This window comes from Kineococcus gypseus (assembly GCF_050871305.1).
GTDB lineage: Bacteria > Actinomycetota > Actinomycetes > Actinomycetales > Kineococcaceae > Kineococcus > Kineococcus gypseus.
Map to the genome: position 1 here is coordinate 1 of NZ_JBJLRD010000030.1, position 52,426 is coordinate 52,426.

47 protein-coding genes are annotated in these 52,426 nt (G+C 79.5%); 29 read left to right on the forward strand and 18 right to left on the reverse strand.

Annotation, left to right across the window (positions count from 1 at the left end; translation table 11 throughout):
- Positions 1-100: 100 nt before the first annotated feature.
- From ACRYMN_RS12625 to dprE2, 4 genes are all read right to left on the reverse strand, one after another.
- Positions 101-2,062 carry an N-acetylmuramoyl-L-alanine amidase gene (locus ACRYMN_RS12625; RefSeq protein WP_432495545.1) on the reverse strand — a complete coding sequence of 654 codons (1,962 nt, stop codon included), beginning with the start codon at positions 2,060-2,062 and terminating at the stop codon, positions 101-103.
- 299 nt (positions 2,063-2,361) lie between these two features.
- Positions 2,362-3,456, reverse strand: coding sequence for an LGFP repeat-containing protein (locus tag ACRYMN_RS12630; protein ID WP_432495547.1), 1,095 nt, complete (start codon positions 3,454-3,456; stop codon positions 2,362-2,364).
- 237 nt (positions 3,457-3,693) lie between these two features.
- Positions 3,694-5,373 (reverse strand): hypothetical protein, encoded by a 1,680-nt coding sequence (locus ACRYMN_RS12635; protein ID WP_432495549.1) that lies wholly within the window; start codon positions 5,371-5,373, stop codon positions 3,694-3,696.
- 67 nt (positions 5,374-5,440) lie between these two features.
- Positions 5,441-6,196, reverse strand: coding sequence for a decaprenylphospho-beta-D-erythro-pentofuranosid-2-ulose 2-reductase (gene dprE2 / locus ACRYMN_RS12640; protein ID WP_432495551.1), 756 nt, complete (start codon positions 6,194-6,196; stop codon positions 5,441-5,443).
- A 311-nt stretch (positions 6,197-6,507) separates the two neighbouring features.
- On the opposite strand from dprE2, the gene ACRYMN_RS12645 reads away from it, so the two are divergent.
- The gene (locus tag ACRYMN_RS12645; protein ID WP_432495553.1) at positions 6,508-7,461 is read left to right on the forward strand and encodes a cyclase family protein; all 954 of its coding nucleotides are present in this window, start codon (positions 6,508-6,510) and stop codon (positions 7,459-7,461) included.
- Between the two features lie 159 nt (positions 7,462-7,620).
- Positions 7,621-8,535, forward strand: a complete 915-nt coding sequence (locus tag ACRYMN_RS12650) for an AEC family transporter (RefSeq protein ID WP_432495555.1) — start codon at positions 7,621-7,623, stop codon at positions 8,533-8,535.
- A gap of 86 nt (positions 8,536-8,621) precedes the next feature.
- Here ACRYMN_RS12650 and galE read toward each other — a convergent pair whose 3' ends face one another.
- Positions 8,622-9,596: a UDP-glucose 4-epimerase GalE gene (gene galE, locus ACRYMN_RS12655; protein ID WP_432495557.1), complete on the reverse strand. Its 975-nt coding sequence runs from the start codon at positions 9,594-9,596 to the stop codon at positions 8,622-8,624.
- 92 nt (positions 9,597-9,688) lie between these two features.
- Between galE and manA the strand changes: the two genes are divergently transcribed.
- Positions 9,689-10,894 (forward strand): mannose-6-phosphate isomerase, class I, encoded by a 1,206-nt coding sequence (manA, locus tag ACRYMN_RS12660; RefSeq protein ID WP_432495559.1) that lies wholly within the window; start codon positions 9,689-9,691, stop codon positions 10,892-10,894.
- On the opposite strand, the gene ACRYMN_RS12665 is transcribed toward manA, so the two are convergent.
- Together ACRYMN_RS12665 and ACRYMN_RS12670 are read right to left on the reverse strand one after the other, a co-directional pair.
- Positions 10,848-11,981, reverse strand: a complete 1,134-nt coding sequence (locus ACRYMN_RS12665; protein WP_432495561.1) for an AbrB family transcriptional regulator — start codon at positions 11,979-11,981, stop codon at positions 10,848-10,850. The two genes, manA and ACRYMN_RS12665, sit on opposite strands and share 47 nt — an antisense overlap.
- Positions 11,978-12,703 carry a TIGR03089 family protein gene (locus ACRYMN_RS12670; protein WP_432495563.1) on the reverse strand — a complete coding sequence of 242 codons (726 nt, stop codon included), beginning with the start codon at positions 12,701-12,703 and terminating at the stop codon, positions 11,978-11,980. Before ACRYMN_RS12670 ends, ACRYMN_RS12665 begins: the two co-directional genes overlap by 4 nt.
- 78 nt (positions 12,704-12,781) lie before the next feature.
- On the opposite strand from ACRYMN_RS12670, the gene ACRYMN_RS12675 reads away from it, so the two are divergent.
- On the forward strand, positions 12,782-15,106 hold the full coding sequence (locus ACRYMN_RS12675) for a hypothetical protein (RefSeq protein ID WP_432495565.1): 2,325 nt from the start codon (positions 12,782-12,784) through the stop codon (positions 15,104-15,106).
- Positions 15,107-17,194: 2,088 nt separating this feature from the next.
- Here the strand turns inward: ACRYMN_RS12675 and ACRYMN_RS12680 are convergent.
- Positions 17,195-17,941: a class I SAM-dependent methyltransferase gene (locus ACRYMN_RS12680; RefSeq protein ID WP_432495567.1), complete on the reverse strand. Its 747-nt coding sequence runs from the start codon at positions 17,939-17,941 to the stop codon at positions 17,195-17,197.
- Positions 17,942-18,017: 76 nt separating this feature from the next.
- Between ACRYMN_RS12680 and ACRYMN_RS12685 the strand changes: the two genes are divergently transcribed.
- The 4 genes from ACRYMN_RS12685 (at position 18,018) to ACRYMN_RS12700 (ending at position 22,595) form a co-directional block, all read left to right on the forward strand.
- Positions 18,018-19,100: a glycosyltransferase family 2 protein gene (locus ACRYMN_RS12685; protein ID WP_432495569.1), complete on the forward strand. Its 1,083-nt coding sequence runs from the start codon at positions 18,018-18,020 to the stop codon at positions 19,098-19,100.
- On the forward strand, positions 19,097-21,157 hold the full coding sequence (locus ACRYMN_RS12690; RefSeq protein ID WP_432495571.1) for a glycosyltransferase: 2,061 nt from the start codon (positions 19,097-19,099) through the stop codon (positions 21,155-21,157). The genes ACRYMN_RS12685 and ACRYMN_RS12690 overlap by 4 nt, the downstream gene beginning before the upstream one ends.
- Before the next feature lie 5 nt (positions 21,158-21,162).
- Positions 21,163-22,194 (forward strand): lysylphosphatidylglycerol synthase domain-containing protein, encoded by a 1,032-nt coding sequence (locus ACRYMN_RS12695; RefSeq protein WP_432495573.1) that lies wholly within the window; start codon positions 21,163-21,165, stop codon positions 22,192-22,194.
- 137 nt (positions 22,195-22,331) lie between these two features.
- Positions 22,332-22,595: a hypothetical protein gene (locus ACRYMN_RS12700; protein ID WP_432495575.1), complete on the forward strand. Its 264-nt coding sequence runs from the start codon at positions 22,332-22,334 to the stop codon at positions 22,593-22,595.
- A gap of 40 nt (positions 22,596-22,635) precedes the next feature.
- Here ACRYMN_RS12700 and ACRYMN_RS12705 read toward each other — a convergent pair whose 3' ends face one another.
- On the reverse strand, positions 22,636-22,995 hold the full coding sequence (locus ACRYMN_RS12705) for a GNAT family N-acetyltransferase (RefSeq protein WP_432495577.1): 360 nt from the start codon (positions 22,993-22,995) through the stop codon (positions 22,636-22,638).
- Between the two features lie 237 nt (positions 22,996-23,232).
- Between ACRYMN_RS12705 and ACRYMN_RS12710 the strand changes: the two genes are divergently transcribed.
- The 4 genes from ACRYMN_RS12710 (at position 23,233) to ACRYMN_RS12725 (ending at position 27,022) form a co-directional block, all read left to right on the forward strand.
- Positions 23,233-24,132, forward strand: coding sequence for a DMT family transporter (locus tag ACRYMN_RS12710; RefSeq protein ID WP_432495579.1), 900 nt, complete (start codon positions 23,233-23,235; stop codon positions 24,130-24,132).
- 64 nt (positions 24,133-24,196) lie between these two features.
- On the forward strand, positions 24,197-25,192 hold the full coding sequence (locus ACRYMN_RS12715; protein WP_432495581.1) for a DNA-3-methyladenine glycosylase family protein: 996 nt from the start codon (positions 24,197-24,199) through the stop codon (positions 25,190-25,192).
- Between the two features lie 79 nt (positions 25,193-25,271).
- Positions 25,272-26,201, forward strand: a complete 930-nt coding sequence (locus tag ACRYMN_RS12720) for a polysaccharide pyruvyl transferase family protein (protein WP_432495583.1) — start codon at positions 25,272-25,274, stop codon at positions 26,199-26,201.
- A 47-nt stretch (positions 26,202-26,248) separates the two neighbouring features.
- Complete coding sequence (locus ACRYMN_RS12725; RefSeq protein WP_432495585.1) at positions 26,249-27,022, forward strand: class I SAM-dependent methyltransferase; 774 nt, start codon at positions 26,249-26,251, stop codon at positions 27,020-27,022.
- 22 nt (positions 27,023-27,044) lie between these two features.
- Here the strand turns inward: ACRYMN_RS12725 and cofE are convergent, their stop codons facing one another.
- Positions 27,045-28,076, reverse strand: coding sequence for a coenzyme F420-0:L-glutamate ligase (gene cofE / locus ACRYMN_RS12730; RefSeq protein WP_432495587.1), 1,032 nt, complete (start codon positions 28,074-28,076; stop codon positions 27,045-27,047).
- Positions 28,073-29,092 (reverse strand): 2-phospho-L-lactate transferase, encoded by a 1,020-nt coding sequence (gene cofD / locus ACRYMN_RS12735; RefSeq protein WP_432495637.1) that lies wholly within the window; start codon positions 29,090-29,092, stop codon positions 28,073-28,075. The genes cofE and cofD overlap by 4 nt, the downstream gene beginning before the upstream one ends.
- A gap of 270 nt (positions 29,093-29,362) precedes the next feature.
- Between cofD and ACRYMN_RS12740 the strand changes: the two genes are divergently transcribed.
- A complete protein-coding gene (locus tag ACRYMN_RS12740; protein WP_432495589.1) occupies positions 29,363-29,728 on the forward strand; it encodes a WhiB family transcriptional regulator in 366 nt (121 codons plus the stop codon).
- Between the two features lie 29 nt (positions 29,729-29,757).
- Here ACRYMN_RS12740 and ACRYMN_RS12745 read toward each other — a convergent pair whose 3' ends face one another.
- A complete protein-coding gene (locus tag ACRYMN_RS12745) occupies positions 29,758-30,207 on the reverse strand; it encodes a metallopeptidase family protein (protein ID WP_432495591.1) in 450 nt (149 codons plus the stop codon).
- Between the two features lie 134 nt (positions 30,208-30,341).
- On the opposite strand from ACRYMN_RS12745, the gene ACRYMN_RS12750 reads away from it, so the two are divergent.
- The 10 genes from ACRYMN_RS12750 to ACRYMN_RS12795 all read left to right on the forward strand — a co-directional run bounded on the left by ACRYMN_RS12750 (position 30,342) and on the right by ACRYMN_RS12795 (position 38,517).
- Positions 30,342-30,743: a DUF3499 domain-containing protein gene (locus tag ACRYMN_RS12750; RefSeq protein WP_432495593.1), complete on the forward strand. Its 402-nt coding sequence runs from the start codon at positions 30,342-30,344 to the stop codon at positions 30,741-30,743.
- 295 nt (positions 30,744-31,038) lie between these two features.
- Entirely contained in the window at positions 31,039-31,311 is a 273-nt protein-coding gene (locus ACRYMN_RS12755) for a hypothetical protein (protein ID WP_432495595.1), read from the forward strand.
- Between the two features lie 124 nt (positions 31,312-31,435).
- Complete coding sequence (locus ACRYMN_RS12760) at positions 31,436-32,896, forward strand: phosphomannomutase/phosphoglucomutase (RefSeq protein WP_432495597.1); 1,461 nt, start codon at positions 31,436-31,438, stop codon at positions 32,894-32,896.
- Positions 32,893-33,174, forward strand: a complete 282-nt coding sequence (locus ACRYMN_RS12765) for a Trm112 family protein (protein ID WP_432495599.1) — start codon at positions 32,893-32,895, stop codon at positions 33,172-33,174. The genes ACRYMN_RS12760 and ACRYMN_RS12765 overlap by 4 nt, the downstream gene beginning before the upstream one ends.
- Entirely contained in the window at positions 33,171-34,328 is a 1,158-nt protein-coding gene (locus ACRYMN_RS12770; RefSeq protein ID WP_432495601.1) for an SIS domain-containing protein, read from the forward strand. Before ACRYMN_RS12765 ends, ACRYMN_RS12770 begins: the two co-directional genes overlap by 4 nt.
- Positions 34,329-34,485: 157 nt before the next feature.
- Entirely contained in the window at positions 34,486-35,949 is a 1,464-nt protein-coding gene (gene ahcY, locus ACRYMN_RS12775) for an adenosylhomocysteinase (RefSeq protein WP_432495603.1), read from the forward strand.
- 110 nt (positions 35,950-36,059) lie between these two features.
- Positions 36,060-36,767, forward strand: coding sequence for a GAF and ANTAR domain-containing protein (locus tag ACRYMN_RS12780; protein WP_432495605.1), 708 nt, complete (start codon positions 36,060-36,062; stop codon positions 36,765-36,767).
- Positions 36,768-36,873: 106 nt separating this feature from the next.
- Positions 36,874-37,698 (forward strand): hypothetical protein, encoded by an 825-nt coding sequence (locus ACRYMN_RS12785; RefSeq protein ID WP_432495607.1) that lies wholly within the window; start codon positions 36,874-36,876, stop codon positions 37,696-37,698.
- A gap of 34 nt (positions 37,699-37,732) precedes the next feature.
- Positions 37,733-38,137, forward strand: a complete 405-nt coding sequence (locus tag ACRYMN_RS12790; RefSeq protein ID WP_432495609.1) for a YidH family protein — start codon at positions 37,733-37,735, stop codon at positions 38,135-38,137.
- Positions 38,134-38,517, forward strand: coding sequence for a DUF202 domain-containing protein (locus ACRYMN_RS12795; protein ID WP_432495611.1), 384 nt, complete (start codon positions 38,134-38,136; stop codon positions 38,515-38,517). Before ACRYMN_RS12790 ends, ACRYMN_RS12795 begins: the two co-directional genes overlap by 4 nt.
- Before the next feature lie 40 nt (positions 38,518-38,557).
- Here ACRYMN_RS12795 and ACRYMN_RS12800 read toward each other — a convergent pair whose 3' ends face one another.
- Positions 38,558-39,409: an RDD family protein gene (locus ACRYMN_RS12800; RefSeq protein WP_432495613.1), complete on the reverse strand. Its 852-nt coding sequence runs from the start codon at positions 39,407-39,409 to the stop codon at positions 38,558-38,560.
- A gap of 47 nt (positions 39,410-39,456) precedes the next feature.
- Here ACRYMN_RS12800 and ACRYMN_RS12805 point away from each other — a divergent pair, with 47 nt between their 5' ends.
- A complete protein-coding gene (locus tag ACRYMN_RS12805; protein ID WP_432495615.1) occupies positions 39,457-40,455 on the forward strand; it encodes a stage II sporulation protein M in 999 nt (332 codons plus the stop codon).
- A 22-nt stretch (positions 40,456-40,477) separates the two neighbouring features.
- On the opposite strand, the gene ACRYMN_RS12810 is transcribed toward ACRYMN_RS12805, so the two are convergent.
- The 5 genes from ACRYMN_RS12810 to ACRYMN_RS12830 all read right to left on the reverse strand — a co-directional run bounded on the left by ACRYMN_RS12810 (position 40,478) and on the right by ACRYMN_RS12830 (position 46,060).
- The gene (locus ACRYMN_RS12810) at positions 40,478-41,785 is read right to left on the reverse strand and encodes a DUF58 domain-containing protein (RefSeq protein WP_432495617.1); all 1,308 of its coding nucleotides are present in this window, start codon (positions 41,783-41,785) and stop codon (positions 40,478-40,480) included.
- Positions 41,786-41,822: 37 nt separating this feature from the next.
- Positions 41,823-42,890, reverse strand: coding sequence for an AAA family ATPase (locus ACRYMN_RS12815; protein WP_432495619.1), 1,068 nt, complete (start codon positions 42,888-42,890; stop codon positions 41,823-41,825).
- A 67-nt stretch (positions 42,891-42,957) separates the two neighbouring features.
- On the reverse strand, positions 42,958-44,193 hold the full coding sequence (locus tag ACRYMN_RS12820; protein WP_432495621.1) for a DUF4350 domain-containing protein: 1,236 nt from the start codon (positions 44,191-44,193) through the stop codon (positions 42,958-42,960).
- Entirely contained in the window at positions 44,190-44,900 is a 711-nt protein-coding gene (locus ACRYMN_RS12825) for a DUF4129 domain-containing protein (RefSeq protein ID WP_432495623.1), read from the reverse strand. The genes ACRYMN_RS12820 and ACRYMN_RS12825 overlap by 4 nt, the downstream gene beginning before the upstream one ends.
- Entirely contained in the window at positions 44,897-46,060 is a 1,164-nt protein-coding gene (locus ACRYMN_RS12830) for a DUF7847 domain-containing protein (RefSeq protein ID WP_432495625.1), read from the reverse strand. Before ACRYMN_RS12830 ends, ACRYMN_RS12825 begins: the two co-directional genes overlap by 4 nt.
- A gap of 107 nt (positions 46,061-46,167) precedes the next feature.
- Between ACRYMN_RS12830 and mtrA the strand changes: the two genes are divergently transcribed.
- The 5 genes from mtrA to hpf all read left to right on the forward strand — a co-directional run bounded on the left by mtrA (position 46,168) and on the right by hpf (position 52,303).
- Complete coding sequence (gene mtrA, locus ACRYMN_RS12835; RefSeq protein ID WP_432495627.1) at positions 46,168-46,845, forward strand: MtrAB system response regulator MtrA; 678 nt, start codon at positions 46,168-46,170, stop codon at positions 46,843-46,845.
- Positions 46,842-48,617: an MtrAB system histidine kinase MtrB gene (mtrB, locus tag ACRYMN_RS12840; RefSeq protein ID WP_432495629.1), complete on the forward strand. Its 1,776-nt coding sequence runs from the start codon at positions 46,842-46,844 to the stop codon at positions 48,615-48,617. Before mtrA ends, mtrB begins: the two co-directional genes overlap by 4 nt.
- A complete protein-coding gene (locus ACRYMN_RS12845; protein ID WP_432495631.1) occupies positions 48,614-50,332 on the forward strand; it encodes an LpqB family beta-propeller domain-containing protein in 1,719 nt (572 codons plus the stop codon). The genes mtrB and ACRYMN_RS12845 overlap by 4 nt, the downstream gene beginning before the upstream one ends.
- A 98-nt stretch (positions 50,333-50,430) precedes the next feature.
- On the forward strand, positions 50,431-51,303 hold the full coding sequence (locus ACRYMN_RS12850; RefSeq protein ID WP_432495633.1) for a ComF family protein: 873 nt from the start codon (positions 50,431-50,433) through the stop codon (positions 51,301-51,303).
- Positions 51,304-51,514: 211 nt separating this feature from the next.
- Positions 51,515-52,303: a ribosome hibernation-promoting factor, HPF/YfiA family gene (gene hpf, locus ACRYMN_RS12855; RefSeq protein WP_432495635.1), complete on the forward strand. Its 789-nt coding sequence runs from the start codon at positions 51,515-51,517 to the stop codon at positions 52,301-52,303.
- The last annotated feature ends 123 nt before the right edge of the window (positions 52,304-52,426 follow it).

The following is a 52,426-nucleotide window of genomic DNA, read 5'->3' on the forward strand; positions in this document are numbered from 1 at the left end:
GGGCGTCGCCCCCCACCGCCCACGGCCCCCCGGCGGCGCCCGGGGGGGGGGGGCGGGGGGGGGGCGCTCGCGGCTCACCGCGCCGCTGCGGCGGGGTGGTTCAGCGCACGGTGACGACCGCGCCGCGCGCCGGGGTCCAGGTGATCGAGCCGCCCTGGAAGTCGCTGCGCCTGCCGCCGGCGACGTCGTACTCGCTGGAGGTGGGGTACCCGAGACGGCCGGTCTCCCAGCCCTGGCGGGCCCAGGCGTCGCGGATCGCGCCGCGCACGCTGTGCGCGCCGGTGCGCGGGGACCAGTAGATCGATCCGCCCTGGAAGTGGGTGAAGGCGCCGCCGGGCAGGGCGACCTCGTCGGTGGTGGGGTAGCCGAGGAACCCGGTCTCCCAGCCGTTGCGGGCCCACGCGTCGCGGATGGCGCCGCGCACGGCGTGCGCGCCGGTGCGCGGGGACCAGTAGATCGATCCGCCCTGGAAGTGGTTGAAGGCGCCGCCGCGCAGGGCGACCTCGTCGGTGGTGGGGAAGCCCAGGTAGGAGCCCTCCCAGCCCATCGCCTTCCACTTCTCGCGCACCAGGCCCTTGACGAAGCGGGCGCCGGTGGCGGGCAGGAAGTAGATCGAGCCCACCGCGTAGTGCCGGTAGCGCCCGCCCTCCTTGGCCGGCCCCTCCTCGCTCGTGGGGGCGCCGAGCACGCCGGCGCCGACCGCGGCGTACTTGGCCGCGACCTGCGAGGCGCTCGCAGCGCCGGATCCGGCGATCTGCGCGACGCGCTCGCGGATGGCGTCCATGCGCGTGAAGCCGACGTTGCCCGGGCAGGCGGTGAAGCCGACGTCGCGGTGGGCGTTGACCGTGCGCAGGGTCACCGTGGTGCCCTTGGCGTAGCGGGCCGTGCCGCCGCCGGCGCTGGTGAGCTGCACGCTGCCGCGCGCGGGCACGCCGTGCAGCGAGAACTTCCAGGCGATGACCTGCGCCACCGACTCCAGGCACGCGGCGGTGGGGGCCACGGAGGTGAAGTCGCCCATCATCGACACCCCGAAGGTGTCGGTGTTGAAGCCGCCGGCGTGGGCGCCGACGACGGGCTGGGTGGTGCCGCCGGCGCGGCCCTCCCAGATGCCGCCGAAGCGGTCGACGACGAAGTTGTAGCCCAGGTCCGACCAGCCCAGGGTCACCGTGTGGTAGCGGTACATGCCGCGGATGACGGCCGGCACCTGCGCCTGGCTGTAGCTGCCGCCGTCGGCGGTGTGGTGCACCACGACGGCCTTGATGGTGCCGCTGTACGCCGGCGCGGACTTGCGCAGCGTCTCGTCGGCGCCCCAGTCGGCGCGCGAGCGGATCACCGGCTGCCCGGCGGCCAGGGTGCGGCGCACGACCTCGCCGGCGCCGGTCGCGGCGCCGTCCGCGGGCAGCGCCTCGCCCGCCAGGGCCTGCACGCCGCGCGAGCGGGGCAGCACCGCGGCCGCGCTCGCGGCGGCCTCGGCCACCGCCGCGTCGGCCGCGCTGGAGCCGGGGTCGACGACGTGCAGCTCGGCGTGCGCGACGTCCGCGGCGGCCAGGCGCACCTCGACGGTGGCGCGGGCGCCCAGCGAGCCCACCCACAGCGGGTCCGAGCCGGGCACCTGGGTGCGCGCCTCGTCCGTGCCGGGGTCGGCCTCGCTGTCGTTGAGGGGCAGCTCGCTCCACGCCGACCACGCGCCGGCGCCGCTGCGGGTGCGCACGTGCACCACGTCGGTGCTCGCCCCGCGCGGGAAGGTCACGCCGAGCATGTGCCCGCCGTCGACCTCGACGCCGACGACGGCCAGGCCGCCGGCGGCGCGCAGGGTGCGCCCGGCGCTGCTCGCGCCCCCGTCGGCGAGCACCCCGCCGGCGGCGGGCGCGGCGGCGCCCCGGGCCAGCGGGTAGGTGGCGGTGGAGCCGCCGACGCTGAGGGCGCCCGCGCTGAGCGCGGAGGGTGCGGGGGCCGCGGCCGCCGGCCGCGCCGCCGCGGTCAGGCAGCCCAGCAGCGAGGCCGCTCCGGCCCCGCGCAGCAGGGTGCGGCGCGAGAGCTCCTCGCGGGTGGTGCTCGACACGGCTCGGCGCTCGGTGGTGGTCCACCGCATGGCAGCTACGTCCTTCGCTCGACGACAGGGGCGGTCGCACCCACACGGGTCAACGCTCACGGGTGGCATCGGCGCGGAGCGGGACGTGCTTGAGCGGTGGACCTGGTCCTCCTGCCACCCTGCGGGAGCGGTGGCTGGTGCTCAAGGTGCGTGAGAGCACAACTCGGTAACGAACAGGAACCTGACGACTACGCAGAGTCGCCAGGTGGGCAGGGGAGGGCGTCACCGCCGGTCGCCGGGGTGGGCCGGACGGGTGAGGGCCGCACGGGTCAGCCGATCCGCACGGTCACCGCCCCCGCGCCGTCGAGCACGACGCTGCCCCCGGTGAAGCGCGAGGTCCACCCGTCGCCGGTGCGCTCGGCGTCGGAGACGGGGTAGCCCAGCTCCCCGCGCTCCCAGCCGCGCGCCGCCCAGGCGTCGCGCACCGCCGCCGGCACCGCGTGCGCCCCCGTGCGCGGCGTCCAGTAGACCGAGCCGGCCTCGAAGTGGTTGAAGCGGCCCACCCCGTCCGGGGTGGGCCGCTCGTCCGTCACGGGCAGGCCGAGCTGCTGCGCGCGCGCGCCGGACAGGTAGTGCGCGGCGATGGCGCCGTGCACCTCCCGCGCCTGCGTGCGCGCCGACCACAGCACGCTGCCGCGCTCGTGGTCGCGGCGCAGGCCCCCGCGCCACTCGCGCGCCGGGCCCAGCGGCGCGCCCAGCACCGAGCGCTCCGCGCCCAGGGCCACCCAGTGCCCGGCCAGCGGCGAGGTCTGCCCGGTCCACCACGACGTCTCCGCGGCCGCGCCGCGCCGGCTCAGCGAGACGTGCACGTGGTCGGTGTGCGGGCTGGCCCCGGTGTAGGGCAGCCACCCCTCGTCCGCGCGGTACGAGCCCCAGATGCGCCCGTCCCAGATGACGTACATGACGCCCAGCCGCCGGGCGTTGACGGCGCTCGCGGCGTCGGCGTCCTCGCCGAGCAGCCACGTGAGGAAGTCCTCGGCCAGGGCCCGCTCGGCCGGGTCGCCCGCGTCGAGCACCCAGTCCAGCGCCCGCCCGTCGTGGTGCTCGGAGTTCACCGGCCCGCCCACCGGGCACGCCCGGGCCGTGCCGATGGTCTGCGGGCCGTACGCGTCGACGATCAGCCGGCGCAGCAGCTCCGTGCCCGGCTGCACGGGCGCGCAGTCCACGGCCGGCTCGTAGCGGGCGGCGGCGTCGACCTCCGCGGGCAGGTGCGCGGGGGCGGAGGGGGCCGCCGCCGCGGCCGGGGCGCCGGCCAGCACCAGCGCGGCCGCCGCGGCCAGCGCGGCCGGGGCCGTGCGCGGCGCCGGCGCGACCCGCCGGCGCGCGGCACCGGGCGCGGGTCGTCGCGAGCGGTCAGGGGTCATCGCCGGGGCGCTCCGTCCGTGGGCGGCAGGGTCCAGGGGCCGCCGGTCGGCGACGCTCCACCAGGGACGGAACGTAGAGGACGGTGGAGGCGTTGTGAACGCTCCCGGCACCCCCGGCGGGTCGGGACGGCAGGACCCCGCCGCGCCGGCGCGCTGCCCGCCCAGCCGCCGGGGCCCCCGCCCGGGCCCCCGCCGGGTCCCTCGCCCGGTCCCTCGCCGGGTCCCTCGCCGGGTCCCTCAGGCCCCGGCGGACGGCGTCGTGGACTCGTACAGCTTCACGCCGTAGTCGTGCAGGTCCCGCTGCTGCACCAGGCGGTAGCCCCGCCGCAGCAGCCGCACCGTCTCGCGGTCCTGCGCGGTGACCGCCACCAGCGGCCCGGGACCGCCGACCACCCAGACCCGCTCCACGCCGGCCAGCGCCGCCGCCAGCCGCTCCACCGGCACGGGCACGCCCACCAGCGTGGCCGACGGCTCCGCCGGCCGCGCCAGCGCCAGGTCCCTCAGCCCGGCGACCGCGTCCGGGTACACCTGGGTGAGCACCCGGTAGCGGTACTCCCCGTCCGGCACGAAGAGCAGCCCGTCGCCCGGGCGGGCCTCGGCGGCCAGGTGCTCGGCCGCCCCCCGCAGGTCCTCCAGGTGCCCGGCGCGCGCGTCGCGGAAGTGCGCCTGCGCGCGCAGCCCGGGCACCCCCACCGCCGCCACCAGCGCCAGCGCCAGCACCGCCGGGACGGCGCGCCGGGGCAGCGCCACCGGGACGGCGCGCCGGGGCGAGCGCGCCCGCGGGAGCGCCAGCGTCACCGCCGAGGCCAGCAGCAGGCAGGTGCCGGGCACCGCGGCCACCAGGTAGCGGGTGGTCCACAGCGGGTGCACCTGGGAGAGCAGCCACAGCAGCGGCACCGGCGCGGCGCCCCACAGCAGGCCCACCAGCAGCAGCCGGCGCGCCCGCGCCCGCAGCAGCGCCGCGGCCACGGCCGCGGCCGCCGCGACCACCGCGGCGCCCGAGCCCAGCGCGAAGCGCACGTGCTCGGGCAGCTGCTGCGGCGACGGCGGCAGCAGGAACGCCACCTGCCCGGACTGGGTGCTCTGCGCCAGCAGCAGCGGCGCCGCCAGCGCCAGCCCCGCCCCGGCCGCGGCGGCACCGCGCCGGCGCACCGCCGGCGCCGAGGCCAGCAGCCAGCCGGCGTGCGCGAGCAGCACCCCCAGCGCCAGCGTGTTCAGCGCCCCCAGCAGCGGCAGTCCCAGCGCGTACGCCACCCACCAGCCGCGCCGCGCCGACGCGCCCGCGCGCACCAGCAGGTAGGTGCACGCCGTGGCCACGAGCGCGGCCAGCGCGTAGGGGCGCGCCTCCTGCGCGTACCGGCTCACCACCGGGGTGACCAGCCACAGCGCCGCCGCGGCCACCCCGGCCGCGCGCGCGGTGCCCGGGCCCACCGCCGGCAGCGCCAGCCGGCGCGCCAGGCCGTGCAGCAGCGGCGCCGTGGCCGCGGCGGCCAGCACCGAGGGCCAGCGCGCCTGCTCCACCGTCACCGACGACCCGAAGAGCACGTGCACGAGGAAGTAGAAGGGCGCGTGCACGAGGTCGACGTCCTGCACCAGGCGCCAGATCGCCCCGGCGCCGCGGCCGGCCACCGCGACCGTCACCGCCTCGTCGCGCGAGGGGCTCGGCGCGCCCACCCGCCAGGAGAACAGGGCCAGGCCCACCAGCGCCGCCACCGCGCCCACCAGCACGTCGGGCAGGCGCGCCCGGCGCGCCCGCGCCGCCGCGGCGCGCGGGTCCGGTGCGGCCCCGGGGTCCGGTGCGGCGCCCGGGCGCGGTGCGGCGCCCGGGCGCGGGCGGGAGGCGGGCACGCGGGCGGGGACGCGGGCGCCCGCGGGCCCGGTGCGCTGCTCAGTGCTCAGGTCGACCTCGCTCGTCACCGGTGCCGCGGCCGGCCGCCGCGCGGGCGCGGCGGGTGCGCCCCGCGGCGGCCCGCGGCGGCCCGCGTCACAGCGGCAGCCGGCGGAACACCGGGGCCGGGACGTGGCGCAGGGCCGACATGACCCAGCGCATCGGCTCGGGGGCCCAGACGGTCTCCTTGCCGGTGCGCACGGCCTCGACGGCCACCTCCGCCACCTGCTCCGCGGACACGGACAGCGGGGCCGCCTTCAGCCCCTCCGTCATCTTCGTCGTCACGAAGCCCGGGCGCACGACGACCACGCGCACCCCCGAGGGGCGCAGCGCCTCGCGCAGGCCGGTGAAGAAGGCGTCGAAACCGGCCTTGGAGGAGCCGTAGACGAAGTTGGAGCGGCGCGCGCGCTCCCCGGCCACCGACGACAGCGCCACCAGCACCCCGTGGCCCTGCGCGCGCAGCCGCTGCGACAGCAGCACGCCCAGGCGCACGGGCGCGGTGTAGTTCACCGTCGCGACCAGCTCGGCGGCGTCGGGGTCCTGCCACGACCGCTCGTTCTCGCCGAGCACGCCGAAGGCCAGCACGGTCACGTCCACGTCGCCGGCGGCGAACGCCTCGTCGAGCACGCGCTCGTGGCCCGCGGTGTCGGTGGCCTCGAAGTCCACCGCCCGCACCGCGTGCCCGCGCCGGTGCAGGCGCTCCACGGCGGCGTCGCGGCGCTCGCCGGGGCGCGCGGCCAGGACGACCTCCAGCGGGCGCTGCGGGCTCAGCCGCTCCACCACCGCCAGGCCGATGTCCGAGGTGCCGCCGAGCAGGAGCACGGAGCGGGGGTTGCCGAGGGCGTCGATCACGGGGCGTCTCCAGGCCGGGTCGGGGAGCGGTGGTGTCCCGCCGGGCCGGCCCGACCCCGCCGGCCCGCCGGGGTCCGGGCGAGGGGACCGGCCGTCCGACCCTAGCAACGCCGCCCGCGGGCGGGCGCCGCCGGAGCGGGCGCCGCGCAGCGCCCGGTCGCCGCGCCCCGGCCGCGCGGGCGCGTCGGGTGCGGGGCAGGAGCGCGACGGGCCGCTGACGGCCGGCCCGGTCCCGTGCGCTGCCCGGACCGCGCTCCGGCCGCGCGCAGTAGCGTTCCGCTCCGACGACCCCGGGTGGAAGGACACCGACGATGCCTCAGCCCCCGAACGCCGCGCCGCAGCCGTCCGGACCGCCGCGGCCGCCGAGCCTGGAGGAGCTGTCCCACCTGCCCTCGAACTGGGGGCGCTGGGGCCGGGGTGACCAGAGGGGCACCGCGAACCTGGTCGACGGCGCCGCGCGGGCGCGTGCCGCGCTCGAGGTGCGCAGCGGGCGCAGCGTCTCGCTGGCCCTCCCGGTGCGACCGGTGCCGTTCTCGGGGGCCGGGCCGCTGGCGCAGCAGACGGCGACCGTGCCCGCCCCGGCGCACCACCTGATCAGCCACACCGGCTCGCCGCCGCCCGCGGTCGTCGACGTCCTGCTGCTCAACAACCACAACGGCCGGTCCACCCACCTGGACGCGCTGGTCCACGTCCCGCTCAGCGGGAGCGGGGGGACGTACGTCTACCCGGGGGTGCCGTTGCACGAGGCGGTGGGCCCGACGGGGATCACCCACGGCTCGACCACCCCCCTGGCCGACGGGATCGTCACGCGGGGCGTCCTGCTCGACCTGGCTCCGGGCGGCGCCCTGGCCGAGGGCCACCCGGTGTCCGGTGCCGACCTCGGCGCCGCGCTCGAGGTGACCGGCGTCGCGCTGGAACCCGGTGACGCGGTCGTCGTGCGCGGCGGGTGGGTGGTCGGCGAGCGCTCCGGCGAGCGCCTGCCCGGGCTGACCGTGGGAGCGGTGACGTGGCTGCACGAGCGGGACGTCTCGGTCTACCTCGGCGACGTCGGTGACGCGCAGCCGCCCGTCGAGCGCGAGGTGCCCCTGCCCCTGCACCAGGTGGGGCTCGCGCGGCTGGGCATGCCGCTGGTCGACTCCGTCGCCGTGGAGGACCTGGCGGCCGCGTGCCGGCAGGAGGGGCGCTCGACCTTCATGCTGGTGATCGCCCCGCCGCGCGTCGAGGGGCTGACCGGTGTCCCCGTCAACCCGCAGGCGATCTTCTGACGCCCACCCCGTCAGACGGGTCCGCGCCGGCGACGGGGGCCGGCGCGCTGGACGGGGCCGCGCCGCCGGCGGTGGTGGTGCGCGCCGGGGTCGCGGCCGGCGCCCGGGGCCCGGGGCCTACCCTGCGGGCGTGCCGCCCCCGCCCACCCCCCGGCGCCCGTGAGCGGGGTCCTGACCGGCTTCGTCGTCGTGGCCGCCGTCGTGCTGGTGGGCTACGCCGTGGCGCGCACCGGGGTGCTCGGCCCGTCCGGGCAGACCGTGGTCTCGCGCCTGGTGTTCTTCGTGGGCAGCCCGGCGCTGCTGGTGCGCACGCTGGCCGGCACCGACCCGGCCGAGCTGCTGTCCGGGCCGGTGGCCGCCGCGGCCGCCGGCGTGGCGGTGTGCGCGGCCCTGTGGTGCGTGCTGGCGCGCTGGCGGTTGCGCCTGGGCGCGCAGGAGGTGGTGGTCGGCGCGCTGGCGTCCTCGTACGTCAACGCGGTGAACATCGGCCTGCCGGTGGCCTCCTACGTGCTCGGCGACGTGGCCGCGGTCCTGCCCGCGCTGCTGCTGCAGATGGTGGTGCTCAACCCGCTGGCGCTGGCCGCGCTGGACCTGACGCGCGGCGGCGGCTCCTCCGCGCGCCGGCTGCTGTCCCCGCTGCTGAACCCGCTGCTGCTGGCCAGCGCCGCCGGGCTGGCGCTGGGCGCCAGCGGCGCCGGGCTGCCGGTGGCGCTGGACCGGCCGCTGGAGCTGCTGGCCGGCCTAGCGGTGCCCGGGGCGCTGCTGGCGTTCGGGATGTCGCTGCACGGGCGGGTGGCCACCGGCTGGCGGCGCCCGGAGGTGCTGCTGGCTACGGCCCTGAAGGCGCTGGTGCAGCCGGCGGCGACGTACGCGGTGGCGCGCTGGCTGCTGGGCCTGGACGCGGCCGCCGTGCACGCGGCCACCATGGTGGCCGCTCTGCCCACCGCGCAGAACGTCTTCACCTTCGCGGTGCGCTACGAGGCCGGGCGCGAGCTGGCGCGCGACGCGGTGCTGCTGACCACCGCGCTGTGCGCGCCGGTGCTGCTGCTGGTCGGCGCGCTGGTGCCCGCCTGAGCGGCGCCGGGCCCCGCGCGGGGCCCGGCGCCGCCCGTGAGCCGCCCGTGAGCCGCCCGGCGGCGGGGTCGGCGGCGTCGGCGGGGTCAGCGGTTCGCGCGCCAGGCCTCCCACGCGGAGGCGACGGTGTCGCGCAGGTCCTTCGAGGCGCTCCAGCCCAGCTCCTCGCGGATGCGCGAGACGTCGGCGACCAGGCGCGGCGGGTCGCCGGCGCGGCGCTCGCGCACCTCCGGCTCGACGTCGACGCCGGTGACCTCGCGCACCACGCGCAGCACCTCGAAGACCGAGGCGCCGGTGCCGGTGCCGACGTTGAAGACGTCGTGGCCCTCCTCGGCGGCGTCGCCGGCCAGGTGGTCCAGCGCCGCCAGGTGCGCCTCGGCCAGGTCCAGCACGTGCACGTAGTCGCGCACGCAGCTGCCGTCGGGGGTGGGGTAGTCGGCGCCGAACACGACCGGGGCGCGGCCGGCGTCCAAGGCCGTGAAGACGATGGGCACGAGGTTCATCACGACCGAGTCGCCCAGGTCGCTCCAGCCGGCGCCGGCGACGTTGAAGTAGCGCAGGTTCGCCGAGCGCAGCCCCCAGGCCACCCCGGCGGCGCGGTTCATCCACTCGCCCACGAGCTTGGTCTGCCCGTAGGGGTTGATCGGCTCGGCGGGGCCGTCCTCGCGCACCACGTCCACCTGCGGGGCCCCGTAGGTGGCGGCGGAGGAGGAGAAGACCAGCCGGCCCACCCCGGCGTCCTGCATGGCCTGCAGCAGGTTGGCCTGCCCGCCGACGTTCTGCTGCCAGTAGCGCGCCGGCTGCTGCACCGACTCGCCGACCTGCTTGCGCGCGGCGAAGTGCACCACGGCGTCGACGGAGTGCTCCGCGAACGCCTCGCGCAGCTCCTGCTGCGCCCGCTCGGCGGCGAGGTCGACCCGCACCACCGGCGCGTCCCCGACCCGCGCGGACCGCCCGCTGGAGAGGTCGTCGACCACCACGACGTGCTCGCCGCGCTGCTGCAGCAGCCGCACCACGTGCGAGCCGATGTACCCCGCACCACCCGTCACCAGAACGCTCATGGTCGCGAGCGTAGCCAGACCCGCGCCGGCGGCGTGCGGCGTTCACGTCCGCTGCGCCCCCGCGGGCGCCGCCGCCCACCTAGGCTCGGCGCGTGTTCGTCCTCGACAACCGGGTCCAGCCCTACGCCTGGGGCACCGCGCACGCCATCGCCGAGCTGCTCGGCGCCGAACCGGACGGCAGCCCGCGGGCGGAGCTGTGGATCGGCGCGCACCCGTCGGCGCCGTCCACCGCGGTGCCCGCCGGCGGCGGGGCGCCGCGGGCGCTGGACGAGGTCGTCGCCGCCGACCCGGCCGGCGTGCTGGGCCCGCACCGCCGCCGCGACCGGCTCGGCTTCCTGCTGAAGGTCCTCTCCGCCGCCGCGCCGCTGTCGCTGCAGGCGCACCCGGACCGCGCCACCGCGCAGCGCCGCTTCGCCGAGGAGGAGGCCGCCGGCGTGCCGCTGGACGCCGCGCACCGCCTCTACCGCGACGACGAGCACAAGCCCGAGCTGCTGTACGCCCTGGAGCCGTTCGCGGCGATGGCCGGCTTCCGCTCCCCGGCCGCGGCCCGCGAGCTGCTGGCCGCCCTGGAGCTGGCGCCGCTGCCGGAGCCTGCCGCGGCGCTGCTGGCCGGCCTGCTCGACGACCTCGCCGGCGCCGACGAGCCCGCCGCGCTGCGCGCGGCCACCGCCCGGCTGCTCACCGCCGCTCCCGGGGCGGCCGCGCCCCTCGTGGCCGCCGTCGCCGCCGCCTGCCGCGGGGTGGACGACGACTCCGCCCGCTGCGTGGTGCTGCTGGCCGGGCACCACCCCGGCGACGCCGGCGTGCTCGTCTCGACGCTGCTGAACCAGGTGCGCCTGTCGGCCGGGGAGGCGCTGTACCTGCCGGCCGGCAACGTGCACGCCTACCTCTCGGGCACCGGCGTGGAGCTGATGGCCAGCTCGGACAACGTCCTGCGCGGCGGGCTGACGCCCAAGCACGTCGACGTGCCCGAGCTGCTGCGGGTGCTGGACTTCCGCGTCCTGCCCCCGCCGCTGCTGCCGCCGCGGCGCGTCAGCGGCGACGAGGTCGTCTTCGCCCCCGGCGACGTCGACGACTTCGCGCTGAGCGTGCTGCGGGTGCGCGCGGGGGCGAGCACGACGTGGCGGCGCGCCGTGCCGCGCTCGCTGCTGTGCCTCGAGGGGGAGGTGCGGGTGGAGTCGGCCACCTCGCACGTCGTCCTGCCGCGCGGGGGCTCGGCGTTCGCCACCGCCGGCGAGCACCCGCTGCGCGTCAGCGGCGAGGGCCTGCTGGCGGCGGCCGCCCCCGGCGGCGCCTGAGCCGCGCGCCGGCCAGCGCGCGCGCCAGCACGGGCGCGGCCAGCAGCATCACCAGCAGCCGCAGCACCTGCACGCTGAGCACGAACGTGGCGTCCGCGCCGGCGCCGGCGGTGGCGGCCAGCACGGCGTACAGCCCGCCGGGCGTGGTGGCCAGGTAGCTGTCCAGCAGCGGCAGGCCCGTCCACGCCGACAGCAGCACCGCCAGCGCCGCGCTGCCGAGCACCCCGACGACGATGAGCAGCAGCGCCGCCGGCAGCACCCGCGCCACGCCCGCCAGGCTGGCGCGGGTGAAGCCCAGGCCCACCTGCAGGCCGACGAGCGCGTACGCCAGCGCCTCCAGCGCCCCCGGCACGCGCGCGCCGCCGGACAGCCCGCTCAGCGAGAGCAGCGCCGCCAGCAGCAGCGGGCCCAGCAGCGGGGCCGCCGGCAGGTGCGCGCGCCGCCCCAGCCGCAGCCCGGCCACCCCGCAGCCCAGGACCAGGAGCACCCCGGCCCACGCGGGCCCGCCCCCGCCGCCCGGTGCGACGGCGCCGTCCGCGCGCACCCCGAACGCCACGCGCAGCACCACCGGCAGCGAGAGCACCACCACGAGCACCCGCACGTACTGCACCACCGCCACGACGCGCTCGTCGGCGCCGAGCTCGCGCGCCATCGCCACCAGCCCGCCGGCGCCGCCGGCCACCAGCGCGAACGCGCCGGTCACCGGGGTGACGTCCGGGTGGCGGCCCAGCGCCGCGCCCGTGGCCAGCGACAGCGCCAGGGTGGCGGCGGTGACGGCCAGCACGGGCAGCCAGTGCTCGCCCAGCGCCACGAGGGTGGGCAGCTGCACCAGGGTGCCGGTGCTCACGCCCACCACCGCCTGCGCGGCCGTGCCGGCCCCGCGCGGCAGCGGCAGCCCGCGCCGGCGCAGCAGCGCGTCGAGCAGGCCGGCCAGCAGGCCGCCGAACAGCGTGGGCGAGGGCAGCCCCAGCGCCGCCAGGGCCACCGAGGCGCCGGCCGCGGCGGCGGCCACGGCCAGCACCCGCGCCGCGGTGCGGGTGGCGGACGGCGCCGGGGCGGCGTCGTGCGGGGTGCCCGGCCCGCTCACCGCCGCGGCAGGCGCGCGTCCACCCGCTCCTGCTCGGCCACGCCCGCCGGCAGCGCGGCCAGGTCCGGGGTGAGCACGACCGACCCGCCGCGGCACCACGCCGCCAGCGGCCCGCGCACCGCCTCGGCGGGGCCGGCGTCGGTGAGCAGGCGCACCCGCAGCGGCCAGGCGGCACCGGCGGCGGCCGCCTCGGCCAGCATCGAGGCGTGGGCCAGGTCGTCCAGGGCGCCGTCGCCGGGCGCCGGCTCGACCACCGGGGCGTGCACGTCGCCGTAGCCGGTGACCACGCGGGCGTAGTCGAGCACCCCGGCGGGCAGGCCGGCGCCGAAGGACGTCGCCAGCGGCGCCAGGGGCACCGCCACGCGCTCGGCCGGCCCGGCGCCCAGCGCCGCGGCGTCCGAGGAGACCAGGACGTCGGCGTCCGCGTGCCGGCCCGTCAGGACGTGGGCGCCGGTGCACAGCACCGCCAGCTGCCACACCACGGTGCGCCAGTGCGTGGGCAGGTCCAGCGCCACCCGGGTGCCCGGGCCGGCGTCGAACTCCTCCTCGAGCAGGTTGGCCGTCTTGGCCACCCAGTTCGCCAGCACCCGCGCCGACAGCTCCACGCGCTCGCCGTCGGCGGCGTACCGCGCGCCGTAGAACGTCAGGCGCGGGGAGGTGGGGTCGTCGGCGACGAGGGTCTGCAGCAGGGCGGTCACCGAGCGGGGGGCGGGGGGCGGCACGGCCCCACGCTACGGCCCGCGGGCGGGGCGGGCGCCCGCCGCCCCGGCCGGGTCGGCGCCGCCCGGTAGCGTCCCGGCGTGCTCGCCGCCCCCGCCGACGCCCGACCCGCCGCGCCCGCGCGGCGCCCCGAGCCCGCCTGGGCGGGGGTGCTGCTGACCCGGGTGCCGGTGGTGCTGGCCGCGGCCGTGGCCGCCGTCACCGCGGTCGCCGCGCCGCTGGCGCTGGCGGGCCTGTGGGCGCCGTGGACGGCGCTGCCGGTGTGCCTGGTGGCCGCCGTGCTCGCCGGCCGCCTGGCCGCGGGGGTGCCGGTGGTGCCCACGCCGGCGTGGGCGGCGCTGGCGGTCGCCGGCACCGCCGCCGGCGCGGGGCTGTGGGCGGGCCTGACCCGCGCCGAGCACGTCGTGCTGCGCCGCGACGCCGGCTCGCTGGCGCTGTACGCGCACCACCTCGCCACCCGCCACGGCCTGCCGGTGGACCCCTCCCTGCCGGCGCTGGGCGGGACGGGCGCGCTGGCCGACCCGGGCGTGAGCACGGCCAGCCCCGCCTTCTACGAGGTCGGCGCCGACGTCGTGCCGCAGTTCCTCACCGGCGCGCCGGCGCTGTTCTCCCTGGGCTCCTGGGCCGCCGGCTGGCAGGGGCTGCTGCTGGTGCCGGCGCTGCTGTCCGTCGCGGCGCTGCTGGCGGTGGGGGGCCTGGCCGCGCGGCTGGTGGGTCCGCGCTGGGCGCCGCTGGCGGTGGGCGCCTGCGCGCTGGCGCAGCCGGTGCTGCACGCGGACCGCTCGACGTACTCGGAGGTGCCGGCCCTGCTGGTGCTGGCCGGCGCCGCCTCGGTGCTGGTGGCGGCCACCACGGCGGGCGCGGTGGCGGGGGCGGCCACGAGCGCGGCGCGCCTGGGCGGCGGGGCGGGCCTGCTGCTGGGCGCGTGCGGGTTCGTGCGCGTCGACGCGCTGCGCGAGGTGGCGCTGCTGCTGCCGGTGGTGGCGGTGCTGGCCGGGCGGCGCCACCCGGCCGCGCGCGCCCTGCTGGCCGGGGCGGCCCTGGCGACGGCGCTGGCCGCCGCCGCCGCGGTGGCGGCCTCGTGGCCCTACCTGGCCAGCATCGCCGGCTCGCTGCTGCCGCTGCTGGCGGCGCTGGTCGCGCTGGCCGCCGCCTCCGCCGCCGCGCTGCGCCTGGCCCGCTCGGGGCGCCCGGCGCGGGTGCGGGCGCTGACGAGCCCGCGGCTGGGGACGGTGCTGGCCGCTGCGCTGGCGCTGGTGCTGCTGGCGCTGGCGAGCCGGCCGCTGTGGCTGGTGGTGCGCCAGGACCCCGCCGACCCGGGCAGCCGGCTGGTGGCCGGCCTGCAGCTGGCGCAGGGGCTGCCGGTGGACGGCGGGCGCACCTACGCGGAGCACTCCGTGGACTGGCTGGCCTGGTACCTGGGCTGGCCGGCGGTGGCCGCGGCCGGGGCGGCGGCGGTGGTGCTGCTGGCCCGCCTGGTGCCCGCCGTGCAGGGCCGCGCGCCGCTGCCGGGCTGGACCGGCCCGTTCCTCGTGGCCGTCGGCTCCGCGCTGCTGACCCTGTACCGCCCGGGCATCACGCCGGACCACCCGTGGGCCGACCGGCGCTTCGTGCCGCTGGTGCTGCCCGCGGTGGTGCTGCTGGCCACCGCCGCGCTGGCCGCCGCGGTGCGCGCGGTGGCCGCGCGCCTGCCGCGCCCCGCCGGCCCGGCCCGCCCGGCCCGCCCGGCGCTGCCGGCGCTCGTGGCCGCCGCGGGGGCGCTGGTGCTGCTCGTGCCCGCGGCCCTGGCCACGGCGCCGCTGGCCGGCCAGCGCACCGAGCGCGGCCAGCTGGCCGCCGTGCGCGAGGCGTGCGCCTCGTTCGAGGACGGCGACGTGGCCCTGGCGGTGGACGAGCGCTCGCGCAACGAGTGGCCGCAGGTGTTGCGCGGCACGTGCTCGGTGCCCTCCGCCTCGCTGGTGGTGCCCACCGCGCAGGGCCGCCCCGGCACCCTTGAGCACCTCGCGGCGCTGCGGGAGGTCGTGCAGCGCCAGGCCGCGCGGGTGCGCGCGGCCGGCGGGCGCCCGGTGCTCGTGGCCGCCGGGGGCCGCCTCGCCGCCACCGACACCCTGCGCGCCCTGGGCGTCGAGCAGCCGGTGACGGTGGCGCGGGTGCGCACCACGGAGGACCAGCGCCTGCTCACCCGCCGCCCGGACGGCGCTCAGCGCATCGTCGTCGAGCTGGTGACCGGGGTCGCGCCGGAGGCGCCTGCACCCTCCAGAGCGCCCGCCGGGGGCGCGGCCGGGGTGCGGGGGGGGGGCGCGGCGTCGACCCGCGGCCCGCCCCGGCCCGCCCCCCCGCGCCCGGAGGCCGCCCCCAGCGCCATGAGCAGCACGCCGGTGCCCAGGAAGGCGCCCACGCGGTAGAGCGTGTCCAGCGACGTGGTGTCCACTAGCAGGACCTTGCCGACGGCCACGGCGAGCGTCAGCAGCCCTGCCGCCCGCAGCGCCGGCGCGCGCCCGCCGCGGGCGAGACCGCCCAGCGCGTGCGGCCCGCGGCCGGCGGCCAGGGCGAGCAGGGCGCAACCCAGCCCGGCCAGCAGCAGGGTCGCGGCCATCACCCCCACCAGCAGGCCGTCGACCGCGGGGACGGGCGCGGCGGCGCGCACCCCGGTCAGCACGGCCAGCGCCACCAGCGCGTACCAGCTCGCCGGCAGGGACCACACCCACAGCCAGCGCGCGGTCAGGGCGCCCGGCCACAGCCGCGAGGCCGCCGCGAGCAGGGTGGCGGTGTCGACCAGCAGCAGCACCGCCGAGAGCACCGCGGCCCACGTGGCGACCTGCGCGGTCTCCGCGCGGCTCCAGAACGTCGTCAGCGGCACCTGGCCGTGGAAGCGCACCAGCCCGGTCAGCGCGGCGAGCGCCGAGACGGCGAAGCCGGTGCGCGTGGGGCGGTGGTGCGCCAGGACGCCGAGGACCAGGGCCTGGGAGAGCACGACGACGACCTCCACCTGCCCGGCCGCGTGGTGCAGCACCAGCGCCAGGCAGTACGCCACCGCCAGCGACCAGGACACCGAGCGCACCGGCGCGGGCACCCTCCGGGACGGTCGCAGCCGCGGCCACCACCGGGTGCCGGGCCCGTCGGCGCTCAGCGCGGCGGCGGCGGCCAGCGCCAGGGCCGGACCGGCGAGCAGGGCGCTGGCCGCGAGCCCGGGCGCCTCGCCCGGGGCGGTGAGCTGCTCGGCCAGCAGCAGCGGCGGCAGCCCGTGCAGGGCGGCGGCGGCGGTCAGGTGCCCGCCGCGACGCCCGGCGCGGTGGCCCGCGACCGCCCACGCCCACGCCAGGGCGGCGGAGCCGAGCACGACGAGCGTTGTCAGCGCCGTCGGGTCCGCGCCGGGGGCGGTGTCCACCAGCAGCGAGGCCGCCAGCTGGTGCAGCCACAGCACCGACAGCGCCACGGCGCTCAGCGCCGTCCACGCCGGGCGCGAGCGCAGCAGCAGGGCCGCCGCCAGCGCCAGCAGCGCGGCGAAGGCGGCCACGACGGAGGCGTCGACGCCCGCGGCGGCGCCGATGACCTGCCACGAGGCCCCCACGGAGGCCACGGTCGCCACGGCCAGCGCCTGCGAGCCCCAGGCGCGCGCCAGGGCGAGCGCGCCCAGCGCGACGAGCAGGGCGGCGGCCGAGCCGGGCACCGCCGGCAGCCAGCCGTGCACGGCGCTCGCCGAGACGGTGGTCAGGTACAGGCCCGCCGAGCCCACCGCCGCCAGCACCGGGGCCGCCGCCGCGTCGCGCTCGCGCCGGCGCACCCGCGCGGCGGCGGCGAGCAGGGCGCCGGAGAGCACCACCAGCGCGCCGGCGCGCGCGCCCGGACCGACCAGCCCGCGCTGCGCGCCCGCGACGAGCAGCAGCACGACGGCCACGAGCGTGAAGGCGCCGCCGCCGACGACGAGCGCGCGCCGCAGCGCGGCCTCGCCGGCGCGCACCCGCGGCAGCCGCGGCAGGTGCGGCCGGGGAGCCGGTGCGGCGGGCACGGGCGCCGGGGCGGGCGTCAGCGCCCCCGAGGGCGCGAACGCCGGGACGGGCGCGGGCGCCGGGGCCGGCAGGGGGGCGCGGCCCTCGCGCAGCAGCGCCTCGATCGAGGCCATGCGCTCGCCGAGGCGCCGCAGGCCGTCGTCGACGGCGGCGAGGCGCTCGGCCACCTCCGCGCCCGGCCCCGTGCCCGGCCCCGTGCCCGGCCCCGTGCCCGGCCCCGTGCCCGGCCCGGTGCCCGGCCCGGTGCCCGGCCCGGTGCCCGGCCCGGTGCCCGGCCCGGTGCCCGGCCCGGTGCCTGCGGTGCCGCGGTCGGTGTCCACGGGGTCCTCCTGGTGCCGCGCGTCGCGGCGGGGGTGTGCGGGAGCGCCGGGGGGACCGGCGGGGCGGCCACGCTAGGGCCGCGCCGCCGGTCGCCGCGGCGTCCCGCGCGGGTCCGCCCCCCGCGCCGCCCGGGCTCACCCGGACGGCCGTCACCCGGACGGCTCAGGCGACCCGCGTGCGCGAGCAGCGCGTCACGTACGGCATCTCCAGGCTCCCGGCGCTGCGCAGGCGCGCCTCGGCCTGCCGGCGCACGTCCTCGAGCACCTCGCGGCGGCCGTCCTCGTCCAGGGTGATCACCCAGCTGCGCGAGGCGGTCAGCTCCAGCAGCGCCTCCACGGTGGTCGGCCGGCTCCAGCGCACGTCGTAGCGCTCCACCGGGCCGAACGGCGGGCCCACCCGCGGCGCCAGGCTGCCCAGGTGCTCCTCGCCGGCGCCGGGCAGGGTGCGGTCCAGCTGCGCCACCCAGTCCACGGACGGGTCGCGCACGTTCCACAACAGCCCCAGCCACCCGCCCGGGCGCAGCACCCGCGCCACCTCCGGAGCGGCGCGCTCGGGGTCCACCCAGTGCCACGCCTGCGCCACCAGGACGGCGTCGACGTCGCCGTCCGGCAGCGGCACCTCCTCGCCGGTGCCCTCCAGCAGCTCCACGCCGGGCAGCACGGCGCGGAACTGCTCGCGCATGCCGGCCGTGGGCTCGACGGCGACGACCTCCAGGCCGCGCGCGACGAGCTGCCGGGTCAGCTTGCCGGTGCCGGCGCCCAGGTCGAGCACGCGCCGCGCGCCCGGGGGCAGCACCCAGTCCAGCGCCTCGTCGGGGTAGCCGGGGCGGGCGCGCTCGTACACGGCCGCCGCCGCGCCGAAGGAGCGCCCCTGGGAGGCGCGCCGCGCGCCGCGCTCGTCGTGGTCCACGCCCCCATGCTGCCCGCCCGCCCGGCGCGCTCGGTGCCCGGAGCCCCCGGACGGCGTCGGTAAGCTCCCCCGCGTCATGGCACCCGAACTCCCCGCCGACGCCGCTGCGCGCGCCGCGGCCCCGTCCGCCGCCCCCGCCGCCCCGCCGCAGCCGGACCGGCAGCGGCCGGGCCCGCCGCGCGGGGCCCCCGCGCCCGCGTCCCCCGCGCCGCCCGCGCCCGTGCCCACCGCGCCCGACGCGCCGCTGCCCGCGCCGGTGGACGAGCCCGCGCCGCCCGTGGTCACCGTCGTGCTGCCCTGCTACAACGAGGAGGCGCACGTCCTGCTGGAGGTGCAGCGCATCACCGCGGCGATGGACGCCGACGGCACGCCGTACGAGCTGCTGGCCATCGACGACGCCTCCACCGACGGCACCCTCGCGGTGCTGCGCCGGGCCGAGGAGCGCCACCCGCACCTGCGCGTGGTCGGCTTCCGGCGCAACGGCGGCTCGGGCACCGTGCGGCGCATCGGCACGCAGATGGCCCGCGGCGAGATCGTCGTGTGGACCGACGCGGACATGACGTACGAGAACGAGCGCATCCCCGAGCTGGTGCGGGTGCTGCTCGAGGACGACTCCTACGACCAGGTCGTCGGCGCGCGCACCACCGAGCAGGGCACCCACAAGGCGCTGCGGGTGCCGGCGAAGTGGGTCATCCGCAAGGTCGCCGAGGTCCTGGCGCGCCAGCGCATCCCGGACCTGAACTCCGGGCTGCGCGCGTTCCGCCGCTCCGTGGCGCTGCCGTACCTGCGGCTGCTGCCCGCCGGGTTCAGCTGCGTCACCACGATCACCCTGGCGTTCCTGTGCAACCAGCACGACGTGAAGTACGTGCCGACCTCGTACGCCAAGCGGGCGGGGACCTCGAAGTTCCACTTCGTCAAGGACGCCTACCGCTACATCCTGCAGGTGCTGCGGATGGTCATGTACTTCGAGCCGCTGCGGGTGCTCATGCCGCTGGCGCTGTTCCTCTTCGGCCTCGGCGCCGTCAAGGCCGTCACCGACATGTTCCGCCACGCCTTCTACTTCCCGGCCAACACCGTGCTGCTGCTGGTCTCCGGGCTGCTCATCGGCTCGGTGGCGCTGCTGGCCGACCTCGTCGTGCGCTCACGGGACTCCGCGTGAGCGCCGGCCCGGGCGCCGGCCCGCACGCCGCCCCCGCGCACGAGCCGCGCCACGAGGCCGCGCCGCGCCGCGCGGTCGTCGTCGGCCCCGCGCACCCGGCCAAGGGCGGCACCGCCGTGCACACCACCGAGCTGGCCCGGCACCTGGCCCGGCACCTCGCCGACGGCGCCGGCCCCGGCGCCCCCGCCCCCGAGGTGAAGCTGGTCTCCTGGGCCCGGCAGTACCCGGCGGCGCTGTACCCCGGGCGCCCGGAGGTGCCCGGCGGGGCGCCGGAGGTGCCGGGGTTCGAGCCCACCGTGCGCTCGCTGTCGTGGAGCTCGCCGGCGTCGTGGGTGCGCACCGGCCGCCGCGTGGCCGCCGCCGACCTGGTGGTGCTCACCCACGTCGTGCCGCTGCAGGTGCCGGCGCTGCTGGGGGTGCTGGCCGGGCTGCGCTCGGCGCGCTCGTCCGCGCGCACCGTCGTGGTGGCGCACAACGTGCTGCCGCACGAGTCGCGCCCGGGTGACGCGCTGCTGGTGCGCCGGCTGCTCTCCGGCGTGGACGGGGTGCTCGTGCACACCGACGAGCAGGCCGAGCTGGCCCGCGCGCACGGCGCGGCCCGCGTCGAGGTCGCCGACCTGCCCCCGCACCTGCCCGGCGGGCCGGCGCTGCCCGGCCCGGCCGGCTCGCGGGTGCCGCGCGACGGCGGGGTGCGGCTGCTGAGCCTGGGCGCGGTGCGCGCCTACAAGGGCGTGGACCTGCTGCTGCAGGCGCTGCGCGAGGTGCCCGCCGCGCGCCTGACGATCGCGGGGGAGCTGTGGGGCGCGGCCGGGCGCGCCGTGCGCGAGCTGGCCGCCGACCCGGCGCTGCGCGGGCGGGTGGAGCTGCGCGAGGGCTACGTGCCCGCCGGGGAGCTGCCGGCGCTGCTGGCCGCGCACGACGCGCTGGTGCTGCCGTACCGCTCCTCCACCGCCTCGCAGAACGCGCTGCTCGCCTTCGCGCACGGCCTGCCCGTGCTGGCCACCCGCACCGGCTCCTTCCCCGCGCAGGTGCGCGACGGCGTCGACGGCGTGCTCGTCGAGCCCGGCAGCGCCCCGGCCCTGGCCGACGGGCTGCGCCGCCTGCTCGACGGGGCCCTGGTGCACCTGCGCGCGGGCGTGCAGCCGCCGGACCTGGAGGAGCCCTGGTACGCGTACCTGGCCGCCCTGCAGCGCGCCGCGCGCGGCTCCACGGCCGCCGCCCCGCCCGGCGGGCCCCTGCTGGCGCTGGCCAAGCGCGGCGCCGAGCACGCCCTGTGGGCGCGGGTGGGGGTGCAGCGCCGCGTCGGCGAGCGCCTGGCCGCCCGCGAGCTGGCCGCACCGCCCTCGCGCCGGCCGGTGCCCAGCGGCGTGCCGCGCACCGGCGTGCTGCAGGACGCCGACGAGGTGGCCGACGCCGTCGCGCAGGCGAAGCGCCTGCGCCTGCCCGCCCACCCGGACGCGCCGAAGAACTGGGACGCCCTGGGCGCGGTGGGCGCCGTGCTCACCCTGGCCGACGACGGCTCGCGCACCGCGCGCGTCCTCGACGCCGGCAGCGCGCGCTACTCCCCGGTGCTGCCGTGGCTGCGGCTGTACGGCTTCGGCGCCGAGCGCGGCGCCCTGGCCGGCATCAACCTCGAGTTCGGCGCCCCCGTGCACCGCGACGGGGTGGAGTTCCGCCACGGCGACGTCACCGACACCGGCCTGCCGGACGCCTCGCTGGACGCGGTCACGTGCATGTCGGTGGTCGAGCACGGCGTGCCGGTGCCGCAGTTCCTCGCCGAGACCGCCCGGGTGCTGCGCCCGGGCGGGGTGCTGTGCCTGTCCACCGACTACGACGCGGACCCGCCGGACACCACCGGCCTGACCGCCTACGGGGTGCCGGTGCGCATCTTCTCCCCGGCCGACGTGCGCGAGCTGGTGCGGCAGGCGGACGCGGTGGGCCTGCAGCTGGTGGGGGAGCTGACCGACGAGGTGCTGGCCCACCCCGAGCGGCCGGTGCACTGGGCGCGCACGGGGCTGGACTACACGTTCGTGCTGCTGACCTTCCGCCGGCGCTGAGGCGGGTGCCGGGCGGGGTGCCGGGCGCGGTGCCGGGCGCGGTGGCGGGCGGAGTGCTGCGCCGGCTGGCGGGGCTGCTGCGCTCGCCGTGGCTGCGCGGGGGCTTCCTCCTGCTCGCGCTGGGCCTGGCGGCGGCGTACCTGGTGCGCGAGCGCGCCGCCGTCGCGGACGCCTGGGCGCGCCTGGACGCGCCCTCGGTGGCGCTGGCGCTGGTGCTGTCGGTGGCGAACGTGGCGCTGGCGGGCGCCTCGTGGCGGGCGGTGCTGGCCGACCTGGGCTCGCCGCTGGCGCGGCGGGACGCGGCCCGGGTGTTCTTCGTGGGCCAGCTGGGCCGCTACGTGCCCGGCTCGGTGCTGCAGTTCGTCGCGCAGGCGGAGCTGGCGCACGACCTGGGCGTGCCGCGCCGGCGCGCCGGCTCGGCGCTGGTGGTCGCGCTGCTGGTGTCCACGACGACGGCGGGGCTGCTGGTGACCGGGGTGCTGCCGGTGGCGCTGCGCGGGGCGGACCTGCCCGGGGCGGCGTGGGCGGGGCCGGTGCGCTGGCTGGCGCCGCTGCTGCTGGTGCTGCTCGTGCCGGCGGTGCTCAACCGGCTGCTGGGGGTGCTGCTGCGCGCCGCGCGGCGCGAGCCGCTGGAGCACCCGGTGACCGCGCGGGGCCTGCTGGCCTCGGCCGCCTGGGCGCTGGCCTCGTGGGCGGCGGTGGGCCTGCAGGTGTTCGTGCTCGCCACGGCACTGGGCGCCGGTGAGCCGGCCGGGCGCCTGCTGGCGCTGGCCGTGGGCGGCTACGCCCTGGCGTGGGCCGTGGGGTTCCTGGTGGTCCTGGCCCCGGCGGGCGCGGGCGCGCGCGAGGTGGTGCTGGCGGCGGTCCTCGCCCCGGTCGTCGGTGCCGGCGGGGCGGCCGTGGTGGTGCTCGGCTCGCGGGTGCTGCTGACGCTGGCGGACCTGCTGCTGGCCCTGGCGGCGCTGGCCACCACCCCGGGCGCCGCGGCCCGCCTGCGCACCGCCGGCCGGGCGCCGGGGGAGCGGGAGGGGCCTTAGCCCGATCAGGCCCACCTGCGCCGCGGCGCTGCGGGCGCCCGCGGGGCGTGCCGATGCCCACCGTGAGCAACCACGGAACACCAGAGCCCGGGGGGCGGTCCGCGACCCGGCGGTCCGCGCGGGCGGCGAGGAGCACGATGAAGACCGTCCTGGCGATCGAGACGACCAAGCCGATCGGCATCCGCGACCTCAACGGCTTCCTGGCCGGGCTGGCCGGGCGCCTGCCGGGCTGCTTCGTCTCCCAGGGCCCGAGCACCCGCGGCCGGCTGACGGTGACGGTCCTGTCGTCCGCGCCGGTGGCGCTGGAGGACGCCGAGGAGGTCCTGGAGTCCCTGCCGCACCTGTGCGACAGCATCGCCGGGCTGTCCCTGCTCGGGCCCGCCGGGCAGCCGGCGCGCTGAGGGGCCCGGCCCGCCCGCCGTCGGTCCGGTCGTCGCCGGTTCAGTCGTCGTCGCCGGGCACCCGGGTGGCCGGCACGTGCACCACGTCGGCGTACTCCGGGTGCCGGGCGATCCAGCGCGCGACGAACGGGCACAGCGCCACCGCCGTCGTGCCGCGGGCGCGCACGTCGTCTAGGGCGCCGCGCACCACCGCCGAGGCGGCGCCGCGGCCCTCGAAGCCGGGCAGCACCTCCGTGTGGGAGAAGACCACGAAGCGCGGTGCGCGCGAGTAGACGGCCACGGCGGCCAGCCGGCCGTCCACCCGCCCCTCGTAGCGCGACAGCTCGGCGTTGTCGACGACGGTGAGCCCGTCCGTCGGCGGCGCTGTGCCGGCGGTGCTGCTCGGGGGCGTGGCGCTCACGGTTGCGCTCCTGTCGCTCGGTCGCTCGGTCGCGTCGGTCGGTCGCTCGCTCGGTGGGGCGGGACGGCCGGGCGCCGGCCGTCCACGTGCAGTGAACAGCCTCCGGCCCGTCGGCGACAGGGGGGTGGCCGCGGCGTGTCCACCGGGACCCCCGGCCAGACCCCCGGCCAGACACTCGGCGGGACCTCCGGCGGGGCCCCCGGCGGGGCGTCGCGCGGCGGGCGCGACGATGCCGCGGTGAGTCGTCGCGCCGTGCTGCTGTTCGCCGCCCTGGGCCTGGCCTGGGGCGTGCCCTACCTGCTGATCAAGGTCGCCGTCGAGGAGCTGGCGCCCTCGGTGCTGGTGCTGGCCCGCACCGGCCTGGGCGCCGCGCTGCTGCTGCCGCTGGTGCTGCTGAGCCCGGCCTCGCGCCGGGCGGTGCCCGATCTGCTGCGGCGCTGGCCGGCGCTGGGCGTCTACTCGGTCCTGGAGATCGTGGGGCCCTGGCTGTTCCTGACCCGCGCCGAGCAGGAGCTGCCCAGCTCCACCGCCGCCCTGCTGATCTCCGCCGTGCCCGTGGTCGGCGTCCTGGTCGCGCCCCTGTTCAGGCGCGCCGAGCGCCTGGGCGCGCGCGGCTGGGCGGGCCTGGCCCTGGGCAGCGCCGGCGTGGCCACCCTCGTGGGCCTGGACGTGGCCGGCTCCGACCTCGGCGCGGTCGGCGAGGTGGCCCTCGTCGTCGTCGGCTACGCCGTCGGCCCGGCGATCCTGACCCGCTGGCTGGGCGACCTGCCCGGCCCGGTCGTGGTCACCGGCAGCCTGCTCGTCTCGGCGCTGTTCTACGTGCCCGTCGTCGCGCTCGGCCCCGGCCTGCCCGACGCCGTGCCGTCGGCCGCCGCGCTGGCCTCCGTGGCGGCCCTGGCCGTGGTGTGCACCGCGGCGGCGTTCCTGCTGCTGTTCGCCCTCGTCGGCGAGGTCGGGCCCGTGCGCGCCACCGCCGTCGTCTACGTCAACCCCGTCGTGGCCGTCCTGGCCGGCGCCGTGCTGCTCGACGAGCGCGTCACCGCCTTCACCGTGGCCGGCTCCGCGCTCGTCCTGGTCGGCTCGGTGCTCGTCACCCGCCGCGCCCCCGCCGCGGCCGCCGCGCCCGCCACCGCCTGAGCGGGCCCGGGCCGGTGCGCGCGGGGCGTGCCGATCACGGCGCCGGCCGATCTACCGTGTGCCGGTGACCGTCCCCGCCCAGCGCGACGCCGCGTCCGCGGGCGCCGCCGCCCCGCTGGTGCGCCGCTGGCGCCCCTCGTGGGAGCTGGACCTGGCCTGCACGGTCTCGGTGCTGCGCCGCGGCGCGCACGACCCCACCTTCCGCCGCGAGGCCGACGGCAGCGTGCGGCGCGCCACCCGCACCCCCGAGGGGCCCGCGCAGCTGCACCTGGTGCCGCTGCGCGGGTGCGGCGAGGTCGAGGCGCGCGCCTGGGGCCCGGGCGCGCGGTGGGCCCTGGACGGCGTGCCCGACCTGCTCGGCGCCGGCGACACCACCCACGCCGAGTTCGAGCCGCGCCGCGAGCACACCGCGCTGCGCGAGGCCTGGCGCGCGCACCCGTGCTGGCGCCAGCCGCGCACCCGCGCGGTGTTCGAGGCCCTGGCCGCCTCCGCCCTGGAGCAGGTCGTCACCACCCGCGAGGCCTTCGCCGGCTGGCGGCGCCTGGTGCTGCGCTTCGGCGAGCCGGCCCCCGGCCCCGAGGGGGTATGGGTGCCGCCGGCCCCGCGGGACTGGCTGGAGGTGCCGTCCTGGGAGTGGCTGGCCGCCGGCGTGGAGCTGCGCCGGCGCAAGGTGACGATCCTGGCCGCCCCGCGCGCCGCGGCCCTGGAGCGCACCCTGGCGATGGACGAGGCCGGCGCCGACCGCGCCCTGCGCTCGCTGCCCGGGGTGGGGGTGTGGACGTCAGCGGAGGTGCGCGCCCGCGCCCACGGCCACCCCGACGCCTTCTCCTTCGGCGACCTGCACGTGGCCGCGAACGTCTCCTGGGCGCTGACCGGGGAGGTTCTCGACGACGCCGGGTGCGCGGAGGTCATCGAGTGCTACCGCGGGCACCGCTACCGCGTGCAGCGCCTGCTGACCCTGGCCGGGGCGAGCAGGCCGCGCCGCGGCCCGCGCGCGAGCCTGCCCACCCACACCCCCAACCGCGCCCTGCGCGTGCACCGGCCCCGCCGCGGGGGCTGAGGCACCGGCCCCGCCGCGGGGGCGTCGGGCACCGGCCCCGCCGCGGTGCCCGGGCGGGCGGTGTGGTGGGGTGCACGGCGTGCGCGTGCTCCTGCTCGGCTGGTCCAGCGTCCTGCACGGCGAGGCCACGGCCGGCGACCTGCTGAGCACCGAGGCCGTCGCCCACCGGCTGCGCGCCGCCGGCGCCGAGGTCGACCTCGCCTTCAGCCCCGCCGTGCTGCGCGCGTACGGCCCGCGCGGCGGGGTGGCCTACGAGGACGCCGACGAGGTGCTGCAGGTGGACCCGGGCGCGTACACGCACGTGGTGTGGGCGTGCGGGCCGCTGACGGGCCGGCCCGTCGAGCGGGTGCACGAGCGCTTCCCGCGCGCGCGCCGCCTGGCCGTGGGCGTCTCCGTGCTCGACCCGGCCGACCCGGCCGTCACCGGCTTCCACGCCGTCGTCCCGCGCGACGCGCCCGGCACCGCCTCGGAGCGCGACCTCGCCGCCCGCCCGCCGGTGGGCGCCGTGCCCGTCGTGGGCGTGTACCTGACCCGCGGGCAGGGCGAGTACGGCGCGCGCCGGCGCCACGAGGAGGTCGCCGGCGCGCTGACCGGCTGGCTGGGGGGCCTGGACGTGGCCCGCCTGGAGCTGGACACCCGCGTCGACCCGCGCGACTGGCGCCTGCCCGCCACCGCCGAGCAGGTCCTCGCCGTCCTCTCGCGCCTGGACGTCGTGGTCACCACCCGGCTGCACGGCCTGGTGCTGGCCCTGCGCGCCGGGGTGCCGGCGCTGGCCGTCGACCCCGTCGCCGGCGGCGGCAAGGTCAGCGCGCAGGCGCGCGCATGGGGCTGGCCGGGCCTGCTGGGCGCCGAGGAGGTCCTGGCCGCCGACGGCGCCCTGGCGCTGGACGAGCAGCTGGCCTGGTGCACCTCCGGCGCGGGCCGGGCCGCCGCGGACCGCGCCCGCGACGAGGCCCCCGCCGCGGGCGGCGGCCAGCTCGACGCGCTCGCCGCCGCGCTGCGCGGCTGAGGGCCCGCGGGGCGCGGCGCCGCGGCGCCGCGGCGGTACCGTCGAGCGTGGGCGCGAGGCGGCTGGTGTGGCGGGCCTGCTACGAGCTGCTGGCCGCGTGCGCGCGCGAGCCGCGCTGGGCGTTCATGGACTACGGCTTCGCCCCGCCCGGGCCCCCGGTCCTGGCCCTGGACGCCGCCGACGAGCCGGACCGGCTGTGCATCCAGCTCTACGAGCACGTCGTGGCCGGCGACGTGCGCGGGCGCGACGTGCTGGAGGTCGGCAGCGGCCGCGGCGGCGGGGCCTCCTACCTGGCCCGCTACCGGCACCCGCGCAGCGTCGTGGTCGTGGACCTGTCCGAGCGGGCGGTCGAGCTGAGCCGGCGCCACCGGCGCGGGCCCGGTCTGTCCTTCGTGCGGGGCGACGCGCTGGCCCTGCCCTTCCCGGACGCCTCCTTCGACGCGGTCGTCAACGTGGAGTCCTCGCACTGCTACGACGACGTGCCCGCGTTCCTGGCCGAGGTGCGCCGGGTGCTGCGCCCCGGCGGGGACCTCCACCGGGCCGACCTGCGCCCGGCGCGGCAGGTGGAGCGGGTGCGCCGGGAGCTGGCGGGCTCGGGCCTGCGCGTGCGCCGCGAGGAGGACGTGACCGCGCAGGTGGTGCGCGCGCTGGAGCTGGACAGCGAGCGCAAGCTCGCCCTGGTGCGGGCGTGGGTCCCGCGGCCGCTGCACCCGGCCTTCCGCCCGTTCGCCGGCATCGAGGGCACCCGCAACCACGTCGCGCTGCGCGAGGGCCGGCAGCGCTACCTGAGCGCCTGGCTGGTGAAGGACGCGGCGCCCTGAGCGGTGGCGCGCCGGGGCCGCCTCAGCGGGCGGGGACCACCCGCACCTCGGCCCCGCGCTCGCCGTCGCGCCGCACGTCGCCGGCGAGGTCCTCGGTCCACAGCGCCGCCAGCACCCGCTGCGCCAGGGCGCCGAGCTCGAAGGCGTCCTCGGCGCCCAGGCGCAGCAGGGCCCCGGTGCCGTCGTCCTCGACGCGGCAGCTCCCCGGGCCGCCGGCGGTGGCGACGGCCGCCACCCGCCCCAGCCGCTCGGCGGTGCCGCCGGGCACCACGGGCGGCGCCTCGACCGCGGAGGCGCCCAGGGCCGCGCGCACGGCCTCGACGTGACCGAGGCGGAACCAGTCCCCGGCCGCCGGGCGCACCAGTGAGCGCGCCCCGGGCCCGTCCTCCTCGCGCACGTGCGCCAGGAGGCCGCGCACCAGCGCCGCGGGCACCCCGCCGGTCTTGCCCTTGACGAGGTCGGCGGCGGCGGCGACCTCGTCGGCGACGGCGCGCGCGGTCACGCTCATCGGCCGGCCGGAGGCGTCCAGGTGCCCGCGCAGGTCGTCCAGGACGTCCAGGCCCGCCACGCCCAGGGCGAAGTCGGTCTGCCCCTCGCGCCAGGCGCGCCCGGCGGTGTCGGTGACGACGACCCCGACGTCGGCGCCGCTCAGCGCGCGCACCGCCGCCCGCAGCGCGCGGGCCTCGGCGTCGGCGTCGGCGGGCAGCACCAGCACGGTGCCGTCGGGCACGTTGGAGGCGTCCACCCCGGCGGCGGCCATGACCGGCCCGGCGACGGCCTCGACGATGCTGGCCAGCCCGGCGGGGGTGCGCCGGGCGGCCACGGTGCGCACCGACTGCTCCGCGACGACGGCCTCGCGCCGCTCCAGCGGGGCGCTCAGCCCGCGCGCCTTGGAGACGACCTTGCTGGAGACGGCCAGCACGTCGCCGTCGGCGGGCCCGGTGCCCTGCGCGCGCAGGGCGTCCACGAGCACGCGCGCCAGGTCGTCGCCGGCGCGCACCTCGCCGACGCCGGTGACCGCGACGACGCGCACCTCGGCGGGCGCGCGGCTCACGCGGCGCTCTCCCGGCCGGCCAGCTCCAGGGCCAGGTCCAGGGCGGCGCCGGCCAGGGCGGCGGTGGCGGCCGGGTCGCTCATGAGCAGCGGGCGCCGGCGCACCGCCAGCGGCCGCGGGCCCGGTGCCGGGCCCTCGTCGCCCTCGGCGACCAGCCAGCCGTCGAGCAGGTCGGCGTAGAGCCCGGCGACGGCGGCGGCGGTGGTGGGCACGCCGATCGCGGCCAGGCAGGCGTCGGCCATGCCGCGCACGGGGGCGCCGCCGACGACGGGGGAGACGCCCACGACCGGGGCGGCGGTGCGCACCAGCGCCTCGCGCACGCCGGGCACGGCGAGGATCGAGCCGATGGAGACCACCGGGTTGCTCGGCGGCAGCACGACGACGTCCGCGTCGCGCAGCGCCTCGAGCACGCCGGGGGCCGGGCGCGCCGCGGCAGCGCCGACGGCCTCGATGCGCCGCGCGGGCACGGCGGCGTGCAGGCGCACCCACCACTCCTGGAAGTGCACGCGCCGCCCGCCGGCCTCGCCGTCGTGGGCGGCGCGCTCGGCCTCGGGCACGTCGGCGAGGTCGACGTGGGTCTCGACGACGTCGTCGGTCATGGGCAGCAGGCGCGCGCCCGGGCGCCAGCGCCGGCACAGCTCCTCGGTGACCTGCGAGAGGGTGCGCCCCTGCGCCAGCAGCTGCGTGCGCACCACGTGGGTGGCGACGTCCTTGTCGCCCAGGGTGAACCAGGTGGGCGTGCGCCCGTAGCGGGCCAGCTCCTGCGCCACGCCGTAGCTCTCGGAGTCCCGCCCCCAGCCGCGCTCCTCGTCGATGCCGCCGCCCAGGGTGTACATCACCGAGTCCAGGTCGGGGCTCACGCGCAGGCCGTGCAGCGTGACGTCGTCGGCGGTGTTGACCACGACGGTCAGCTCGGCGCGCTGCCGCGCGGGGTCGGGGGAGGCGCGCAGCGCGGCGAGCAGGCCGCGCAGGAAGCGGGCGCCGCCCACGCCGCCGGCCAGGGCCGCGACGCGCAGGGGGGCGGGGGTGGTGGGGCTCACGCCCCCATCGTCCCAGCCCCGCGCGCGGCTCCGCCCCGTCACCCGGGCGGGTGCGCGCTGGGCCGGACGGGTGGTGCGCGGCGCGGGACGCGGGGGGCTGGGGTGGCTGTCGGGACCGGCGGGGTCCGCGGGATACCACGCCGGGCTTGACGGGAGCGGACGACACGCGTGTAATTCCACCAGTGGTGGTCGTGCGTGACCGTCGCGTCACCGGTAGTGACAGACCGAGGCTGTGAGGGCTGCCTGATGGAGATCGACGTCCAGCACCGCGACGAGGGCGCTCCCCGCCCCGCGACGACCGCGCCGACCGAGCGCCCCGAGCTGCGGCTCGTCGCGCCCCTGCCCGACCCCGTGGTGGGCCCGCCCACCGGGCTGTCGGGGCTGACCCCGGAGGACCCGGGCTGGCAGGAGCTCGCGCTGTGCGCGCAGACCGACCCGGAGGCGTTCTTCCCCGAGAAGGGCGGCTCGACCCGCGAGGCCAAGCGCGTGTGCCAGTCCTGCGAGGTGCGCCAGGAGTGCCTGGAGTACGCGCTGGGCAACGACGAGCGCTTCGGCATCTGGGGCGGGCTCTCCGAGCGGGAGCGCCGCCGCCTCAAGCGCCGCGCCATCTGAGGCGCGCCGCCCGGGGGAGGCGGGCCGCCTCAGCCCTCGTCCTCCTCGCCGCCGTAGCGCGGGTCGACCTCCTCCGGGTCCAGGTCGAGCAGGTGCGCCACCTGCTCGACCACCACGTCGGCCACCAGGTCCTCGAGGTCCTCGCCGCCCGCGCGCGTCTCCAGCGGCCGGCGGTAGAGCACCACGCGCGCCGGGCCGGAGGAGTCCGCGGGGAACAGCCGCCCCAGCGGCACCACCTCGTCCTCCCACGGGGCCGGGTCCGAGGGCGGCACGTCCTCCACGGCGAACTCCACGCCCGCCAGCTGCTCGGCCCAGCGGCGCTCCAGCAGCTCCACGGCGTCCAGCACCAGGTCGTCGAAGCGCTCGGCGCGGGTGCGCGCGGCCGGCAGAGCCGCCGGCAGCAGCGGCCCGCGCAGGCCGCGCCCGTGGCGGTCGCGCCGCACCCGGCGGCGCCGGCGGTGCGCTCGGGGCGTGCTCACCGGCGCAAGGTACCAAGCGCGCCGCGCCCCGCCGGGCGCCGCGGCCCGCCCGGCCGGTCGCGGTCCGGTCACGACACGGCCCGCCGCCGCGCGCGGACCCTCCGCCCCGCCCGATCGGAGGTAGCGTGCCGCGCGTGAACGCTCCCCGCACGAGTCCCGCCGGCGGTGGTGGTCGTCGTCCCGGCGCAGCGGTGCGCCGGTGCTCGCGGACGGCGTGCGGCCGGACCGCGGTGGCGACCCTGACCTACGTCTACTCCGACTCCACCGCCGTGCTCGGCCCGCTGGCCGCCTACGCCGAACCGCACTGCTACGACCTGTGCTCCGAGCACGCCGCGCGGCTGACCGCCCCGCGCGGGTGGGAGGTCGTGCGCCTGGCGCCCGAGCTCGTCGAGGCCGCCAGCCGGCACGACGACCTGCTCGCCGTGGCCGACGCCGTGCGCGACCGGCCCGACGGCCCGCGCGCCGTGGTCGACCCCGACGCCCCGGCCGTGCGCCGCGGGCACCTGCGCGTGCTGCGCGAGGAGCGCCCGCGCTGACCCGCGGCCGCTGACCCGCGGCCGCTGACCCGCGGCCGCTGACCCGCGGCCGCTGACCCGCGGCCGCTGACCCGCGGCCGCTGACCCGCGGCCGCTGACCCGCCGCCGCTGACCCGTCGCCGCCGGACGACCGTGGGAGCGCCGCCCGGGGTCCCCGCGCGGCGGCCCGGCCGGGGGTGGACGGGGGCTCGCCGGCGGCTCGTCGGGTCGTCCCCCGTGCGGGCGCTCAAGCCGGGGCCCGCGGGTGCCGATGCCCGGGGCGTCGCCCCGCGCCCGAGCACCTCGGAGGTACCCCGTGCCCGTCGGTCCCCACGCCCCCCGCAGCACCCGCCGCTCCCGCGCCGCCCGACCCGCCCCGCCGCTGGGGTCCCTGACGCAGTCGGTGCACCGCGAGGGCGCCTCCTGCGGCGGCTGCGGCAGCGAGCGCGTCACCCAGCTGTCCATGTCCCTCACCGACGGCACCCCGGTGCGCTTCGTCTCCTGCCACGTGTGCGAGGAGCGCACGTGGACGTCCTCGCAGGGCGAGCTGTCGGTGGACTCCGTGCTGGAGCGCACCCGCAAGCGCTGAGCGCGCCCGCCCGCGGGCGCCGGCGACCGCCCGCCCGCGGGAGGTGGCGGCACCGCCGGCGGGCGGTGCCGCCGATCGGTGCGCACCCGCCCCCGCGGGCCCGGTGCGCTTGTAGGCTCCGGCCGTGAGCGTCGACCTCTCGTCCTTCGTCAAGGCCTACGACGTCCGGGGGGTCGTCCCCGACCAGCTCGACGCGGGCGTGGTGCGCGCCCTGGGCGCCGCCTTCGCGGAGGTCGTGGTGCTGCCCGAGGCGCCCGCCGGCGCGGCCCCGCGCGCCGTGGTCGGCCACGACATGCGCCCCTCCTCGCCGGAGCTGTCGGCCGCCTTCGCCGACGGCCTGGCCTCGCGCGGCGTGGACGTCGTGCTCATCGGCCTGTGCTCCACCGACGGGCTGTACTTCGCCAGCGGCTCGCTGGACGTGCCCGGCGCGATGTTCACCGCCAGCCACAACCCCGCGCAGTACAACGGCATCAAGCTGTGCCGCTCCGGCGCGCGCCCCGTGGGCCAGGACACCGGCCTGGCCGCCGTGCGCGACCTCGCCCAGTCCTGGCTGGACGCCGGGCGGGTGCCCGACGTCGACGGCGCGCGCGGCGAGGTGGGCGAGCAGGACCTGCTGGCCGAGTACGCCGCGCACCTGCGCTCCCTGGTCGACCTGTCCGGCGCGCGCCCGCTGCGCGTCGTCGTCGACGCCGGCAACGGCATGGCCGGTCACACCGTGCCCGCCGTGCTGGGCACCGCCGCCGGCCTGCCGGAGCTGCCGCTGCAGGTGGAGGCGATGTACTTCGAGCTCGACGGCACCTTCCCCAACCACGAGGCCAACCCGCTGGAGCCGGAGAACCTGCGCGACCTGCAGGCCGCCGTCCCGCGCGCCGGCGCCGACCTCGGCCTGGCCTTCGACGGCGACGCCGACCGCTGCTTCGTCGTCGACGAGAAGGGCGACCCGGTCAGCCCCAGCGCGGTGACCGCGATGGTGGCCCGCCGCGAGATCGCCAAGGAGCGCGCGGCCGGCCGCGAGCCGGTGGTCATCCACAACCTCATCACCTCCCGCGCGGTGCCCGAGATCGTCGCCGAGGACGGCGGGGTGCCGGTGCGCACCCGGGTGGGCCACTCGTTCATCAAGCAGCGCATGGCCGAGGAGGGCGCCGTCTTCGGCGGCGAGCACTCCGCGCACTACTACTTCCGCGAGTTCTGGTCGGCCGACACCGGCATGCTGGCCGCGATGCACGTGCTCGCCGCGCTCGCCGAGAGCGACCTGCCGCTGTCGCAGCTGGCCGCCGAGTACGAGCGCTACGTCGCCAGCGGCGAGGTCAACTCCACCGTCGAGGACGCCGCGGCCACCACCGAGCGCGTCCTGGCCGCCGAGCAGGAGCTGGCGCGCAGCGAGGGCCGCGAGCTGGAGGTGGACCGCCTCGACGGGCTGACGGTCAGCTCCCCGGCGCGCGACGGGCACCCGATGTGGTGGTTCAACCTGCGCGCCTCGAACACCGAGCCGCTGCTGCGCCTGAACGCCGAGGGCGCCGACCCCGACACGATGGCCGCCGTGCGCGACCGGGTGCTCGGCCTGGTGCGCGGCGGCGCCCGGTGAGCGCCGACCCCGCCGCCGACGCCGACCCCGCCGCCGACCGCGCCGCCGCCGCCGGTGGCGGCGCTGCGGGCGTGCGCCTGGAGCCGTGGGTGCTGGCGCTGCTGCGCTGCCCGCTGACCGGCGAGCCGCTGACGGCGGTGGAGGTCGACGGCGAGCCCTTCCTGGCCACGGCCGCCGGGGTGCGCTACCCCGTGGTGGACGGCGTGCCGGTGCTGCTGGTCGACGAGGCCCTCGACGTGCCCGAGGACCTGCGCGCGCGGGCGGGGGAGGGCCGGTGACCGCCCTGGACGAGACCCTGCTCGGCGACGGCGACGCCCTGAGCGCCGCCGACCCCTCCGGGGTGCTGCGCGCCCTGGCCGGGGCCGGGGCGCAGGTGCGCGAGGCGGTGGAGCTGTCCGCGCAGGCGGGCGTGGGGCGCCTGGCCGAGGAGGGCCGGCCCCGCGCCGTCGTCGTGGCCGCCCTCGGCGGCGCCTCGGTCGTCGCCGACGTCCTGACCGCCCTGGCCGGGCGGGGCTGCCCGGTGCCGCTGCTCGCCCGCCGCGGCGGCCCGCTGCCCAGCTGGGTCGGCCCGCTGGACCTCGTGGTGGCGGTGTCGATGTCCGGGCACGCGCCCGGGCCGCTGGCGCTGGCCGGCGAGGCCGCCCGGCGCGGGGCCCGCGTGGTCACCGTCGGCGCGGACGGCTCGCCGCTGGCGGCCGTCGGCTCGCGCGGCGGCAACGTGCACGTGCCCCCGGCGCGCGGGGTGCGCGCCCTCGAGGAGGGCGCGCGCTCCTCGCGGGTCTCGCTGTGGTCGCTGCTGACGCCGGTCCTGCTGGCCGCCGACGCCCTGGACGTGGTGCGCACCTCCGCCGAGGAGCTCGCCGCCGTCGCCGACCGCCTGGACGCCGAGGCGGAGACCTGCCGGCCGTGGTCGGAGGCGTTCGTCAACCCCGCCAAGGTCCTGGCGATGGAGCTGTCCGGGGCCGTGCCGGTGGTGCTGGCCGACGGCGACCTCACCGCCGCCGCGGCCCGGCGCGCCGCCTCGATGCTGGCGCGCACCGCCCGGGTGCCGGCGGTGGCCGGGGCGCTGCCCGACGACGCCAGCGAGGCGGTGGCCACCTTCGGCGGCCCCTTCGCCGCCCGCCCGGACGACGTCTTCGCCGACCCGTTCCTCGACGGCCCGCCCGGCCCGCGCCTGCAGCTGACCCTGCTGCGCGACGCGCCCTCGGCGGTGCCGGACGCCGAGCGCGCGGTCGCCGACGCGGTGGCCACCACCGCCGCCGACGCCGGCGTGCGCGTCGGCGAGGTCGTCGCCGAGCCCGGCCCGCCGCTGGCGCGCCTGGCGCAGCTGATCGCGCGCACCGACTTCGCCGCCACCTACCTGGCGCTGGCCTCGGGCACGGACCCGGCCGCCTCGCCGCAGGTGGCGGACCTGCGCGCGCGCCTGGGCTGAGCGGGTGGGGGTGAGCGGGCGGGGGCGACGCGCCTGGCGGTGAGCGCCGGCGGGCCCGCGCGTACCCTGGAGGGGTCCGGCGTCCGGTGATGCCGAGTGGCCCAGAGGGGCCGCGCCGGGAGTCCCGCACCGCCGATCCCCGGAGGGGTAGTCCCGCATGACGTTCGACTTCGAGGTCCGCGACCTGGCTCTGGCCGAGGCCGGCCGCCACGAGCTGCGCCTGGCCGAGCACGAGATGCCCGGCCTGATGGCGCTGCGCGCCGAGTTCGCCGAGTCCCAGCCGCTGGCCGGCGCCCGCATCGCCGGCTCCCTGCACATGACCGTGCAGACCGCCGTGCTCATCGAGACCCTCGTGGCGCTGGGCGCGCGGGTGCGCTGGGCCAGCTGCAACATCTTCTCCACCCAGGACCAGGCCGCCGCCGCGGTCGTCGTGGGCACCGGCACCCCCGAGGAGCCGGCCGGCTCGCCGGTGTTCGCCTGGAAGGGCGAGACGCTCGAGGAGTACTGGCGCCTGGCCGAGCGCATCTTCGACTGGGGCACCGACGAGCAGGGCCGGCGCGTGGGGCCCAACGTCATCCTCGACGACGGCGGCGACGCCACCATGCTCGTCCTGGAGGGCAAGCGCTTCGAGGCCGCCGGCGCGGTGCCCGAGCCCACCGAGGACGACTCCGAGGAGCACCGCGTCGTCCTGGAGCTGCTGCGCCGCTCCCTGGCCGAGGACCCGCAGCGCTGGACGCGCGTGGCCGAGGGCGTCCTGGGCGTGAGCGAGGAGACCACCACCGGCGTGCACCGCCTGGCGGAGTACCACCGCAACGGCGTGCTGCCCTTCCCCGCGATCAACGTCAACGACTCGGTGACGAAGTCGAAGTTCGACAACAAGTACGGCACCCGCCACTCGCTCATCGACGGCATCAACCGCGCCACCGACGTCCTCATCGGCGGCAAGGTCGCGGTCGTGTGCGGCTACGGCGACGTCGGCAAGGGCAGCGCGGAGTCGCTGCGCGGGCAGGGCGCGCGCGTGGTCGTCACCGAGATCGACCCCATCAACGCCCTGCAGGCGGCGATGGACGGCTACCAGGTGGTGCGCCTGGAGGACGTGGTGGAGAGCGCGGACATCTTCATCACCGCCACCGGCAACCGCGACGTGATCATGGCCTCGGACATCGTGCGCATGAAGCACCAGGCGATCGTGGGCAACATCGGCCACTTCGACAACGAGATCGACATGGCCGGCCTGGCCCGCGTGCCCGGCGTGGAGAAGGTCGAGATCAAGCCGCAGGTGCACGAGTGGCGCATCCCGGCCGCCGAGGGCCGCCCCGCCCACAGCGTCATCGTGCTCTCCGAGGGCCGGCTGCTGAACCTCGGCAACGCCACCGGCCACCCCAGCTTCGTCATGTCGAACTCCTTCACCAACCAGGTGCTCGCGCAGGTCGAGCTGTTCACCCGGCGCGACGCGTACCCGGTGGGGGTGCACGTGCTGCCCAAGCTGCTCGACGAGAAGGTCGCCCGCCTGCACCTGGACGCCCTCGGCGTGCGGCTGACGGAGCTGACCAAGACGCAGGCCGACTACCTCGGCCTCGACGTCTCCGGCCCCTTCAAGGGCGACGACTACCGCTACTGAGCGCCCGGCGGCCTGACACACTGGTCGCCCACGACCGCCCGGCTCCCGCGGGGGCCGGGCGGTCCGCGTGCGCGCGGAGGACCCGCGCGGCGCCGTCCCCCGGAGGTCCCGTGCCCGACCTGACCCACCTGCACCGAGCGCTGGCCGGCGTGCTCATCGCCGAGCGCTCGCTGGACGACGTGCTCACCGACGTCGTGCGGCTGGCCCGGGAGGCCCTGCCGGGCGCGGAGTCGGTCTCCATCACCCTGCTGCGCGGCGACGAGGCGTTCACCGCCGCCCACGACGGGCGGATGGCGCTGGACGCCGACGAGCTGCAGTACGAGCGCGGCTACGGACCCTGCGTGGACGCCGGCCGCGCCGGGCAGGTCTTCCTCGTGGAGGACATGGCCACCGACGAGCGCTGGCCCGACTACAGCGCCCGCGCCGCCGCCGCCGGCGTCGGCAGCTCCCTGTCGCTGCCGCTGCCCGTGCTGGGGCGCAGCGTGGGCGGCTTGAACTGCTACTCCAGCCGACCGCGCGCCTTCGGCCCGGAGGAGGTGGAGCTGGGCCAGGAGGTCGCCGCGTTCGTCGCCGTCGCGGTCGCCAACGCCGACGCCTCCGCCCGCTCCGCGCAGGACGCCGAGAACATGCGCCGCGCGATGGCCTCGCGCGCCGTCATCGAGCAGGCCAAGGGCGTGCTCGTCGAGCGCCACCGCATCACCCCCGAGCAGGCGTTCACGCTGCTCACGCACGCCTCGCAGCGCACCAACGTCAAGCTGCGCGAGGTGGCCGAGCAGCTGGTGAGCACCGGCGTGCTGCTCGGCGCCGTCCCGCGCTGACGCCCCCGCGCGAGCGCCCACCCGGCCCGGCGGCCGCGCGGCGCTGGGCGCGCGCCGCGGCGCGGCCTGCGGCACGCTGGGGTGTCCGCGCACGAGGAGGAGCACCGTGGGTCTCTTGGACCGCCTGCTGGGCCGTCGTCCCAAGCAGCAGCAGTGGGCACCGCCGCCCCCGCCGCCGGCCGCGCCGGCGCCCGGGCCGTCCGGGCCGGGCCGGGCCGCCTCGTCGGACGAGGCCGCCATCGCCCGCTACCGCTACATGCTGCGCACCGCGCCGCCGGACCAGGTGGAGCAGGCGCACGCCGAGGCGTTCGCCAGGCTCACGCCCGAGCAGCGCCGGCAGGTGCTCGAGCAGCTCTCCTCCGTCGTGCCGGCCTCCGAGGTGCACGGCGACGACGCGCGCTCCCTGGCGCGCACGGCCACCCGCGCCGAGGTCAGGCAGCCCGGCACGCTGATCCAGGTCTTCAACAACGGCCCCGGCGGCTACGGCCCCGGCGGTGGCTACGGGCGCGGGTACGGCGGCGGCTTCGGCGGCGGCTTCGGCGGCGGCTTCGGCGGCGGCACGGGTGGCGTGGGGATGGGCATGGGCCTCGGCGGCGCGCTGCTGACCAGCGTCGCGGGCGCCTTCGTCGGCACCGCGATCGCCGACGCGCTCATCCCCGACGACTTCGGCAACGACCACTGGGGCGACGACCAGGCGTACGAGGCCGGCGACCAGGGCGGCGACGGCGCTGACGGCGGCGACCAGGGCGGCGACCAGGGCGGCGACCAGGGCGGCGACTACGGCGACGCGGGCGCGGACGGCGGCTACGACGACACCGCCACCGTCGGCTACGACGACCCCGGTGCCGGCTTCGACGACGGCGGCTTCGGCGGGGGCGACTTCGGTGGCGGGGACTTCGGCGGGGACTTCGGCGGCGACGTCGAGCTCTGAGCCCGCGCGCGCCGGGATGCGGCAGGATCGGCGCGTGGACGGGGTGCGGCGGGGCGGGCGGCCGGGCGGCGGGACGCGCGAGCGCCCCCGCTTCCCCGCCTCGGTCCACGGGCAGGGCCGCGAGCCGGACCCGCGCTTCAGACTGGCCAACGAGCGCACCTTCCTGGCGTGGATCCGCACCTCCCTGGCGCTGCTGGCCTCGGGCGTGGCGCTGGAGGCGCTCGCCCTGCCGCTGCAGCCGCAGCTGCGCCTGGCCGCCTCGCTGGTGCTCGTGCTGCTGGGGCTGGCCGCGCCGGTGGAGGCCTGGCGCGGCTGGGCGCGCGACGAGCGCGCCGTGCGCCGCGGCGAGCCGCTGCCGGCGCCCGGCCTGCTCACCCCGCTGACGGCCGGGACCTGCCTGGCCGGGGTGCTCGTGCTGCTCGGGCTGCTGCTGCGGTGAGCACCCCCGGCGGCTCGCGCCGCGCCCGGCGCGCCGTCTTCGACGCCGGCCTGCAGCCCGAGCGCACCGCCCTGGCGTGGCGGCGCACCGCCCTGTCGCTGGTGGCCGTCTCGCTGGGCGCCGCGCGGCTGCTGCCCGCGCAGCTCGGACCCGGCGCGGTGGCGCTGGGGCTGGCCGGGGCGGTGGCGGGGGTGCTGGTGCACGTGCTCGCCGGCCGGCGCGCGCGCCGGCTGACCGAGCGGCTGGTGCGCTCCGGCGACCTGGACTCCCCGGCCGCCTCGGCGGGCCTGGCCGCGCTGACCGCGGCCACCTGCGCCCTGCTGGGCCTGGCCGGGGTGGTGCTCATCGTGGCCCACGGCCTGGACCCGCGCGGGGCCTGAGCGCCGCGGCGGCCCGTCGCCGGGAGCCCGCGCGGCGGGCTCAGCGCCCGGTGACGGAGCGCTCCAGCTCGGCGGTGCGCTCGGCGCGCCGCCGCAACCGCACCAGCTCGCGGTCGCGGCGGGCCACCAGCACCGCGGCCAGGAAGCGCTCGGGGTCGGTGCCGGCCGGCGGCGCCGGCGCCACGTGCACCAGCAGCGCGTCGGCCAGCGACGTGCCCAGGGCGCTGCGCGAACCGGCGTGCAGGGAGGCCGCGCGCGCCAGGAACTGCCGGGCCGCCAGCACGGTGCCGTCGGGCAGGCGGCCGATGTCGGCGCCGGCGGCCCAGCCGGCCAGCTCCGGGGGCATCGGCGGCAGCGGCACGTGCCGGGCGGCGGTGCGCTCGCGCACCACGTGGGTGCCGGCCAGCAGGTCGCCCACCCGCTTGCCGCGCGCGTCGACGAGCGCGCAGATGATCGCCGGGCTGCCCACCAGGGCGTACAGCTCGAAGAAGCCGATCAGCGCGCGCACCAGCGCGTGCCGGAAGCGCACCGGGCCGCCGTCGTCGCGCACCGCCCGCACGCCCACCACCAGCTTGCCCAGCGAGCGCCCCCGGGTGGCCGTCTCCACCGCCGTGGGCACCCCCACCAGGCACAGCACCGTCTCGGTCAGCAGCACCGCGGCGGTCGCGGCCTCGTCGGCGCTGGAGAGCAGCGAGCGCGAGGCCAGCACGAGCGCGCCCAGCAGCAGCACGTGCACCACCGCGTCGATCGCCGCGGACAGCAGCCGGGAGGCGAACGAGGCCACCCGCAGCCCCAGCACCACCGCCTCGCCGGTGACGACGTCACCCACGGGGCCGGGCGCGCCGGCGGCACCGGCCGGTGCCACCGGGCGCGGGTCGTCGGGCGGGGCCACCCGGGAACCGTACCGGCCGGCGCCGGGGCCCTCACTACCCTGGCGGCGTGGACGTCGACGCCTTCCGGGCGGTGCACGAGCAGGACTGGGCGCGGCTGCGCGAGCTGGTGCGCTCGCGGCGCCTGAGCGGGCGGGAGGCCGACGAGCTGGTGCGGCTGTACCAGCGCACCGCCACCCACCTGTCCGCGCTGCGCTCGGCGCAGTCCGAGCCGGTGCTGCTGGACGAGCTGTCCACCCTGCTGGTGCGCGCCCGCTCCCGGCTGACCGGGGCGCGCTACACCACCTGGAGCCGGCTGGGCCGCTTCGCCGGGCGCTCCCTGCCCGCGGCGCTGTGGCGGGTGCGCTGGTGGAGCCTGGCCGCGGCCGCCTACACGGTCGTGCTGGCCACCGCCGCCGGGGTGTGGGTGGCCGGCGACGCGCGCGTGCAGGCCGCCGTGTTCGGCTCCAACGAGGACGTGCGCCGCCTCGTGGAGGAGGACTTCGCCGGCTACTACTCCGAGTACGCCAACGCCTCCTTCGCCGGGCGGGTGTGGACGAACAACGCCTGGGTGGCCGCCACCTGCGTCGCGCTGGGCATCACGGGCGTGTTCGTGCTCCTGGCGCTGACGCAGAACGCCCTCAACGTCGGCCTGCAGGGCGGCCTGCTCGTCGACAACGGCCGCGGCGAGCTGTTCTTCGGCCTCATCGCCCCGCACGGCATCCTCGAGCTGACGGCCGTGTTCGTCGCCGCCGGGGCCGGCACGAAGCTGTTCTGGACGTGGGTCTCGCCCGGCCCGCGCACCCGCTCGCAGGCCCTGGCCGTCGAGGGGCGCGCCATGGTCGGGGTCGCGCTCGGGCTGGCGGTGGTCCTGTTCGTCTCCGGCCTCATCGAGGGCTTCGTGACCCCCTCGGCGCTGCCCACGGCCGCGCGCGTGGGCATCGGCGTGCTCGCCGAGGCGGCCTTCCTGCTCTACGTGCTGCTGCTGGGGCGCCCGGCCGCCGCGGCCGGGGAGACCGGCGACGTCGACGAGCGCGACGCCGGTGACGTGGCGCCCGTGCGCGGCTGAGGTGCCCGCCCGGGCCGCGCGCTCACAGCCGCCCGGCCGCCTTCAGCGCCAGGTAGCGGTCGGCCAGCGCCGGGGCCAGCTCGTCGGGGCCGGCGTGCACCACCTCCACCCCCAGCCGGCTCAGCAGCGCGGCGGTGGCCTCGCGCTCGGCCGCGGCCGTCTCCGCCGCCGCGGCGGTGTGCACCTGCTCGGCGTCGGCGCGGGCGCGCGCCAGCCGCGCCAGCGCCGGGTCGTCCACGGCGGCCAGCACCACGGTGTGCCGGGCGGCCAGCTGCTCGAGCACCGCCACCAGCCCGGAGTCCAGCACCGAGGTGTCCAGCGCCGTCAGCAGCACCACCAGGGCCCGCTGGCGCGCCATCGTGCGCACCTCGGTGGCCACCGCGTCCCAGTCGGCCTCGACCAGCGACGGCTGCAGCCCGGCCAGCGCCTCCACCAGCGTCGGCAGCAGCGCCGTGCGCGAGCCGCCGCGCACCCGCGCGCGCACCCGGCGGTCGTGCGCGACGAGGTCCACCCGGTCCCCGGCGCGCGCGGCCAGCGCCGCCGTCAGCAGCGCCGCCTCGATCGCGGCGTCCAGGCGCACCTCCGGCCCGCCGGGGCCGTCGCCCAGCCGGGCGGCGGCGGTGCGCGAGGTGTCCACCACCAGCAGCACCCGCCGGTCGCGCTCGGGCCGCCAGGTGCGCACCACCACCGACTGCCGGCGGGCGGTGGCGCGCCAGTCGATGGAGCGCACGTCGTCGCCGTCGACGTAGTCGCGCAGCGAGTCGAACTCGGTGCCGCGGCCGCGGTGCTGCACGGCGCTGCGCCCGTCCAGCTCGCGCAGGCGCGCCAGGCGCGAGGGCAGGTGCCGGCGCGAGGAGAACGGCGGCAGCACCCGCAGCCGCCCCGGCAGCTCGCGCGAGCGCTGCCGCGCGGCCAGCCCCAGCGGCCCGGTGCAGCGCACGGTGACGCGGTCGGCGAGGCGGTCCCCGCGGCGGGTGGGCACCAGCGTCGTCGTCAGCCGCCGGCGCTCCCCGGGCGGCAGGTCGAGGGCGTGGCGGTCCGCGCGCGCGCCCGCCGAGGGCTGCCAGGCGTCGCGCAGCACCCCGCGCACCCGCCGCCGCCCGGTGTTGGCCACCAGCAGCCCGGCCGCGCACGGCTCGCCCAGGCGCACCGCCGGCAGCGCCTCGCGCCGCACCGACACCGCCCGCGGCGACGCCGCCAGCGCCACGTCCAGCGCCACCAGCGCCGCGCAGAGCGCCAGCCACGCCCAGAACGCGCCCCAGCCGGGCAGCAGCACCACGACCACCAGGCCCACCAGCACCAGCAGGGGCGCGCGCCCGGTCAGCGCCACCGCGGCCCCCGCCGCGCCCGGTGCCGCACGGGGGCGCTCACCGCGGCACGGGCACGGTGCTGAGCACCGAGTCCAGCACCGCGTCCACGCTGACCCCGTCCAGCTCCGCCTCCGGGCGCAGCTGCACGCGGTGCCGCAGCGTGGGCCGGGCCAGGTCCTTGACGTCGTCGGGGGAGACGTAGTCGCGCCCCGACAGCCACGCCCACGCGCGCGCCGTCGCCAGCAGGGAGGTGGCCCCGCGGGGGGAGACGCCCAGCGCCAGCGAGGGCGAGGAGCGCGTGGCCCGGCACACGTCGACGACGTAGCCGAGCACCTCGCGCGAGACCTGCACCGAGCGCACGGCGCCGGTGGCCAGCGCCAGGTGCCGCTGGGTGGCCACCGCCCGCACGCCCGCCGCGGCCAGGTCGCGCGGGTCGAAGCCGGCGGCGTGCCGGGCCAGCACCTCCACCTCGTCCTCGCGCGCCGGCAGCGGCAGGGTCAGCTTCAGCAGGAAGCGGTCCAGCTGCGCCTCGGGCAGCGGGTAGGTGCCCTCCTGCTCCACCGGGTTCTGCGTGGCGGCCACGATGAACGGCGCCGGCAGCGCCCGCGGCAGCCCGTCCACGGAGACCTGCCGCTCCTCCATGGCCTCCAGCAGCGACGCCTGCGTCTTCGGCGGGGTGCGGTTGATCTCGTCGGCCAGCAGCAGGTTCGTGAAGACCGGGCCCTCGCGGAAGCTGAAGCGGGCGGTGCGCGCGTCGTAGACGAGGGAGCCGGTGACGTCGCCGGGCATGAGGTCGGGGGTGAACTGCACCCGCTTGGTGTCCAGCTCCAGCGCCGCGGCGAGGGTGCGCACCAGCAGGGTCTTGGCCACGCCGGGCACGCCCTCGAGCAGCACGTGCCCGCGGCACAGCAGCGCGATGACCAGGCCGGTGACGGCCGGCTCCTGGCCCACGACGGCCTTGGCGACCTCGCGGCGCACCGCGCGCAGCGCCTCGCGCGCCTCCTCCAGCTCGCCGCTGCCGGCGGGCACCGCGGCGGCCGGTCCGGCGGGCGCGGCGGGCGGGGCGGGGGCGGCGTCCCCGGTGGCGCCGTGCTCGCCGGGCGGGGCTTCGGGGGTGTGGCTCACGTGGTGCCCTTCCGTGCGGGGTGCTGTCTCGTGCGGGGGACGGGGGTGCGCCGCGCGGGCGCCGCGCTCAGGGGCCGTGCGGGCGCACGCGCCGCTCCAGGGCGTCGAGGTCGCCGGCCAGGCGCACCAGCGCCGCGTCCTCGGCGGGCGCCGGGCCGTCCAGCAGGGTCAGCACCTGCCGCGCGGGCAGGCCGGTCAGCCCGGCCACCTGGTCGGCGACGTCCGCGGCGCCGGCGGTGGCGTCCAGGCGCACCAGCAGCCGCAGCCGGCGCAGCGAGGCCGCGCGCAGCGCCGCGCCGGCGTGCCCGCTGGCCCCGGCGGAGGCGTACAGCCGGCCGTGCCCCTCGACGGTCTCGGCGGCGCGCACCACCACCGGCAGCGGCTCGGGCACCAGCCGGCCCAGCCGCCGCCCGCGCCAGAGCACCGCCGTCGCAGCCGCCACCAGCAGCAGCGCCGCGCCGGGTGCCACCCACGGCGGGGCCAGCGAGGTCAGCGGCACCTCGGGCACCTCGGCGTCCAGGGGGTCGGGCAGGTACCAGACCAGCACCGGGGAGGCGCCCAGCGTCCACAGCGCCAGCGCCGCGTCGCCGCGCTCGTCGACGTGGCGGTTGGTGAGCACGTCGGCCTGCCCGAGCAGGACGACCTCGCCGCCGGCGGGGGTGGGCACGCTCACCCACGATCCGCCGTAGCAGGAGGTGCCCTCCGCGCCGTCGGCCAGGGCGTAGGTGCGCCCGCCGGCGCGCGCGGTCCCGGCGGCGGCGGGGCCGGGGGCGTCGCAGCCGGGCGGCAGCACCCGCGCCGGGCGCTCCTCGCCGCCGCGCACGCCCGGCACCACCGCGTCCAGGGCCTCCAGCGCCTCCGGCGACGGCTCGACCGGCAGCAGCCGCGCGCCGGCACCGGCCAGCTCGCCCCAGCGCCGCGCCGAGACCAGCGAGGGGGCGGTGACGAGCACGCTCGTGCCCGGCCCGGCCTGCCGCGCGGCCCGCAGGGCCCCGGCGAACGTGCGCTGCTCCACCACCTGCACGCCCTGCGCCCGCAGCACCCGCGCGAGCGCCCGCGCGCCCTCGGGGGAGGCCGAGCCCGGCGCCAGCGCCTCGTCGGAGGTGCGCGGGGTCAGCAGCGCCAGCAGCAGCGCCAGCGCCACCAGCAGCGCGCCCACCAGCACCGGCCCGCGCCGGCGCCGCCGGCCCGTCCCGCCCGCGCGCGCCGGCGCCGACGGCGCCGACGGCCCGTCCAGCGGCCCGCGCGCGGGTCCGTCCAGGGGGCCGGGCGCCGCGCCCGCCGGCGCCGCGGGGGCGCTCACCGCGCGCCGCCCGCCGCCGCCAGCGGCCCACCGCCCGCACCGCCCGCGCCGCCCGCGCCCGCGCCGCCGTCGGGTCCGGCCCCGGGGGGCGGCAGCGGGCGGGCGGCGGCCACCTGCGCCAGCACCGCGCGCAGGTCGGCGTCCGTGGCGGCCGAGGCCGGCCGCCCGCCGTAGCGCACGTCGTCGAAGGCGCGCGCCGCGCGCGCCAGCCCGTCCGCGCAGCCCGGCAGGGCCGCCGCGGCCTCCACGGCGGCCTCGTGCGCGGTGCGCCCGGGGCGGCGGTCCAGCAGGGCCCGCTCCTCCAGCGAGCGCACCAGGGCGCGGAAGCGCTCGGCGACGGCCGCGTCCCACGCCCCGGCGGCCGCCGCCGCGTCGGCGCGGCGCACGTGCGCCGAGGACGGCTCCGGGCCCGCCTCGAACAGCTCCGCCCGCGGCGCGCGCCCGCCGCGGCGCACCGGCCCGGCCACCAGCAGCACGACCACGACGACGGCCACCACCAGCAGCACGACCACGAGCACCGCGGTCAGCCCGGTGCCCACCGCGGGCACCTCCACGGCGCTGAAGCGCTCCACCAGCCACTCCCAGGCGCGCACCAGCCACGACGCGCCGTCCTGGCGGTACTCGCGCCCGGCCAGCTCCTCGGCCAGCAGGCGGCGCGCCTCCTCGCGCCCGGGGCGCACCGGCGCGCCCGCCACCAGCGCGCTCACCCGCCCGAGGCGGCGCGGTGCAGCTCGACGTCCAGGCCCTCGCGCCGCACCCGCAGGTCCACGTAGAGCAGCGCCGTCACCGACGCCAGGAACGGGTAGCCGACGACGCTGCCGACCACCGAGCCCAGCGTGCTCACCGCCTGCGAGACGACGAACGCCCCGCCCTCGGAGCTGCCGGCCAGCGCGGCGCCCAGCACCGTGCCCAGCAGCGAGAAGGGCGTGGCCACGGCCGTGACGACCACGCCGACCACCAGGGCGGTCAGCAGCAGCACGCCGAGCGTGCGCCAGAACGTCCCGCGCGTCAGCCGCCACGAGCGGCCCATCGAGGCGCGCACCGACAGCCCCTCCAGCAGCAGCGCCGGGGTGGCCATCGACCACTTCACCCACAGCCACAGCCCGATGGCGACCCAGCCCAGCAGCCCCGCCAGCAGCAGCACCACGCCGCTGGCGGCCCCCGCGGGCCCGTCCACCAGCGCCAGCACCAGCGCGCCGGGCACCAGCGCGACCAGGCCGACGGCGCTGGCCAGCGTGACGACCACCGACAGCACCAGCAGCCCGCCCAGCCGGCGCCGGCTGACGCGCCACAGCTCGCCCAGGGAGATCGTGCGCCCCAGCACCGCGCGGCTGACGCTGAGGATGAGCATGCCGTTGAGCACCTGCACGGCCACCACCTGCAGCAGGCCGGTGACCACCACCAGCGGCAGGGAGGTCTGCAGCGGGCCCAGCAGCGAGGACACGTCCCCGGCGCCCGTCTCGAGCAGGTTGGCCGCCCGCACCAAGTCGCGGGTGGCCAGCACCGTGGCGGCCAGCGTGACCAGCGAGGTGGCCACCACCACGAGCGCGGACAGCCCCACCATGACCCGCGGGTTCTGCCGGAACGCGCGGAAGGCGCCGTCCCACAGCTCGCCCAGGCCCAGCGGGCGCAGCGGCACGATGCCCGGCTGCGCCGAGGGCGCCGGGCCCGCGGGCCCGCCCGCGCCCGGCGGCGCCTGCGCGGCCCCCCACGACGCGGCCCACGGGCCCGCGTCGCCGGCCGGCTCGTGCTGCCCCCGCGGCTGCTGCGGCGGCCCCTGCGGCTCGCGCGGCGCGCCGCCCCCGCCGGGCGCGGACCACCCGCCCCACCCGCCCGCCGGCTCGCCCGGGCCCTGCCACTGGCTCATCGACCCCGCCCCCGATCGCTCGTGCGCCCATCGTGCCAGAGGGGCCCGACGGGCCCGCCGGGCGCGCCACGACCGCGCGCGGGCGCCGCGGCGGGCAGGATGGGCCCATGAGGGGACGCGTGCTCGTGGTCGACGACGACACGGCGCTCGCCGAGATGCTGGGCATCGTCCTGCAGGGCGAGGGGCTCGAGGCGCGCTTCTGCGCCGACGGCGACCAGGCGCTGGAGGCGTTCCGCGCCACGCGCCCGGACCTGGTGCTGCTGGACCTGATGCTGCCGGGCACCGACGGCATGGAGGTGTGCCGGCTGATCCGGGCCGAGTCGGGCGTGCCGATCGTCATGCTCACCGCCAAGAGCGACACCGTCGACGTGGTGCTGGGCCTGGAGGCCGGCGCCGACGACTACGTCGTCAAGCCGTTCAAGCCCAAGGAGCTCGTGGCGCGGGTGCGCGCCCGGCTGCGCTCGGCCGGCGAGCGGCCCCCGGAGACGCTGCGCATCGGCGACCTCACGATCGACGTGGCCGGGCACTCCGTGCGCCGCGACGGGCGCTCCCTGCCGCTGACGCCGCTGGAGTTCGAGCTGCTCGTCACCCTGGCCCGCAAGCCCTGGCAGGCCTTCACCCGCGAGGTGCTGCTGGAGCAGGTGTGGGGCTACCGGCACGCCGCCGACACCCGGCTGGTCAACGTCCACGTCCAGCGGCTGCGCTCGAAGATCGAGCGCGACCCGGAGCACCCCGAGATCGTGGTCACCGTCCGCGGAGTGGGGTACCGCGCGGGACCGCTGTGAGCGCCGTGGACGGCCCGGGCGGCGGGCGGGTGCGGGCGCGCCCCGGGGCCCGGCGGGGCGCGCGGGCCGGTGCGCGGGTCGGTGCGCGGGTGGTCGCGGGCGCGCGGGCGCTGCGCCTGGGGCCGGGCCGCGGGCTGCTGCGGCGCTGGCGCGGCTCGCTGCAGCTGCGCGTGGTCGCCCTGACCACCGCGCTGGGCCTGCTGGTGGCGCTCGCCGTGGGCACCTACCTGCTCGACGCCGTCGCCGACGGGCTGGTGCGCGAGCGCCAGGACGTGGCCCTGGCCGACGCCGCGCGCGCCGCCGCCACGGCGCGGGCGCAGTTCGACGCCTCCACCCCGCGCACCGACGCCGACGTGGAGCAGCTGGCCGGCGACGTCGTCTCGGCGCTGGAGGGACCCGGCCCCGACCGCCAGCGCGGTGTGCTGCTGCTGGGCTCCGGCGGCGCGGCGCCGGGCGCGGCGCCCGTGCGCGACATCGCCTCCGAGGGCCTGTCCCCGCGCGACGTGCCCGACGCCCTGCGCCGCGCGGTGCGCTCCTCGGACGTGCAGCAGCTGCAGCTGGTGGACCTCTCCGGCGGCGCGGGCGCGCCCAGCGTCGTGGTCGGCTCGACCGTGGCGCTGCCGCGCGCGGGCGAGCGGGAGCTGTACTTCGTCTACCCGCTCACCAGCGAGCAGCGCACCACCGACCTGGTGCGCACCGCGTTCACCGGCGGCGGCCTGGCCCTGGTCGTGCTCGTCGGGGTGGTGGCCTGGGTGGTGGCCCGCGTGGTGGTGCAGCCGGTGCGCGAGGCCGCCGGCACCGCCGAGCGGCTGGCCGGCGGCCGCCTGGACGAGCGGATGCGCGTGCGCGGCAGCGACGACCTGGCGCGGCTGGCCAGCGCCTTCAACGCCATGGCCGCCGGCCTGCAGCAGCAGATCGGCCGGCTGGAGGAGCTCTCCCGCCTGCAGCAGCGCTTCGTCTCCGACGTCAGCCACGAGCTGCGCACCCCGCTGACGACGATCCGCATGGCCGGGGAGGTGCTGCACGACGCCCGCGCCGGCTTCGAGCCGGTGGTGGCCCGCTCCGCGGAGCTGCTCATGACGCAGCTGGAGCGCTTCGACACCCTGCTGGCGGACCTGCTGGAGATCAGCCGCTTCGACGCCGGTGCCGCCGCGCTGGAGCCGGACCCGCAGGACGTGCGCGCCCTGGTGCACCGCGTCGTGGACTTCACCGCCGCCCTGGCCGAGCGGCGCGGCAGCACCGTGCTGGTCTCCGAGCCGGCCGCGCCGTGCACCGCCGAGGTCGACGCCCGCCGCATCGAGCGGGTGCTGCGCAACCTGCTGGGCAACGCCGTCGAGCACGGCGAGTCGCGCCCCATCGAGGTCACCGTCGTGTGCGACGAGACGGCGGTGGCGGTGGGGGTGCGCGACCACGGGGTGGGCCTGGCGCCCTCGGAGCTGCCCCGGGTCTTCGACCGCTTCTGGCGCGCGGACCCGGCGCGGGCGCGCACCACCGGCGGCAGCGGCCTGGGCCTGGCCATCGCCCTGGAGGACACCCGCCTGCACGGCGGCCGGCTGGAGGTGTGGGGCCGCCCGGGGCACGGCTGCCACTTCGTGCTCACGGTGCCGCGCGCGGTGGGCCGGCCGCTGGGGCGCTCGCCGCTGCCCCTGGTGCCGCTGCGCTGGCGCGAGCCCGTGGCCGCCCTGCCCGCCGGTCCCGCAGGTCCCGCCGGTCCCGGTCCGTCCGGCGCCGGTGGCCCCGCGGGGGCGGGCACCGGCGCGGCGGCGCCGTGAGCGCCCGCGCGCGCCCGCCGCGCCGGGCGCTGCTGCTGGCGGCGCTGGCCGGCGCCGCGGGCTGCTCGGGCCTGCCGCGCTCGGGGCCGGTGGTCTCCGGCGCGCGCGTGCAGGACGACCCGCGCCTGGGCCTGCTGCAGGTCGTGCCGGACGGGCCCGTGCGCGGCGCGGAGCCGCAGGAGGTGGTGCGCGGCTTCCTGCTGGCCGCGGCCACGGGCGCCGGCGAGCAGGCCGTGGCGCGGCTGTTCCTCTCGCCGGCGGCGCGGCGCACCTGGCGCCCCGACGCCTCCACCACCGTGCTGGTCGAGGCCCCGCGGGTGGAGCCGGCCGCCGCCCCCGCCCCCGGCGAGGCGGCCGTGCTCGTCTCCGGGGAGGCGCTCGCCGACGTCGACGCCGGCGGCCGCTACGCCCAGCGCCCCCCGGGCAGCGCGGTGCGGCGCACCCTGCGGCTGGTGCGGGTGGACGGCGAGTGGCGGGTGGACGAGCCCGGCGACGGGCGGTGGCTGACGCAGGTGGACGCCTCCCGCTCGCTGCGCCCCTTCCCGGTGTGCTTCGCCACGCCCGACGGCGCCGTGCTGGTCTCCGAGGCGCGCTGGTTCCCCTACGACTCCGCCACGGCCACCCGCGTGGTCACCGAGGTGCTCGCCGGCGCCTCGCCCTGGCTGGCGCCGGCCGTGCTCGGCGGTGCCCCGCCGGGCACCCGGCTGCGCACGGGCACGGTGCCCGTCTCCGACGGCGCCGCCGTGGTGGACCTGACCGCCCCGGCGCGCCACGCCTCCCCGCAGCGCCGCGGCGTGCTGCTGGCGCAGCTGCGCACCGCGCTGACCCGGCTGCCGGGCGTGGAGCGGGTCGTGGTGCGCGTGGAGGGCACCGAGCTGGCCCCCGGCCGCGGTCCCTCCCCGGCGCCCGACCCGCCCCTGACGCTGCCGGTGCGCGACTCGCGCCTGGTGCTGGCCGGGCCGGCGGGCCTGGCGCGCTGGGACCGCGCCGAGCTGCGCCCCGTGCCCGGCGCGCCCGCCGGGCGCCACCCCGCGGTGGCCGCCGACGCCTCCTGCGTCGCCTGGCTGGACGAGGACGCGCGCACCCTGCGGGTGCTGCCGGCCGGGGCCGCCTCACCGGCGGCGGTGCGCGCCAGGGGCGCGGTGCTGGCCCCGCCCTCGGTGGACCGGCACGGCTGGGTGTGGGTGGTGCCCACCTCGCCGGGCGCGACCGCCTCGGTGGTGCCGGCCGCCGCCCCCGGCTCCACGCCGACGGCGGTGGGCTCGGCGCCCGGCGCGGCCGGCGCCGGGGTGCTGCGGGCGCGCGCCTCCCGCGACGGCGCGCGCCTGCTGGTGCTGACCGAGGAGCCCGACGGCACCACGCGGGTGCGGGTGCACGGCGTGGTGCGCGGGGCAGGTGGCCGCCCGCTGCGGGTGGGGGAGGGCTCCCCGGAGCTGGTGCCCGGCGCCGGGCGGGTGCTCGACGTGTCGTGGCTGCGCGACGACCGGGTCGTCGCGCTGGTGCGCCCCGCCCCCGGCGCCGACCCGGTGCCGCTGGTCTCGCAGGTCTCCGGCCCGGTGCAGCGCCTGGCGCCGGTGGCCGGGGCCGAGTCGGTGGCCGCCGGCTGGAGCGAGCGCGACGTGGTCGTGGGCACCGGCGACGGGCGGCTGCTGGCGCGCAGCGGCGCCGGCTGGAGCACCGTGGCGCAGGGGCGCGACCCGGCCTACCCGGGCTGAGCGCGCCGCGGGAGCCACCGCGGTGCCCGGCCGCGGCGGCGGGGCGCCGCTGTGGACGCGCCCGGCGCGGCGCGGGGCGCGCCGGGCAACCTGCCGCCGTGCCCGCGCCGCCCGCCCGTCCCGTCCCGTTCACCGGTGCGCCCACCGGTGCCCTCACCGGTGCGCTGCGCGCGGCGGCGGACCTGCTGTGGCCGGCCGCGTGCGGCGGCTGCGGGCGCGCGGGCACGCCCTGGTGCGCCGCGTGCGCGCGCGCCCTGGCGGGCCCGGTGCTGCAGCTGCAGCTGGCCGACGGCACGCCGCTGCGCGCCGCCGCCGCCCACGGGGGCCCGGCGCGCGAGCTGCTGCTGGAGGTCAAGGAGCGCCGCCGCGCCGAGCTGCGCCCGCTCGCCGCGGCCGCCGTGGCCGCGGCCGTCGACGCGCTCGGCGCCGTCGATGCGCTCGGCGCCGTCGACGCGCTCGGCGCCGTCGCCGCGCCCGGGCAGCCGCTGCGGCTGGTGCCGGTGCCCGCCCGCCGCGCCAGCCGCCGCGAGCGCGGCGGGGACCTGGTGGCCGACCTCGCCGCCCGCGCCGCGGCCCTGCGCCGCGCCGGCGGGCACCCCACGGCCGTGGTGCGCGCGCTGCGGGTGCGCCGGCGGGTGGCCGACCAGACGCTGCTGGGCGCGCGCGAGCGGCGCGCCAACCTGGCCGGCGCCTTCGCCGTGCGCGGGCCCGCCCCGGCCGGCGCGTGCGTGGTCGTCGACGACGTGGTCACCACCACGGCCACGGCCGCCGAGGCGGTGCGCGCGCTGCGCGCCGCCGGGGCGCTGGTGGTGGGCGTGGCCTGCCTGACCGCCGCCGGGCCCGGCGGCGCGGGTGGCGCGGGTGGCGCGGGTGGTGCGGGTGGCGCGGGTGGCGCGGGTGGCGCGGGTGGCGCGGGTGGCGCGGGTGGCGCGGCGCGGCACGCGTGGGCACCCGGCGCGCCGGGGGTCTAGCGTTGGTGCATGGCAGCCGGACGCGGTTCCAGGCCGGTCACGTCCCCGGCGGTGCCCGACGACGGGCCCGCCCCCCGGGGCGCGGTCCTCCACGGCCGCGGGCTGCCTGTGCCACGTCCCCTCCCCGGGGAGCGGGCGCGCGGCACGAGGTGACGGTCCGAGGCGGGCCGGCCCCTCGGCCGGCGCCGCCCAGCGAAGAGGGAGGCATCCCGTGGAAGTTGTGGTCACCGGACGGCACACCGAGGTCAAGGAGAGGTTCCGCACGCACGTCGAGGCCAAGATGGAGAAGGTGACGCAGCTGGCGCCCCGAGCCCAGCGCGTCGACGTCGAGGTCTCGCACGAGAACAACCGCCGCCAGCTCGCCAGCTGCGAACGCGTGGAGATCACCGTTCGCGACAAGGGGCCGGTGGTGCGCGCGGAGGCCTGCGCCGACGACCCGTACGCCGCGCTCGACCTGGCCACCACCAAGCTGATGGAGCGCCTGCGACGCTCGCGCGACCGCCGCAAGGTGCACCACGGCCGCCGCCGCCCCGAGAGCGTGCGCCAGCCGGCCGCGCCCGGCCTGAGCGACGAGGCGCTGGCCGGGGGCGTGGCCGCGGGAGCACCGGCCGAGCACACCGGCGCCCCCGCCGACCTCGACGTGCCCACCCCCGCGGTGATGGCCGGTTCGCGCCCGCCGGCCGACGCGGTGGAGGACGCCGACGTGGCCGCCACCGACGCCTCGCCCGTGGTCATCCGGGAGAAGACCCACGAGGCCGAGCCGATGACCCTGGACCAGGCGCTGTACGAGATGGAGCTCGTCGGCCACGACTTCTACCTCTTCGTCGACGCCGGCACCGGCCGGCCCAGCGTGGTGTACCGGCGCCGCGGCTGGGACTACGGCGTCATCCACCTCGACGTGCGCAGCGCCACCGGTGCGGCGCACGCCGGCTCCGACGGCGCCGCGCGCGCCGGCTCCGACGCCGCGCTGGCGGCGGTGGTGGCTGCCGGGCTGCGCTGAGGACCCGCGGCGGGGGGGGGGGGGGGGGGGGCGCCCCCCCGCGCCCCCCCCCCCCCCCCCCCCCCCCCCCCCGCGCGGCCCCCCGCCCACCCCCCACAAATCACTTCAAACCCTCACCCACCC

Coding starts and splice junctions, on each gene's coding strand:
- galE (WP_432495557.1), bottom strand. CDS start 9,596: ATGAGCGTTCTGGTGACGGGTGGTGCGGGGTACATCGGCTCGCACGTG.
- ACRYMN_RS12630 (WP_432495547.1), bottom strand. CDS start 3,456: ATGACCCCTGACCGCTCGCGACGACCCGCGCCCGGTGCCGCGCGCCGG.
- ACRYMN_RS12685 (WP_432495569.1), top strand. CDS start 18,018: ATGGCACCCGAACTCCCCGCCGACGCCGCTGCGCGCGCCGCGGCCCCG.
- ahcY (WP_432495603.1), top strand. CDS start 34,486: ATGACGTTCGACTTCGAGGTCCGCGACCTGGCTCTGGCCGAGGCCGGC.
- ACRYMN_RS12740 (WP_432495589.1), top strand. CDS start 29,363: ATGGAGATCGACGTCCAGCACCGCGACGAGGGCGCTCCCCGCCCCGCG.
- ACRYMN_RS12830 (WP_432495625.1), bottom strand. CDS start 46,060: ATGAGCCAGTGGCAGGGCCCGGGCGAGCCGGCGGGCGGGTGGGGCGGG.
- ACRYMN_RS12645 (WP_432495553.1), top strand. CDS start 6,508: ATGCCTCAGCCCCCGAACGCCGCGCCGCAGCCGTCCGGACCGCCGCGG.
- mtrA (WP_432495627.1), top strand. CDS start 46,168: ATGAGGGGACGCGTGCTCGTGGTCGACGACGACACGGCGCTCGCCGAG.
- ACRYMN_RS12700 (WP_432495575.1), top strand. CDS start 22,332: ATGAAGACCGTCCTGGCGATCGAGACGACCAAGCCGATCGGCATCCGC.